General features: G+C 70.2%; 57 protein-coding genes and 1 pseudogene (1 of these 58 cut by a window edge). 16 read left to right on the top strand and 42 right to left on the bottom strand.

From position 1 onward, the window contains the following. Together MA875_RS15845 and MA875_RS15840 are read right to left on the bottom strand one after the other, a co-directional pair. Positions 1-284: the 5' portion of a GuaB3 family IMP dehydrogenase-related protein gene (locus MA875_RS15845; RefSeq protein WP_248243242.1), read on the bottom strand. It extends 832 nt beyond the left edge of the window; the window shows 284 of its 1,116 coding nt (coding positions 1-284); it begins with the start codon at positions 282-284; its stop codon lies beyond the left edge, outside the window. 49 nt (positions 285-333) lie between these two features. Then, positions 334-612 carry a DUF2277 domain-containing protein gene (locus tag MA875_RS15840; RefSeq protein ID WP_141937201.1) on the bottom strand — a complete coding sequence of 93 codons (279 nt, stop codon included), beginning with the start codon at positions 610-612 and terminating at the stop codon, positions 334-336. 126 nt (positions 613-738) lie between these two features. Between MA875_RS15840 and MA875_RS15835 the strand changes: the two genes are divergently transcribed. After that, positions 739-1,005 (top strand): hypothetical protein, encoded by a 267-nt coding sequence (locus tag MA875_RS15835; protein WP_248243214.1) that lies wholly within the window; start codon positions 739-741, stop codon positions 1,003-1,005. Here MA875_RS15835 and MA875_RS15830 read toward each other — a convergent pair. From MA875_RS15830 to guaB, 3 genes are all read right to left on the bottom strand, one after another. Continuing rightward, entirely contained in the window at positions 980-1,597 is a 618-nt protein-coding gene (locus MA875_RS15830) for a TMEM175 family protein (protein ID WP_248243213.1), read from the bottom strand. The genes MA875_RS15835 and MA875_RS15830 overlap by 26 nt on opposite strands. 271 nt (positions 1,598-1,868) lie before the next feature. Further along, on the bottom strand, positions 1,869-2,705 hold the full coding sequence (locus MA875_RS15825) for an endonuclease domain-containing protein (protein ID WP_248243212.1): 837 nt from the start codon (positions 2,703-2,705) through the stop codon (positions 1,869-1,871). A 239-nt stretch (positions 2,706-2,944) separates the two neighbouring features. Beyond that, positions 2,945-4,444, bottom strand: coding sequence for an IMP dehydrogenase (guaB, locus tag MA875_RS15820; RefSeq protein ID WP_248243211.1), 1,500 nt, complete (start codon positions 4,442-4,444; stop codon positions 2,945-2,947). A 281-nt stretch (positions 4,445-4,725) separates the two neighbouring features. Between guaB and MA875_RS15815 the strand changes: the two genes are divergently transcribed. The 4 genes from MA875_RS15815 (at position 4,726) to MA875_RS15800 (ending at position 8,730) form a co-directional block, all read left to right on the top strand. After that, the gene (locus tag MA875_RS15815) at positions 4,726-5,976 is read left to right on the top strand and encodes a branched-chain amino acid ABC transporter permease (protein WP_248243241.1); all 1,251 of its coding nucleotides are present in this window, start codon (positions 4,726-4,728) and stop codon (positions 5,974-5,976) included. Positions 5,977-5,985: 9 nt separating this feature from the next. Continuing rightward, complete coding sequence (locus tag MA875_RS15810; RefSeq protein ID WP_248243210.1) at positions 5,986-6,966, top strand: branched-chain amino acid ABC transporter permease; 981 nt, start codon at positions 5,986-5,988, stop codon at positions 6,964-6,966. A gap of 82 nt (positions 6,967-7,048) precedes the next feature. Continuing rightward, positions 7,049-7,975 carry an ABC transporter ATP-binding protein gene (locus MA875_RS15805; protein WP_248243240.1) on the top strand — a complete coding sequence of 309 codons (927 nt, stop codon included), beginning with the start codon at positions 7,049-7,051 and terminating at the stop codon, positions 7,973-7,975. Further along, positions 7,972-8,730 carry an ABC transporter ATP-binding protein gene (locus tag MA875_RS15800; protein ID WP_372492598.1) on the top strand — a complete coding sequence of 253 codons (759 nt, stop codon included), beginning with the start codon at positions 7,972-7,974 and terminating at the stop codon, positions 8,728-8,730. Before MA875_RS15805 ends, MA875_RS15800 begins: the two co-directional genes overlap by 4 nt. 305 nt (positions 8,731-9,035) lie before the next feature. Here MA875_RS15800 and MA875_RS15795 read toward each other — a convergent pair whose 3' ends face one another. Beyond that, positions 9,036-10,325 carry an ABC transporter substrate-binding protein gene (locus MA875_RS15795; protein WP_248243209.1) on the bottom strand — a complete coding sequence of 430 codons (1,290 nt, stop codon included), beginning with the start codon at positions 10,323-10,325 and terminating at the stop codon, positions 9,036-9,038. A 186-nt stretch (positions 10,326-10,511) separates the two neighbouring features. Between MA875_RS15795 and MA875_RS15790 the strand changes: the two genes are divergently transcribed. Next, entirely contained in the window at positions 10,512-11,273 is a 762-nt protein-coding gene (locus tag MA875_RS15790; RefSeq protein WP_248243208.1) for an SDR family oxidoreductase, read from the top strand. A 3-nt stretch (positions 11,274-11,276) separates the two neighbouring features. Here the strand turns inward: MA875_RS15790 and rarD are convergent, their stop codons facing one another. Together rarD and groES are read right to left on the bottom strand one after the other, a co-directional pair. Further along, a complete protein-coding gene (rarD, locus tag MA875_RS15785; RefSeq protein ID WP_248243207.1) occupies positions 11,277-12,239 on the bottom strand; it encodes an EamA family transporter RarD in 963 nt (320 codons plus the stop codon). Positions 12,240-12,367: 128 nt separating this feature from the next. Then, entirely contained in the window at positions 12,368-12,676 is a 309-nt protein-coding gene (groES, locus tag MA875_RS15780; protein ID WP_124294187.1) for a co-chaperone GroES, read from the bottom strand. A gap of 315 nt (positions 12,677-12,991) precedes the next feature. On the opposite strand from groES, the gene MA875_RS15775 reads away from it, so the two are divergent. The 3 genes from MA875_RS15775 (at position 12,992) to MA875_RS15765 (ending at position 18,372) form a co-directional block, all read left to right on the top strand. Continuing rightward, entirely contained in the window at positions 12,992-14,995 is a 2,004-nt protein-coding gene (locus tag MA875_RS15775; protein ID WP_248243206.1) for an Hsp70 family protein, read from the top strand. A 16-nt stretch (positions 14,996-15,011) separates the two neighbouring features. Beyond that, complete coding sequence (locus MA875_RS15770; protein WP_248243205.1) at positions 15,012-17,534, top strand: LuxR C-terminal-related transcriptional regulator; 2,523 nt, start codon at positions 15,012-15,014, stop codon at positions 17,532-17,534. Positions 17,535-17,655: 121 nt separating this feature from the next. Further along, a complete protein-coding gene (locus MA875_RS15765) occupies positions 17,656-18,372 on the top strand; it encodes an IniB N-terminal domain-containing protein (RefSeq protein WP_248243204.1) in 717 nt (238 codons plus the stop codon). 784 nt (positions 18,373-19,156) lie between these two features. On the opposite strand, the gene MA875_RS15760 is transcribed toward MA875_RS15765, so the two are convergent. The 4 genes from MA875_RS15760 to MA875_RS15745 all read right to left on the bottom strand — a co-directional run bounded on the left by MA875_RS15760 (position 19,157) and on the right by MA875_RS15745 (position 24,906). Next, positions 19,157-20,779: a dynamin family protein gene (locus MA875_RS15760; protein ID WP_248243203.1), complete on the bottom strand. Its 1,623-nt coding sequence runs from the start codon at positions 20,777-20,779 to the stop codon at positions 19,157-19,159. Then, positions 20,776-22,662, bottom strand: a complete 1,887-nt coding sequence (locus MA875_RS15755) for a dynamin family protein (protein WP_248243202.1) — start codon at positions 22,660-22,662, stop codon at positions 20,776-20,778. Before MA875_RS15755 ends, MA875_RS15760 begins: the two co-directional genes overlap by 4 nt. 154 nt (positions 22,663-22,816) lie before the next feature. Then, on the bottom strand, positions 22,817-23,737 hold the full coding sequence (locus MA875_RS15750) for a hypothetical protein (RefSeq protein WP_248243201.1): 921 nt from the start codon (positions 23,735-23,737) through the stop codon (positions 22,817-22,819). 266 nt (positions 23,738-24,003) lie between these two features. Further along, a complete protein-coding gene (locus MA875_RS15745; RefSeq protein WP_248243200.1) occupies positions 24,004-24,906 on the bottom strand; it encodes a hypothetical protein in 903 nt (300 codons plus the stop codon). Between the two features lie 162 nt (positions 24,907-25,068). On the opposite strand from MA875_RS15745, the gene MA875_RS15740 reads away from it, so the two are divergent. Beyond that, positions 25,069-26,286 carry a class I SAM-dependent methyltransferase gene (locus MA875_RS15740; protein WP_248243199.1) on the top strand — a complete coding sequence of 406 codons (1,218 nt, stop codon included), beginning with the start codon at positions 25,069-25,071 and terminating at the stop codon, positions 26,284-26,286. Positions 26,287-26,300: 14 nt separating this feature from the next. Here the strand turns inward: MA875_RS15740 and MA875_RS15735 are convergent, their stop codons facing one another. From MA875_RS15735 to tsaB, 4 genes are read right to left on the bottom strand one after another with little or no spacing between them, the layout of a single operon-like run. Next, a complete protein-coding gene (locus tag MA875_RS15735; protein WP_248243198.1) occupies positions 26,301-26,759 on the bottom strand; it encodes a hypothetical protein in 459 nt (152 codons plus the stop codon). Next, a complete protein-coding gene (gene tsaD, locus MA875_RS15730) occupies positions 26,756-27,862 on the bottom strand; it encodes a tRNA (adenosine(37)-N6)-threonylcarbamoyltransferase complex transferase subunit TsaD (protein ID WP_248243197.1) in 1,107 nt (368 codons plus the stop codon). The genes MA875_RS15735 and tsaD overlap by 4 nt, the downstream gene beginning before the upstream one ends. After that, positions 27,859-28,329 carry a ribosomal protein S18-alanine N-acetyltransferase gene (gene rimI, locus MA875_RS15725; protein WP_248243196.1) on the bottom strand — a complete coding sequence of 157 codons (471 nt, stop codon included), beginning with the start codon at positions 28,327-28,329 and terminating at the stop codon, positions 27,859-27,861. Before rimI ends, tsaD begins: the two co-directional genes overlap by 4 nt. Next, positions 28,326-28,964 (bottom strand): tRNA (adenosine(37)-N6)-threonylcarbamoyltransferase complex dimerization subunit type 1 TsaB, encoded by a 639-nt coding sequence (gene tsaB, locus MA875_RS15720; protein ID WP_248243195.1) that lies wholly within the window; start codon positions 28,962-28,964, stop codon positions 28,326-28,328. The genes rimI and tsaB overlap by 4 nt, the downstream gene beginning before the upstream one ends. A 93-nt stretch (positions 28,965-29,057) precedes the next feature. Between tsaB and MA875_RS15715 the strand changes: the two genes are divergently transcribed. Beyond that, positions 29,058-29,438, top strand: coding sequence for a hypothetical protein (locus tag MA875_RS15715; RefSeq protein WP_248243194.1), 381 nt, complete (start codon positions 29,058-29,060; stop codon positions 29,436-29,438). Positions 29,439-29,817: 379 nt separating this feature from the next. Here MA875_RS15715 and tsaE read toward each other — a convergent pair whose 3' ends face one another. From tsaE to glmS, 4 genes are all read right to left on the bottom strand, one after another. Beyond that, a complete protein-coding gene (gene tsaE / locus MA875_RS15710; protein WP_248243193.1) occupies positions 29,818-30,321 on the bottom strand; it encodes a tRNA (adenosine(37)-N6)-threonylcarbamoyltransferase complex ATPase subunit type 1 TsaE in 504 nt (167 codons plus the stop codon). Beyond that, complete coding sequence (gene alr / locus MA875_RS15705; protein WP_248243192.1) at positions 30,318-31,442, bottom strand: alanine racemase; 1,125 nt, start codon at positions 31,440-31,442, stop codon at positions 30,318-30,320. Before alr ends, tsaE begins: the two co-directional genes overlap by 4 nt. After that, the gene (locus tag MA875_RS15700; RefSeq protein WP_248243191.1) at positions 31,439-31,807 is read right to left on the bottom strand and encodes a holo-ACP synthase; all 369 of its coding nucleotides are present in this window, start codon (positions 31,805-31,807) and stop codon (positions 31,439-31,441) included. The genes alr and MA875_RS15700 overlap by 4 nt, the downstream gene beginning before the upstream one ends. Before the next feature lie 190 nt (positions 31,808-31,997). Next, the gene (gene glmS, locus MA875_RS15695; RefSeq protein WP_248243190.1) at positions 31,998-33,851 is read right to left on the bottom strand and encodes a glutamine--fructose-6-phosphate transaminase (isomerizing); all 1,854 of its coding nucleotides are present in this window, start codon (positions 33,849-33,851) and stop codon (positions 31,998-32,000) included. Between the two features lie 300 nt (positions 33,852-34,151). On the opposite strand from glmS, the gene MA875_RS15690 reads away from it, so the two are divergent. After that, positions 34,152-34,463, top strand: a complete 312-nt coding sequence (locus MA875_RS15690; RefSeq protein ID WP_248243189.1) for a hypothetical protein — start codon at positions 34,152-34,154, stop codon at positions 34,461-34,463. Here the strand turns inward: MA875_RS15690 and coaA are convergent, their stop codons facing one another. Further along, entirely contained in the window at positions 34,464-35,414 is a 951-nt protein-coding gene (gene coaA, locus MA875_RS15685) for a type I pantothenate kinase (RefSeq protein ID WP_248243238.1), read from the bottom strand. It abuts the gene before it with no gap. A 271-nt stretch (positions 35,415-35,685) separates the two neighbouring features. Between coaA and MA875_RS15680 the strand changes: the two genes are divergently transcribed. Further along, entirely contained in the window at positions 35,686-36,642 is a 957-nt protein-coding gene (locus MA875_RS15680) for a Ppx/GppA phosphatase family protein (RefSeq protein ID WP_248243188.1), read from the top strand. Between the two features lie 3 nt (positions 36,643-36,645). Here the strand turns inward: MA875_RS15680 and MA875_RS15675 are convergent, their stop codons facing one another. The 21 genes from MA875_RS15675 to MA875_RS15580 all read right to left on the bottom strand — a co-directional run bounded on the left by MA875_RS15675 (position 36,646) and on the right by MA875_RS15580 (position 55,510). Next, positions 36,646-37,194 carry a cupin domain-containing protein gene (locus MA875_RS15675; protein ID WP_248243187.1) on the bottom strand — a complete coding sequence of 183 codons (549 nt, stop codon included), beginning with the start codon at positions 37,192-37,194 and terminating at the stop codon, positions 36,646-36,648. After that, positions 37,191-38,543: an APC family permease gene (locus MA875_RS15670; protein ID WP_248243186.1), complete on the bottom strand. Its 1,353-nt coding sequence runs from the start codon at positions 38,541-38,543 to the stop codon at positions 37,191-37,193. Before MA875_RS15670 ends, MA875_RS15675 begins: the two co-directional genes overlap by 4 nt. A gap of 270 nt (positions 38,544-38,813) precedes the next feature. Further along, complete coding sequence (gene glmM / locus MA875_RS15665) at positions 38,814-40,172, bottom strand: phosphoglucosamine mutase (RefSeq protein WP_248243185.1); 1,359 nt, start codon at positions 40,170-40,172, stop codon at positions 38,814-38,816. 20 nt (positions 40,173-40,192) lie between these two features. Continuing rightward, positions 40,193-40,687: a 30S ribosomal protein S9 gene (rpsI, locus tag MA875_RS15660; protein WP_248243184.1), complete on the bottom strand. Its 495-nt coding sequence runs from the start codon at positions 40,685-40,687 to the stop codon at positions 40,193-40,195. Between the two features lie 26 nt (positions 40,688-40,713). Further along, positions 40,714-41,160 carry a 50S ribosomal protein L13 gene (rplM, locus tag MA875_RS15655; protein WP_248243183.1) on the bottom strand — a complete coding sequence of 149 codons (447 nt, stop codon included), beginning with the start codon at positions 41,158-41,160 and terminating at the stop codon, positions 40,714-40,716. Between the two features lie 219 nt (positions 41,161-41,379). Continuing rightward, complete coding sequence (locus tag MA875_RS15650) at positions 41,380-43,152, bottom strand: BCCT family transporter (RefSeq protein WP_248243182.1); 1,773 nt, start codon at positions 43,150-43,152, stop codon at positions 41,380-41,382. Between the two features lie 98 nt (positions 43,153-43,250). Continuing rightward, positions 43,251-44,102: a M23 family metallopeptidase gene (locus MA875_RS15645; RefSeq protein WP_248243181.1), complete on the bottom strand. Its 852-nt coding sequence runs from the start codon at positions 44,100-44,102 to the stop codon at positions 43,251-43,253. Next, the gene (locus tag MA875_RS15640) at positions 44,099-44,647 is read right to left on the bottom strand and encodes a winged helix-turn-helix domain-containing protein (protein WP_248243180.1); all 549 of its coding nucleotides are present in this window, start codon (positions 44,645-44,647) and stop codon (positions 44,099-44,101) included. The genes MA875_RS15645 and MA875_RS15640 overlap by 4 nt, the downstream gene beginning before the upstream one ends. Positions 44,648-44,748: 101 nt before the next feature. Then, a complete protein-coding gene (locus MA875_RS15635) occupies positions 44,749-45,840 on the bottom strand; it encodes an FUSC family protein (RefSeq protein WP_248243179.1) in 1,092 nt (363 codons plus the stop codon). A 553-nt stretch (positions 45,841-46,393) separates the two neighbouring features. After that, positions 46,394-46,903, bottom strand: a complete 510-nt coding sequence (locus MA875_RS17870) for a GyrI-like domain-containing protein (RefSeq protein ID WP_308221544.1) — start codon at positions 46,901-46,903, stop codon at positions 46,394-46,396. After that, complete coding sequence (locus tag MA875_RS17865) at positions 46,810-47,274, bottom strand: helix-turn-helix transcriptional regulator (protein ID WP_308221543.1); 465 nt, start codon at positions 47,272-47,274, stop codon at positions 46,810-46,812. The genes MA875_RS17870 and MA875_RS17865 overlap by 94 nt, the downstream gene beginning before the upstream one ends. A gap of 455 nt (positions 47,275-47,729) precedes the next feature. Further along, positions 47,730-48,692, bottom strand: a complete 963-nt coding sequence (locus tag MA875_RS15625; RefSeq protein ID WP_248243237.1) for a glycoside hydrolase family protein — start codon at positions 48,690-48,692, stop codon at positions 47,730-47,732. 59 nt (positions 48,693-48,751) lie between these two features. After that, positions 48,752-49,711, bottom strand: coding sequence for a carbohydrate ABC transporter permease (locus MA875_RS15620; RefSeq protein WP_372492597.1), 960 nt, complete (start codon positions 49,709-49,711; stop codon positions 48,752-48,754). A gap of 1 nt (position 49,712) precedes the next feature. After that, positions 49,713-50,654 (bottom strand): carbohydrate ABC transporter permease, encoded by a 942-nt coding sequence (locus MA875_RS15615; protein WP_248243178.1) that lies wholly within the window; start codon positions 50,652-50,654, stop codon positions 49,713-49,715. Between the two features lie 66 nt (positions 50,655-50,720). Further along, positions 50,721-52,007, bottom strand: coding sequence for a sugar ABC transporter substrate-binding protein (locus MA875_RS15610; RefSeq protein WP_248243177.1), 1,287 nt, complete (start codon positions 52,005-52,007; stop codon positions 50,721-50,723). Positions 52,008-52,083: 76 nt separating this feature from the next. Beyond that, complete coding sequence (locus MA875_RS15605) at positions 52,084-53,133, bottom strand: LacI family DNA-binding transcriptional regulator (protein ID WP_248243176.1); 1,050 nt, start codon at positions 53,131-53,133, stop codon at positions 52,084-52,086. Between the two features lie 602 nt (positions 53,134-53,735). Beyond that, positions 53,736-54,305, bottom strand: coding sequence for a hypothetical protein (locus MA875_RS15600; RefSeq protein ID WP_248243175.1), 570 nt, complete (start codon positions 54,303-54,305; stop codon positions 53,736-53,738). An 80-nt stretch (positions 54,306-54,385) separates the two neighbouring features. Further along, on the bottom strand, positions 54,386-54,694 hold the full coding sequence (locus MA875_RS15595; protein WP_248243174.1) for a hypothetical protein: 309 nt from the start codon (positions 54,692-54,694) through the stop codon (positions 54,386-54,388). A gap of 1 nt (position 54,695) precedes the next feature. Then, positions 54,696-54,908, bottom strand: coding sequence for a heavy-metal-associated domain-containing protein (locus MA875_RS15590; RefSeq protein WP_248243173.1), 213 nt, complete (start codon positions 54,906-54,908; stop codon positions 54,696-54,698). A 72-nt stretch (positions 54,909-54,980) separates the two neighbouring features. Further along, positions 54,981-55,307, bottom strand: coding sequence for a type II toxin-antitoxin system PemK/MazF family toxin (locus MA875_RS15585; RefSeq protein WP_248243172.1), 327 nt, complete (start codon positions 55,305-55,307; stop codon positions 54,981-54,983). Beyond that, positions 55,304-55,510: an antitoxin MazE-like protein gene (locus MA875_RS15580; RefSeq protein ID WP_248243171.1), complete on the bottom strand. Its 207-nt coding sequence runs from the start codon at positions 55,508-55,510 to the stop codon at positions 55,304-55,306. The genes MA875_RS15585 and MA875_RS15580 overlap by 4 nt, the downstream gene beginning before the upstream one ends. A gap of 132 nt (positions 55,511-55,642) precedes the next feature. On the opposite strand from MA875_RS15580, the gene MA875_RS15575 reads away from it, so the two are divergent. The 3 genes and pseudogenes from MA875_RS15575 to MA875_RS15565 form a co-directional block, all read left to right on the top strand. Continuing rightward, complete coding sequence (locus MA875_RS15575) at positions 55,643-55,903, top strand: hypothetical protein (RefSeq protein WP_248243170.1); 261 nt, start codon at positions 55,643-55,645, stop codon at positions 55,901-55,903. Then, entirely contained in the window at positions 55,900-56,346 is a 447-nt protein-coding gene (locus MA875_RS15570) for a BLUF domain-containing protein (RefSeq protein ID WP_248243169.1), read from the top strand. Before MA875_RS15575 ends, MA875_RS15570 begins: the two co-directional genes overlap by 4 nt. Before the next feature lie 63 nt (positions 56,347-56,409). Further along, positions 56,410-56,590, top strand: a pseudogene (locus MA875_RS15565) (hypothetical protein); the annotation flags it as partial.

Here is a 56,590-nt window from a genome sequence, read left to right as displayed (position 1 = left end):
GCGATCTCGGCGAGGAGCGGCTCGGGGTCGTCGTACCGGGTCCACAGGCCCTCGAGGTCGAGCACGCCGAGTCCGCCGAGCTGGCCGAGCATGATGGCCGTGCGCGGGCTGACGACGGAATCCATCGGGGCACCGAGCACCGGGATGTCGAACTGGTACGCGTCGATCGACCACGCCGTCGAGACATCCTCGGGGTTCCTCGTGCGCCTGGAGGGCACGACGGCGATGTCGTCGAACGTGTAGGCGCGGCGAGCGCGCTTGGCGCGGCCGATCTCCATCTCCATGGTCACCGTCCCAGCCTACCCGCCGGGTCCGACGCGGCCGCGGGTGCGCCTAGGCGACCTGATACCGACCGGACGCCACCGCGCGGGCGCGGGCCTTGGCCGCCTCCTCCTCGCGGTTCTTCGGCGGCGCGGTGGTGACGAGGTCGTCGAGCAGGTGCTGGGTGACGTGGGCGATCTCGGCGACGGCGCGGTCGAAGGCCTCCTGGTTGGCCTTCGACGGCTTGGTCGTCCCGGCGATCTTCCGCACGTACTGCAGCGCGGCGGCGTGCACCTCGTCCGACGAGGCGGCGGGCTCGAAGTTGTGGAGGGTGTGGATGTTCCGACACATGCGAGCGAGGATACGCCCGGCCGTCGCCCGTCACCAGGGTTCGTCGGCGCGCGGAGCGATGTCGAGGATCTGCGGGAGCTTGGAGGGGAAGCACGTCTGCATCAACTCCGTGATGCGCGGGTCGGTGTGCGCGAGCTCGGCGTCGCACTCGGCACGGCGGTGATGACCGCGGTGTTCGTCGGGGCGGGCGGCGCGCTCGTTCCGGGCGAGTATGTGGCCGCCGCGCGACCGGCCGTCCTCCTCGGCGCAGCCGTGCTGGGGGTCGCGACCCTCGCCGCGCTGCTCCTTCCCGCCGGGCGGAGCGAGAGCTCGGCGAGCATGGACGCGGTCGACGGCGTCGACGCGGTCGACGGCGTCGACCGGGAGGTCAGCGTCCCCGCAGCAGTCGGGTGAGCAGTCCGTCGAAGACGAACAGCAGGAAGGCCGCCGAGCCGATCCACGGCGAGACGACCACAACGATGACCGAGATGATCACCGCGCTGAGCGCGCCCCTGCCGTAGGCGCGGGCGTCGCCCTCAGGGAGGTCGGGCATGAGGTCGGCACGGCGGCGCACGGCCCAGGACCACTGCAGCCAGCTGGTGAGAATCGCCAGGAAGAAGGTGATCGGCATGAGGACGCGCCCGGCTGTGTAGGTCGAGTACTCGGTCGTCAGGCCGGTGGCGAAGGGCACGACGACGATGAAGAGCAGGCGGATGTTGTTCAGCCAGATCAAGACGCCGTCGACCCGCACGATCCATTCGAATTGCTCGACGTGGGTCATCCACAGCAGGCACAGCAGCAGGAAACTGAGGGCGAAGTTGAAGAACTGCGGACCCATCGCCGCGAGGGCGCCCCACATCTCCTCGTTGCTCTGGATCGTGCCGAACGTGTGGGTGGTCAGGTCGAGCACGAGGAGGGTCGCCGCGATCGCGAACACGCCATCGGTGAACGCGGCGAGGCGGGTCGCGCCGACCGTCGCCTCGGGATGGACCTTCTCCCTGGTCACCCCGCCAGGGTAGCGGTGGGGGTGGGAGCCGGCGAGCGCTGCGCGCGGGGCGGGTCTTCGGCCGCGTGTCGGTCCGGCCTCGGCTGCGCGTCGGGTGCGCCTCGGGTGCGCCTCGGATGCACCTCGGGTGCGCTTCGGATGCACCTCGGGTGCGCCTCGGGTGCGCCTCGGGTGCGCCTCAGTCGCAGGATTTCACCACCGTCGCAGGATGTGCGCTGAATTCTGCGACGGTGATGCGATCCTGCGACGCCGGCAGGGGCTCCCCGCCTCCTCATGCGGCCAGGTGGAGGCGAGCGGCGATGGACCGCCGGATGACGCGGAGCACCGCTTCACGGTCGTGGACGACCTGGGCGTACCCGAACCGCAGTACGGTGTAGCCGCGCAGTCGCAGCTCGGCGTCGTGCGCGATGTCCTTCGCGCGCTGCGCGGCCGAGGAGTGGAACTGCCAGCCGTCGATCTGGATCACCAGTCGCTCCCCCACCAGGACGTCGACCGGGCGACCGGCGAGCCACACCTGCTGACGCACGTGCACACCCCAGCGACGGAGCGGTGTGACCACCAGGGTCTCGAGGCCGGAGTCAGCGAGTCCTGTGACCGCCGCCGCCAGCTCTCGCGCCGCGGTCGAGGTCCACGCGATGGAGCGCAGGTACTCCGAGGCGAGCTTCTCGACCCGCACGGCCGACTCCCAGACGGCAAGCGCTGATTCGATCGACAGGCACTGCGCGATATGAAGCAGCGCATCCTCGACGTGGGCGACGAGTGCAGGGCCACCTGGGAGCATCGGTCGAGTCCAGTGGAACACCGCATCCAAGCCACCGGTCCCTGCCCCCGACCCGGGCAGCCGATGGAGGTGGAGGCGATCCGGCTCGTCGAGCATCCACCAACCCCGGCGACGCGCGAGTGCGACGCAGGTCAGCCTGCTTCCGGCTCTGGCCGCCGCGACGAGCAGCGGATCACTGGAGGGAAGCGCGAGCCACGCGCGACGGATGAGGACCGCGCCGCCCGTCCGCACCAAGCTCCGCAGTGCCGCGACGGTGAAGCCCGCACGCAAGGCGTCGGTGCGGTGGGCTATCCCGTCTCGCGCCTCCAGCCAATGGGCAAGATTCATGCCTGCGAGCCTGGCGATCGGAGCCGCGGCCCCGGCCCCGTTCACGCGGAACTGTGAGTAAGTGCGGGCGACGTGGACCTGTGCAGGAGGCACGCCGTGGCATCCCTCTCTCGCGGCTCACAAAATGACGCCTTCTCCACAAAATCCTGGCGAGATTTTGCGGAGAAGGCGCAATTCTGTGGCGGACGGACCGGGATGCCGCGCCGAAGCGCGAGGCAGCCCGCCGCCGCGCCCGCGGCTCAGCGCTTGTAGTTCGGCGCCTCCACGACGATCTGCACGTCGTGGGGGTGCGACTCCTTGAGTCCCGCGGAGGTGATCCGTACGAACTTGCCCTTGGCCTTCAGCTCGTCGATGGTGCGCGCGCCGACGTAGAACATCGACTGACGCAGGCCCCCGACGAGCTGGTACGCGACCGCCGACACCGGGCCGCGGTAGGGCACCTGCCCCTCGATCCCCTCGGGGATGAGCTTGTCGTCGTTGGGCACATCGGCCTGGAAGTAGCGGTCCTTCGAGTACGACGTCTTCTTGCCGCGCGTCTGCAGCGCACCGAGCGACCCCATGCCGCGGTACTGCTTGAACTGCTTGCCGCTCTGGAAGACGATCTCGCCCGGCGACTCGTCGGTGCCGGCGAGGAGCGACCCGAGCATCACCGTGTCGGCCCCGGCGACGAGCGCCTTGGCGATGTCGCCCGAGTACTGCAGGCCGCCGTCGGCGATGATCGGCACGCCCGCGGCGCGGGCGGCGAGGGATGCCTCGTAGATCGCCGTCACCTGGGGAACGCCAACCCCCGCGACCACGCGGGTCGTGCAGATCGAGCCCGGCCCCACCCCGACCTTGACCGCGTCCACGCCGGCGTCGATGAGCGCCTGCGCGCCCTCGCGCGTCGCGACGTTGCCGCCGATGACGTCGACGCCCGCGAACGACGGGTCGGCCTTCAGGCGCCGGACGATGTCGATGACCCCGGCCGACTGGCCGTTGGCGGTGTCGACCACGAGCACGTCCACGCCCTTGTCGCGCAGCGCCTCGGCGCGCTGCCACGCGTCGCCGAAGAACCCGATGGCCGCGCCGACGCGCAGGCGCCCCTGCTCGTCCTTCGTGGCGAGGGGGTACTTCTCGCTCTTGTCGAAGTCCTTGATGGTGATGAGGCCGGCCAGGGTGCCGTCCTCGTCGATGAGCGGCAGCTTCTCCACACGGTGCTTGGCGAAGAGGGCGATGACCTCGTTCGCGCCGATCCCGACCTTGCCGGTGACGAGCCCCTCGGTCGTCATGACGTCCTTCACCAGCGTCGTCTGACGCTCGAAGCCCGAGACGAAGCGCATGTCGCGGTTGGTGACGATGCCGACGAGGTGCCCCTCGGTGTCGACGACCGGCAGGCCCGAGATGCGGTACTTCGCGCACAGCGCGTCGACCTCTTCGATCGTGGCCTCGGGCGTCGTGGTGATCGGGTCGGAGATCATCCCCGACTCGCTGCGCTTGACCCGGTCGACCATCGCCGCCTGCTCCTCGATGGAGAGATTGCGATGGATGATGCCGAGCCCGCCCTCCCGCGCGATGGCGATCGCCATGCGGGCTTCGGTCACCGTGTCCATCGCGCTCGAGAGGAGCGGGGTGGCGACCGTGATGCGACGGGTCACCCGGGAGGAGGTGTCGGCCTCGCTCGGGATGACATCGGTGTGGCCGGGAAGCAGCAGCACGTCGTCATACGTGAGACCGACGAAGCCGAAGGGATCGTTTTCCATGGGGGCTCCTGCGCGCGAAGAGGGGTGTGCTGATTCTAAACGCGGGAGGCCGTGGCCTATTCCGACCGGTCGGTCACTTATGCTCGACCAGCACTGTTTTCAATTGCCAAGTCGGTTCGTAGGCGAAACACGCCCGACACATTACGCTCATACCGTTCATCAATGCCGATGCACCCCGATGTCGGCATTGGCGCCGGACTGGAGGATCTGTGAGTCCCACCATCGCTGCGGCTCAGCGGACGAGACGCAGGGCGATCCCCGCGATCATCGCCCTGTTCCTGATGCTCATGGGCATCTTCGTGTCATCCGTGCCCGCGTTCGCCACCGATTCCGAGAACCCGTACCGCATCAGCGGCAACGTCCAGCTCGACGGCGAACCCCTCGAGGGCGTGCGCCTGGTCATCGACGGACCCGGTGGCGAGCAGGAGGTCGAGACCGACGCGAACGGTCAGTGGCGCGTCGGCGTCCCCGAACGGGGCGAGACCTACACCGTCACCCTCGACGAGGAGACCCTTCCCGAGGGCATCGCCGTGGTCGACCCCGAAGACGACTCCCCCAACATCAAGGAAGTGGAGATGGGGCAGGGTGGCCGCGCGACGGTCAACTTCTTCATCGGCGAGGGTGAGCGCAACGTCACCGGCTTCTTCGACCAGTTCGTCCAGCGCATCATCCAGGGACTGAGCTTCGGACTCATGCTGGCCCTCGCGGCCATCGGCCTCTCCCTCGTCTACGGCACGACCGGCATCTCGAACTTCGCCCACGGCGAGATGGTGACCTTCGGCGCGGTGATGGCCGCGGCCCTCGTCGGGCCCGCGAGCCTCGCCCTCCCCTGGTGGCTCGGGTTCCCGGTCGCCGTGGTGTTGAGCGCGCTCCTCGGACTCGTCATGGACATGGCGCTCTGGCGGCCCCTCCGCCGCAGGCGCGTGGGCATCGTGCAGCTCATGATCGTCTCGATCGGTCTGTCGCTGGCGATGCGGTACACCTTCCAGTTCTTCATCGGCGGTGGCACGATCCAGCTGCCCGGCTCCAACGCCCCGCGCATTCCGCTGTTCGGCACGGTGGAGCTCAGCGTCATCGACATCGCGTCGCTGGCGATCTCGATCATCGTCATCGTCGCCTTCGCGCTGTGGCTGACCCGCTCGCGGATCGGCAAGGCGACCCGGGCGATCTCCGACAATCCGTCGCTGGCAGCGGCATCCGGAATCGATGTGGACTTCGTGGTCCGCATCGTCTGGATCCTCGCCGGCGCCCTCGCCGGCCTCGCCGGCATCCTGTACGCGTATTACCGTCCGGGCATCCGCTGGGACATGGGAGCGCAGATCCTGCTGCTGATGTTCGCCGCCGTGATCCTCGGTGGCCTCGGCACCGCCTACGGCGCCCTCGTCGGCGCGATCATCGTGGGCATCGTCGTCGAGGTCTCGAGCCTGTGGATCCCGTCGGACCTCAAGTACGCCAGCGCGCTGTTCATCCTCATCGTGATCCTGCTGTTCCGACCACAGGGAATCCTGGGCCGGCGAGAGAGAATAGGTTAGGGCCCGGCAATGGACTGGCTGCAGATCCTCTCCAACACCGCCTCCTCGATTCTGAGTCCGGCGACCATCGGCTACGCCCTCGCGGCGCTCGGCCTCGCCGTGCACTTCGGCTACACCGGCCTCATCAACATGGGCATCGCCGGGTTCATGGCGATCGGGGCATACGGCTACGCGATCGGCGTGCTCACCTTCGGCCTGGAGTGGTGGCTCGCCGCGCTCCTCGGTCTTGTCGCGTCGGCGGTCTTCGCCGTCATCCTGGGTATTCCGACCCTGCGACTGCGCGGTGACTACCTCGCGATCGTGACCATCGCGGCCGCTGAGGTGGTGCGACTGCTGTTCCTCACGACCGCGTTCGACGAGGTCACGGGTTCGGCCGACGGGCTCAGCGGCTATCACGCGAGCTTCCGCGCGGCGAACCCGATCCCCGACGGCACGTACGGCTTCGGCCCCTTCACCTACAACGAGACCCAGTGGTGGGTGCGGATCATGGGGCTTCTCACCCTCGCGTTCGCGGTGTTGGTGGTGTGGATGCTGACCCGAAGCCCGTGGGGCCGGACGATCAAGGGCATCCGCGAAGACGAAGACGCCGTGCGCGCGCTCGGCAAGAACGTCTACGCCTACAAGATGCAGTCCCTCGTGCTCGGTGGTGTGCTCGCCGCGGCGGGCGGCATCGTGTACGCCCTCCCCTCGGCGGTCAGCCCCGGTGTGTACGTGACCTCGCTGACCTTCTTCGTGTGGACGGCGCTCCTGTTGGGCGGCGCGGCGACCGTGTTCGGGCCGCTCCTGGGATCGCTGATTTTCTGGGTGCTCCAGACGTTCCTCTCCAACGTCCTTCCGGCGCTGGTGTCGGCGGGCATCCTTCCCTTCATGACCCAGATCCAGGCGGGAACGCTGCGCTTCATCATCGTGGGCGTCGCGCTCATGCTCCTCGTGATCTTCATGCCGCAGGGCATCCTCGGCAACAAGAAGGAGCTGACCTTTGTCCGATAACCAGCCGCTGTCCGGGAACACTCCCGACCCCACCGCCGCCCCCACTCCGCGCGCGAAGACCACCGGCCTCCACGTCGGGGAGGTGCGGCCCGGGGTGCCCAAGGTCGATCCGATCCTCGTCGCCGACGGCGTGCAGCGCTCGTTCGGCGGCGTGAACGCGGTCGATGTCGAGCACCTCGAGATCCCGCGGGGCGCCATCACCGCACTCATCGGCCCGAACGGGGCCGGCAAGACGACCCTGTTCAACCTGCTGACCGGGTTCGACAAACCCAACACCGGAACGTGGAGCTTCGAGGGGAAGAATCTCTCCGGCATTCCCGCCTACCGGGTGTCGCGGATGGGCCTGGTCCGCACCTTCCAGCTGACCAAGGCGCTCGGCCTCCTCACCGTCATGGAGAACATGAAGCTCGGCGCGACCGGGCAGCGGGGCGAGAAGTTCTGGGCCTCCCTCTTCCCGCCGCTGTGGCGAAAGCAGGACGCCGAGATCGAGCAGCGCGCCGAGGGTCTGCTGAAGAAGTTCAAGCTCGACGCCAAGTCGAAGGACTTCGCCGCCAGCCTCTCGGGCGGCCAGCGCAAGCTCCTCGAGATGGCGCGCGCCCTCATGACCGAGCCGACGCTGGTCATGCTCGACGAGCCGATGGCCGGCGTCAACCCGGCCCTGACCCAGTCGCTCCTCGACCACATCCTCGACCTGAAGGACGAGGGGATGACGGTGCTCTTCGTCGAGCACGACATGCACATGGTCCGGCACATCGCCGACTGGGTGGTCGTCATGGCCGAGGGACGTATCGTCGCCGAAGGCGACCCGGCATCCGTGATGAAGAACCCCGCCGTGATCGACGCCTACCTCGGCGCGCACCAGGAGCTCGATCTCGGTGTCGTCACCGGCCGCATTCCGGTCGTCGAGGCTGATGCCGGAACGGATGCCGCCGCCTCGGCGTCGTACAGCGCGCAGACGCTCGTCGACGAGGGCCTGGCCGAGGAAGAGCAGCAGGAGGAGCACAAGTGAGCACCCCGACCGAGACCGGCGCGGCGACGTCCACCGGCACCCCTGTCGTCTTCGTCGACGATGTCCACGCCGGCTACCTGCCGGGCGTGAACATCCTGAACGGATGCTCCCTGGTCGCCCATCAGGGTGAGCTGATCGGCATCATCGGGCCGAACGGCGCGGGAAAGTCGACGCTGCTGAAGGCGATCTTCGGCCAGGTGAACATCCGGCAGGGGACGGTGACCCTCGAGGGCGACGACATCACGGGCCTGAAGGCCAACAAGCTCGTCGCGCGTGGCGTGGGGTTCATCCCCCAGACCAACAACGTCTTCCCCAGCCTCACCATCGAGGAGAACCTCCAGATGGGGCTCTACCAGCGCCCGAGCGCTTACAAGGAGCGTCTGGAGTTCGTCACCGGCATCTTCTCCGAGCTCGGCAAGCGCCTCAAGCAGCGCGCAGGGTCGCTCTCGGGCGGTGAGCGCCAGATGGTGGCGATGAGCCGTGCGCTGATGATGAACCCCAAGGTGCTGCTGCTCGACGAGCCGTCGGCGGGCCTCTCCCCCGTGCGGCAGGACGAGGCGTTCATCCGGGTCTCCGAGATCAACAAGGCCGGGGTCACCTGCATCATGGTCGAGCAGAACGCCCGTCGCTGCCTGCAGATCTGCGACCGCGGATACGTCCTCGACCAGGGACGCGACGCCTACACCGGGACCGGTCGCGAGCTGCTGAACGACCCCAAGGTCACCGAGCTCTACCTCGGCACGCTCGGCGCCTGACGCGGGCTCCGCGGCGCGCGGCGCGTCGCGCCGGTCGAAGTGGCGCATCCGGTCGGGCGTTTCGTCTCGCTGCGCTCGCTCAACGACCAGGACAGCGAGCGTCCGTTCGTTGAGCGCGGAGCGCAGCGACGAGACGAAAGGCGTCGGGACGGCGGACGCGCCCGGCCGTTGAGCGCGGAGCGCAGCGACGAGACGAAACGCGCGACCATCTGCGCCACCTCCCGCGCACCCTCGCGCGTTGCCCGCGCCGCACGAGGACGGGCCCCGGAGTCCGAAGACTCCGAGGCCCGTCCGCGTGAAGGGGTTCAGCCCTCGTACGCCGAGTAGGTGTTGTCCTCGCCGTACTGGTAGATGCCGATCGACGCCTCGGTCGGGTCGCCGACCTCGTCGAAGGTGATCGGACCGGAGATGCCGTCGTAGTCGGCCGTTCCGCCGCCGAGGATGATGTCGGCGCACTCCGCGTAGCTGGTGCACTTCTCACCCTCGCCCTCGCCACCGGACACGGTGATGAGGTTCTCAGCGATGTCAGCCGGGTCGGTCGAACCCGCGGCGAGCGACGCGAGCGCCAGCAGCACGACCGCGTCGAACGACTCGGCGGCGTAGCTGTACTCGGTGAGCTCGGGCAGGCCCTCGGCCGAGACCCACTCGTCGAGCGACGCGGTGAAGTCACCGATCGAGTCGATCGAGAGACCGGGCAGCGTGCCCTTCGCGCCGGTGAGGGCACCGGGCTCGAGCTCCTCGCTGAAGTCCGACAGGTTGCCGTCGACGAAGTACAGCTTGTCGGCGGGGAACGAGCCGAGCAGACCCGGGAGGATCGTCGTGACCTCTTCGAACGTGATCAGGGCGATCGCGTCGGGGTCGGCGGCGAGCACCTCGGAGATCTGCGCGTCGAAGTTCGTGTCCCCGGTGTTGTACGTCGGCTGGGCCACGACCTCGCCGCCGGCCGCCTCGAACGCCTCGGTCACGTACCCGGCGAGGCCGGTGCCGTACGAGTCGTTCAGGACGATCATGCCGAGCGTCTGGTTGCCGTCCTCGGCGATGAGGTTGCCGAGCACCTCGCCCTGCAGCACGTCCGACGGCGCAGTGCGGAAGTACAGCCCGTTGTCGTCGTACGTGGTGAACGCGTCGGAGGTGTTGGCGGGCGAGAACTGAATCACGCCCGAGCCCACGACCTGGTCGATGAACTGCAGCGAGGTGCCCGACGAGGCGGCGCCGATGATGGCCGAGACGTCCTCACCGAGGAGGCGGGGGATCTCGGTCTCGTAGGCCTTGTTGTCGGTGTCGCCCGAGTCGCCGTAGACGACGTCGATCGACAGACCGGTCTCGTCGGAGACCTCGTTGATCTGCGACGCGGCGTAGCCGACACCGGCTTCTTCCGGCGGGCCGAGGAAGGCGAGGTTGCCGGTCTGCGGCAGCGCCGTACCGATCTTGAGGGCGAGCTCCTCGCCGGGGGCTGCGGCCGAGGGCTCGGCGCTGCTGTCGCCGCCGGTGTCTCCGCCGCCGCCGGAACATCCGGCGAGGACGAGGGCGCTGGCGCCTGCGAGCGCGACGGCACCGAGGACGGTGCGCTTGCGCGAGCGAGTGAAGACGCTCATGTTGCTCCTTGCTGTGTAAGGGTGCGAAACGGCTCGGGAAAGCCGCTTCCAGTGTGACCAACCTAATATCGCGGGCGTCTCGACAATGTTGCCGTTCGTTAACGATCTGTAACGCTTGGAAGGGCTGCTGTCCGCACTGTGCAAGAAGCGGGCGCGGAACGCGCATCAGGGTGCAGGATGACACCCGTGGCACGCATCACGGTGATCGGCGGCACCGGTCTCATCGGGCGGAAGGTCGCGGCGCGGCTCCGCGAGGCCGGCCACGAGGTTCGCGCCGCCTCCCCCTCGACGGGAGTCGACCTCCTCACGGGCGCGGGTCTGGACGACGCCCTCGCCAGGTCATCCGTCGTCATCGATGTGTCCAAGCCCCGCACCTACAATCCCGACGCGGTCTGGCGGCACTTCGACCTCGCCGCCCGGACGCTCGCCGGCGCCGAGGCGCGGGCCCGCGTCATCCATCATGTCGCCCTGTCTGCCGTCGGCACCGAGCGCGTCCTGCAGCCGGTCCCGTTCTACCGAGCCAAGGCGCACGGCGAGGTGATCCTCCGCAGCTCGGGCGTGCCCTTCTCGATCGTGCGCGCGACCCAGTTCTTCGAATTCGGGGCGCAGATCGGCGCGCAGGCCGGGAGAGACGCGACGGATGCCACGCGCGTGGCCGACACCCAGGTGCAGCCGATCGCGGGCGACGACGTCGCCGCTGTGCTCGCGGGTCTCGTGGACGAGGCGCCGTCGGGCGCCGCCACCGAGATCGCCGGGCCCGACGTGATGCCGCTCGCCGATTTCGTCGGGCGCTGTCTCGCGGCGACCGGCGACGGCCGCGCCGTCATCGCCGACCCGCGCACCCCCTACTTCGGTGCGCGCATCGATCGCCGGGAGCTGCTCCCCGGCAGCGGGGCCTGGATCGCGCCGACACGCTTGAGCGACTGGCTCGAAGTATCGCGCGCGTGACCCTCAGGTCACGGCGCCGACATCCGACACCCCGCGGCGGGCGTGACGGATCGAGTCGACCGTGAGGACGACGAGGGCGATCCACACCAGGCTGAAGCCGATCCAGCGCTCGAGTGGCATGGGCTCGCCGAGGAGGAACGCGCCGGTGAGGAACTGCAGGATCGGTGCCACGAACTGCAGCAGGCCGATGAGGCTCAGCGGCACGCGCCGCGCACCGGCCGCGAAGAAGAGGAGGGGCGTCGCGGTGACCACTCCTGCGAGTGAGAGCAGGACGGCGTGCCAGACACCCGCCGTGCCCATCGTGATGCCCGAGGTGACGCCGACGGTCGTGAGGACGACGATCGCGACGGGCGTGAGCCAGAGGGTCTCGAGGGTCAGTCCGCTGACGGCGTCGACGGACGGGCCGATCTGCTTCTTCACCAGGCCGTAGAGGCCGAAGGAGAACGCCAGCGACAGCGCGATCCAGGGAAAAGCGCCGTATCCCACGGCGATGACGATGCAGGCGACGGCGGCGATCGCGAGGGCGATCCACTGGGTGATCCGCAGGCGCTCGCGCAGCACCACGACGCCCAGCAGCACCGTGACGATGGGATTGATGAAGTACCCCAGGCTCGTCTCGATCACGTGCCCCGTGAGGGCGGCGATGAGGAAGACCTGCCAGTTGATGTAGATGAGGATGCCGGCGACCGCCGTCCACAGCAGCAGCCGGCGGGTCCGCAGGATGACCAGGAACTTCCCCCACCCGCGCGTGACCGCGAGGAGCAGCGCGCAGAAGAGCAGGGACAGCAGGATGCGCCAGGCGACGACCTCGAACGCGCCCGTGGGTTCGAGCAGCAGGAAGTACAGCGGCAGAAAACCCCAGATGAGGTAGGCCGCCAGGGCGTACACCGCGCCGAGGGTGCGCTCGCGTCCCGCGTCCGCGGGTGACGTGGCTCTTGCCGTCGCCTGGGTCGTCTCACGCGTCACCGGCTCAGCCTACGCGGGCGGGGCGCAGCCGATACCGGGCCGATCGGTCATGGGTGGCTCGCCTGACATGCGAAACGGGGGCCGGATGCCTGAGCATCCGACCCCCGTGGAGCGTGTCGCTGAGCGTCTCAGCGGACGACGACCGCCAGCACGTCGCGAGCGGAGAGGACGAGGAACTCGTCCGCACCGAACTTGACCTCGGTGCCGCCGTACTTGGAGTAGATCACGCGGTCGCCGACAGCGACGTCGAGCGGGATCCGGTTGCCGTTGTCGTCGATGCGGCCGGGGCCCACCGCGACGACCTCGCCCTCCTGGGGCTTCTCCTTGGCGGTGTCGGGAATGACCAGACCGCTCGAGGTGGTCTGCTCGGCCTCGACCTGCTTGATGACAATGCGGTCCTCGAGCGGCTTGATGGAAACCTGAGTGGAAACCGTCACGGTCTACCTCTTCTTTCTTGAGATGAAGACTGGTTAGCACCCACACCTTGAGAGTGCTAATCCAGTGTAGGCAAACCGCTGGCACTCCCGCAACGTGAGTGCCAGATTCGAAGCGCGCACAGTACCAGTTCGCGACACACGGGCAAACGGTCACCGGACGACCTATCGGACGTCGGAAGACGTGTGTATCATCCGAGGTGGGACGCCGCTCTCATTGCTGAGACCACTCAGTGACGAGCAACGCGGCAGACAGAGTCGAATTGGGGCGGAACCTGGGGAGGTTCCGGAATCGACTCTCTTGGGGGAGATGAGAACTTGGCTACTGGGGCTACGTATTTCTTGGGGATCGACGTCGGAACGACGCGGATCGCTGCGGCAACGGCGCGCACCGCGCCCGACGGCAGCATCGTCGCGGCACCGTTCCCGCTGGGACGACGCAACGACAGCGCCGCCACGGTGGTGTTCGTCGCCGATGACGGCGAGCTGCTGATCGGAGACGCCGCCGAGCGTCGCGGCATCACGCAGCCCGAGCGGCTCGTGCGCGAGTTCAAGCGCAGCATCGGCGACGATGTGCCGGTGGTCGCCGGCGGACGGTCGATCCCGGCCGAGAAGCTGTGGGCGCACACCGTGTCGGCCGTGGTCGACGCTGTCGTCGAGCGTGAGGGCTCCCGTCCCGAAGCGGTGATGCTCACCCACCCCACCGCGTGGGGTCCGCACCGTATCGGCCTGATCCTCTCGGCGCTCGACAAGCTGGGCGTCAAGGACGTTCACCTGATCACCGAGCCCGAGGCCGCCGCCCGTCACTACGAGTCGGGCCGCGTCATGGAGGCCGGGCAGGCTCTCGCCGTCTACGACCTCGGCGGCGGCACCTTCGACTCCGTCATCCTGCGCAAGAGCGCCGACGGCTCCTTCGCTCCCGTGGGCATCCCGGTCGGCATCGACAACCTCGGCGGGGCCGACTTCGACGATGCCGTGTTCCGTCACGTGCTGCGCTCGTCGGGCGTCGCCGAGGCAGACCTCAATGACGTCGACCCCGACATCCGCCTCGCGCTGGCACAGCTGCGTCGCGAGTGCGTCGAGGCCAAGGAAGCCCTCTCGTTCGACTCCGACGTCACCGTGCCGGTGCTGCTCCCCTCGGGAGCGACCAGTGTTCGACTGACGCGCCAGGAGTTCGAGGAGATGATCGACGGCTCCATCGAGCGCACGATCGACACCCTCGAGGACGGGCTCGACTCGGCCGGACTCGAGCCCGAGGCCCTCGAGAGCATTCTCCTCATCGGCGGATCGTCCCGGATCCCGCTCGTCGCCGAGCGGCTCTCCGAGCGCCTCGATCGGCCGATCGCGATCGACGCCGACCCGAAGTCATCCATCGCCCTGGGCGCGGCCCGCGCGCTCGTCCCGGCCAACGTTGACGAGTCGATCGCGTCTCTCGCGCTCGTTCCCGTCGGCGCCGGTGCTGCCGCGGGCGCCTTGGCCACGACGGATGCCGCGGCTGCCGCCACGACCGATCTGGCCGTGTTCGACCCCGCCGGCCCCGCCGAGCAGAAGGCTGCGCGCCGCTGGTATCAGCGCGTGCCCGCCGTCGCCGCGGCCGGCGCCGGTGCCCTCGTCATCGCCACGGGCCTGGTCTTCGCCAGCGCCGGTGGTCTCGGCGCCGGGACGTTTAACACCACCGCGTCAACGGAGAACCTGCGCGAGTGGGTGGACGTAGAGCTCACGCCTTCGCCTGCGGCTGTCGGGGATCTCCCGACCTCCGACCCGGTTGCCGTGGGCCAGGCGCCCCAGGCGCCCCAGGCTTCGCAGGACCGCGGCTCGAGCAAAGCGAAGCCGAAGGCCACGAACGCCCGCAAGCAGGCTGCCGAGCGGAACGCGGCGGTGCGTCCGCCCGAGCCGAAGCCGACGTCGACGCAGTCGCCGACCTCGGGGAAGCCCTCCTCGCCGAAGCCGTCGCAGTCCAGCGGTGGGGGAAGCACCACGTCGCCGACGTCGAACCCGACGACGAGCAACCCGACGACGACGCCGACCGACCCGGGAACCGGAACTCCGACGCCGACCGACCCGGGAACCGGAACCCCGACGCCGACCGACCCGGGAACCGGGACCCCGACGCCGACGGACACCGGCACTCCTGACCCGACGCCGACGGACACCGGCACTCCTGACCCGACGCCGACGGACACCGGCACGCCTGACCCGACGCCGACGGAGACGACGCCCGCTCCCGAGGTCACGCAGACACAGGAGCCCGCGCCGCAGCCCGAGCCGCCTGCGGAGACACCGCCGGCCGAGTCCACGCCGAGCCCCGACACCCCGGCCTGACCCGGTGAGCACTCCGATGACGACTCTGCTGAACAGTTCGTCGGACACCCGGACCGCCTCGATGATGCCCCGTGCCCTGCACGCGCTGACCGCGCTGCACGCCATCGTCGCGACGGATCGAGCGGTCCGCGCCGCCATCGTGGGGGGACACGGCTCCGGAAAGACCGACGCCCTCCGCTTCCTCCACGCTCAGCTCGAGGCCGATGACCGGCCGGTCAGGCTGCTGTCCGCACGCGATCGCATCTCGACGGTCCCCGACGACGTTGCCCTTCTGGTCGATGACGCCCACACGCTCGACCCGGCACGTCTGTCCGAGCTGATCGATCGCGCCCACCGCCCCGACGCGGCGGTGGTGATCGCGTACCGCACCTGGCCGGCTCCACCGGAGCTCCTCGAACTCACCCGGGCTGTCGAGCGCAACGCGCCGGCGATTCTCCTCGGCGAGGTCACCCTCGCCGAGATCCGCGAGCTCCTGCCCGACGCCGGCGATGCCTGCGCCGAGCACGTCCTGCGCGTGACCGGCGGTCTCGCCTGGCTCGTCCACGAGTGCGTCCGGACCCATAACCCGCGCGATTGCGCCGCGGAGGCCGAGCACCTCGAGCTCTCCCGGGCGGTGCACCGGCGGATCACCCACCGCCTCGAGACGATCTCGCCCGCCCTCCGTCGCCGCATCGAGGCGCTCAGCCTCGGGATCACCGACGCCCAGGGCGCGCACGCGGACTGGGCCGAGCTCATCGCCGAAGGGCACGCGGAGGGACTCCTGCAGCAGAACGGCCGGCCGGCGCCCATCGTCGCCGCGGCCGCACGCACGGGCCTCCCGGTCGACCGCCTCGTGGACCTCGTTGCCTCCGGCGGGGTGGAGCTCGTGCCGGGGACGGATGTCGCGGCGAGCCTCGACGGCATCGTCGACCCGGTCCTCGGAGACCGCCTGGCCGCGCGAGCGCGCCGCGAGATCGCGCGCGATCCGCGGCTCGCGGTCACCCTCTTCGAACAGGCGCTGCGGTGCGGCGCCGACGCGGCCGCGCTCACGCCGGCGCATGCGCACGCCCACTGGGCTGCCGGCGACACCGACGCCGCCGGGGCCCTCCTCGACGGCATCCTCGTCGAGGCCGCGCACCCCGACCACGACCTCGTCGTCGACGCGATCGCCGCCACGTGGGCCGATCGCGGACTGATGTCGCTCGCCCACCAGACCTATCTCGCCGTCCCGCCGGTCTCCCCCGCCGGCGTCACGCGCGCAGTGGTGGCAGCGGCGGGCGCCGGGCAGATCGCGGAGAACGGGATCCCCGCCCAAGGGATGCCCGTCGCGATCGGCTCGGCGCCGTCAGCACTCAGCGTCGCGCTGCAGCTCTGGCAGCAGGGGCTCACCGAGTCGCTCCGGTCCACCGCTCCGCGGCGGGCGCTCGACGACCTCCGACGCGCATCGGAGCTACACTCCGCAAGTCATGATGCCGGACCCACGACCGAGCTCCCGGCCGTCGTGACGGCGATCGTCGCCATCGGCATGGGCGACATCGACGCCGCGCAGGCCGCCGTCGACGACGCGCGCCGCCACCGCCAGGGTGGTGGCCGCTGGCTTCCGCGCCTGCAGCTGTGGAGCGCATGGATCGCGCTGCAGCAGGAGCACCCGGCCGAGGCGCGCGCCTTCCTCTCCGCAGCCACGCATGGGACAGCCCCGCTGTCCGCCCGCGACGAGCTGCTCGCCGCGGCGGTCACCGTCGGTCTCGCACGACGCTACGAGGACGCGGCAAGCCTGTCCGCCGCCTGGGATTCGGTCCGCTCGCGCGCGACGCGGGCGGAAATCGACCTCTACTCCCTCCTGCCGCTCGGCGAACTCGTCATCGTCGGGGCACGGCTGGAAGACGCCGCGTGGATGCAGCCCGCATTCGACCGCGCATTGGCCCTCGTCGCCGACCTCGGCGAGCCGTCGACCTGGTCCGCTCCGCTGCACTGGGCGGGCATCCAGCGCGGCATCATCATGAACCGTCCCGACGACCTCGCCCCCCACGCGCGGGCACTCGTCCTCGCCGAACCGCACAACCCGTTGGCCGGACGGATGTCGCAGGCGGGACGGGCGTGGACGGCCGTCCTCGCCGGCAAGGTCGACGCCGACGCCGTCGAGGCGGCCGCTCGCGGCCTCGGAACGGTGGGTCTCGCCTGGGACGGCGCCCGCCTCGCCGGGCACGGCTCCCGGCGCTCCGAGGACCGGAAGATCAGCTCGCGCCTCCTCGCCTGCGCCCGCGAGCTGCACCCGCGCGAGGCCCCCCGCGGCGCCGATGGGGAGGCGCAGACCGCGCCGACCCGAACCGCCGTGCAGAGCGTCCTCAGCGAGCGCGAACGCGAAGTCGCCGAACTGGTTCTGCAGGGGAAGACATACGCCGAGATCGGCAAGGAGATCTTCATCTCCCCTCGCACCGCGGAGCACCACATCGCGCAGATCCGCCGCCGGCTGGGGGCCACGTCGCGGTCCGATCTCATCGCGAAACTCCGCGTCACGCTCACCGGATCCGCCCCCATCGAGGGGACGGTGCCGGCATGACACGCCGCGGACGGGGCGAACCCCGTACTACCCCCCGCACCTTTCGGGGGAATCCCCGATTCACCGCCGACCACCGACCCGTACCTTTTGAGATGAGTCTCGAAGAGACAGGAGCCAACTGATGACTACACCGCTGGCGACAATCGCCGACGCATTGATCGAATTCATTCTCAGCCTGCTGAATGACCCCGCGGCCGCCGCGGAGTACGACGCCGATCCCGAGGGCGCGCTCGCCAGCGCCGGCCTGAGCGGATGCACCGCGGAGGATGTCCGCGCCGTGGCTCCGATCATCGTGGACCGTCCCGACGTCCACCCGAAGCCCGCACCGCCGCACCCGGGCCCTCCCGGACCTCCGAAGCCTCCGGTGGAGAAGGAGATCTGGAACATCACCCAGAGCTGGAACATCGACAACCGGGCGACGGTCGTCGACCAGTCGGTCAACCAGAACATCTGGGCGAACGGCGACGTCAACCAGATCTTCGACCAGGAAGCCAACATCGCCAGCGGTGACGGCTCGGTCGCGGCGGGCGACGACGCGACGGTCGACAACTCCACGACCGACGTCGAGACCGGCGACATCGCCATCGGCAACGAGGAGACGAACGTCGACATCGACGGCTCGTTCAACGAGGAGACCACCGAGACGGAGACCAACGTCGACGTCGACGCCGAGGGGTCGTTCAACGACACCACGACGGAGACGAACACGGACGTCGTGGTCGACGACTCCTTCAACGACGTCGCGATCGTCGAGGAGGACACCTCCTACGAGTACGACAACAGCGGGAACATCGCCTCCGACGAGGCGGTCGTCTACAACGAGGAAGAGCAGTACTGATCCTTCCCCGCCGTAAGGTTCTTCTGTGACCGACGAACAGAGACCTCCTCAGCCGCGTGCCGATGCCCCAAGCCGGCACGCGGCTGAGGATTCTTTCGTAAACGATCTTCTCGCGCAGCACGCGGCCGCCGAGCAGCGTCGGCAGGCCCAGCGGCCTCCGTCCACCCCGCAGCCGAATCCCGCCGCTCGGCGCGGTGAGCCCGAGGGACGCGCGACACTGGGTCGGATCGAGCCGGCGCGGATCCCTGCCGACCACGTGCGCTCCGCTCAGCCCAGCCGCCCGATGGGCAACGGCCCGGCCGCGATGCCGCCCCGGCCGCCCGCGTCGCCGACATCGGCCCCGCCGCCGACCGGCCCCCGTCGCGGCACCATGCCTCCGCCGGCCACCGGGCCACGGCGGGAGGCGCCCGAACGTCCCGGTCTCGCCAGCGCCCATGTGGCGCCCGTCGTCGCCAAGGCGCCGCCCCCGTTCACAGTGCGGATGAGCCAGTTCCTCTGGGTGCTGAGCTTCGCCGTCGGAGCCGTGGCGATCGTCTTCTACTTCGTCATCCGCGAGGACCAGCTGCCCCTGATCGCCGACGTCATCCGTGGCGTCGTCGCCGACCGCAGCGACGAGACGTACGATGCCGGTGCCGACATCCTCTACTGGTCGCTGTTCGGCCTCATGGTGGGAATCCTGCTCGTCCAGATCACACTGCTGGTGTCGTTCTCGGGACGCAAGCGCAACATCCGCTGGTGGCAGCTCGGCACGCTCATCTTGCTCGTCGTGACGTACCTGCTCGGCCTAGAGTTTGTCGGGACCGGCGACTACGGCGCCATGCTCGAGCAGCTCTTCATCGCCCAGGGCGGCCTCGCCATCCTCGGACTGCTCTTCAGCACCTTCCCCAACGCCCTCCGCTGGACCGCCCGCAAGGTCGACGTCCGCCCGGCCGGCAGCGCTCCCGACATCCTCTGAGGCGATCTGCTCGAGGCTGCGGATGACGACGCGGCAGACCTCCACCGCGGCGCGCTCGGTGAGCGGCGACTGACTCAGCGACCGCCAGTAGGCCAGCTGCGAGTCCGCCTCCTCCTGGATGAGCGCCTCGTCGGCGTCCTCCTCGAGCCCCAGGCGGGCCGTGGGAGCCGTGCCCTCCCCGCCGATGATCCGCTCGGCGAGCGTGGCGTCGGTCGACCGCAGCGGGAGCCCGGAGGCGCGCGCCTGCGACAGCAGCGACAGCTCCCGGAGCGTGTGGGCAGTCGCACGGATCCGCTCGATGCCGCCGAGGATCTCGCGCGTGCCCTCGCGCGGATGCTCCCGCAGGACCTGCTCCAGGCCGTCGAGGACGCCGCGGACCTTCAGGTCGGCCCCGCGCGTGCGGAACTGCTCGCGCACGAACTGCTGGAGCTCGTTCATTCCGCTCTGCTGCACGAGCTGCTCGGAGAGCTCGGTGGATGTCGCGGCCCCGCCGCGGATGAGGGCCGTCGCGAGCCGCACGCCGAAGATGCCGAAGCGGCCGAGGAGGTCCTTCCGCTGCTTCTCGCTGAGGGTCGTCGCGTCGCTCGGCCGCGCGAAGCGGTCGGCCGAGATCATGAGCTTCTCCCGGTCGTTCCGCGGGAGCGCGGCGAGCTCGCGGAAGGCGGCGTACTCGTCCTCCCGGAGGGTGCGGGCGCTCTCGGCCAGGAGGCCCGCGACGGGGACGACACCGAGGGAGAGGGAGGCCAGCTCGCCGTCGAGCTCGTAGCGCTTGGCCACCTTGTTGGCCGAGAGCATGGAGTCGATGCGGCCCGACCCGATCTCGTCCGCACGGGAGAGGACCGACACCGCGTTGACGGTCTCCGACATCCCGACCGCCGTGTCGCGGAAGGACTCCAGGAACTTCAGGTCCGACGCGTGCAGGTGACGCATGAGGTAGATGATCGCGTCGGCGGACGAAGGCTTCGCCTCCGGCACCAGGAACGCCGTCGACCGCGCGGAGACGTCCACGGAGAGCGAGGCGATGCCCGGGGTGTCGATCAGGATCATCGAGCGGAGCCCGCTCGAGGGCCACCCCACGTCGATCCATGCCACCTCTTCGGGCGCGATCCCGTCGAGCTCGAGGATGAGACGCCCGCCCTCCCGGCGGATCGGCATCCGCCGGGGCGGTCCCTCGTGCGGGTGCAGGGTGATGGTGGGCGTCGTCGAGTACCGGTACCAGGTGACGACGCGCGTGCACTCACCGGCGTCGGTGGGCGCCAGCCTCTCGCCGAGCATGGCGTTCAGAAGCGTCGACTTCCCCGCCTTCACCATTCCGGCGATGGCGAGCCGCAGCGGCTCCCGCAGGCGCCGATCGAGGTCCTCCAGCGCCACCCGCGCCTCGTCGTCCCCCTCATAGGCGTCCAGCGCCGCCTGCACCAGATCTGCGGCCTGATCGCGCACCGTGCCCTTCACCGTCGCGCGGCCTCCATCTGCTTGACCGCCGGCAGGACGGGGATCTTGGCGCGCAGCGCCTCGATCTGGGCGATCTGCTGCTGCAGCTGCTTCACACGGTCGTCCTGGTTCGCCGAGAACGACCCGGCGGCCTGCTTCGCGGCGAGGACCGCCTCGGAGAGGGAGCGGTGGAGCTCGTCCGCGATGGCGCCGAAGTGGTCGCGCGCGGCGCGCTGGACGAGCCGCAGGCGGTCGCGAAGCTGCTTGCCGACCTGGAAGGTGACCTCGTCGATGTGCCGGCGGACGATGTTCTTGGCCTCGAAGCGGCGACGCGAGAGGCGGTTCCCCATGTCCTCGCGGTAGGCGCGGCGGCCCACGAGCACGCCCGCGAGGAGCGAGAGGGGGTTGATGAGCGACAGGCCGATGAGTCCCGTCGCCAGCCCCACCATGAGCACACCGCCGTAGGAGCCGCGCACCCCGATGAAGATCTTCTCGGCGGCGCCCATCTGCCCGGAGTCGAGGCCGGCGATCGAATCGATGGGGTCGAGAAGGCCGTTGGTGTCGGCGACGTAGACCATGGGGATCTCGGTCTCGCCCTCCATGAAGAGATCGGCGACCTCCTCGCAGAGCCAGCGGGAGCGCTCATCGGTCCAGACGAACGTCTCCGACACGGCAGCGGAGACGCGCTGGTCGAGCCATTCGGTGAACTGGTCCCAGATCGGCCCGGGGTCGCCCTCGTCGATGGCGCTCTCCGCCTCGCGCTGCACGCGCCGGAGGCGGTCGCGGAGGTCGTGCTCCATGTCGGAGATGAGGTCGGCGACGCCGTCGCTGAGCGCCGTCTGCCAGCGGGACGACCGGCCGCGGAACTCCTCCGCGCGGGCCTTGGCGTCCTCGAGCTGCGCGATCATGCGCGGGGTATCCTCCGGGTGGAGGATCGCGTTCAGCTCCGTGCTGAGCGACATCTGCATCTGGTCGACGACGGAGATGAGGTCGTGGACAGCGGAGCGGGCATGGATGTCCTCGGCCCGGCCGAGGACATCGCGGCGCAGGTGCGACACCAGCTTCGGGAAGCCGGACTCGTCATTGAGCTCCCGGTCCTGCAGCTCGGCGGCGAGGAGGCGGAGGTCGCTCGAGACGGAGAAGACCGGCACATCCCCGACGTCGCCGAGGTGGCCGCGATCGATCTGCTCGATGTCGCGCCACTGGGGGTAGAGGTCGGTCTTGGAGATCACCGCGGCGACGTTCGGCGACACGCGCATCGCATGCTTGAGGAACTGGACCTCCGGCTCGGTGTACTCCTGCGAGGCGTCCGACACGAGCAGCACCGCGTGGGCGGTCGAGAGGGCTGCCAGAGTCGTCAGGGCGTTGGTGGAGTCGAGCCCGCCGACGCCCGGGGAGTCGACGAGGCGGAGGCCGCCCTTGAGGAGCTCGCGGGGCAGCATCACCTCGGCGCTGAGGATCTGCCGCTCGTTCTGCGGATTGCCCTTCTCGGAGACGTACTCCGCGAGGCCCTCGAGGGGAATCGGGATCTTCTCGATCTCGCCGGGCTGGTCGCCCTTCTTCGCCTGCACGACCCACGCCTGCGGCGTCTCGGAGTAGCCGACCGCCGTCGGGACGCTGGTGGCGACGTCGTCGTCCACCGGGCAGATGGGCGCGTTCACGAGGGCGTTGATGAGCTTGCTCTTGCCCTTCTTGAACTCGCCCACGACGATGACGCGGACGTTCGGGTCGAGGAGCCGCTCCCGGGTGTGGTTGAGGCGATCGGCGAGGTCGACGCGTCCCGATGCGACGGCGAGGCCCCCGACGCTGTCGACCAGTGGAACCAGCTTCTGTCCGGCTTCCGTCGGCGACGGCCCTGAGGCCTCGACTGCGCGTCCCTGCTGCCCGGCTGCGTTATCCGCCACGTACTCTCCCCCTCGGTCGTGCGTCCCCTCGACACACGCTACGCCAAACCCGCTCACCCGAGAACCCGCGAGGGCACCCGGCAAATGCACCTTGCCCGGCCGCCCCCGAGGGGGTGGCCGGGCAAGGATGGTATCTCAGTGCGAACGCCTCAGATCACAGATCGACGTCGTTGCCGGCGATGCCGCCCGGGGAGAAGAAGTTGCCGCTGTTCTCCCAGTCGACGCTGTTGTTCTCCGTGTAGCTGAAGTCGTCGTTGAACGAGTCGAAGACGTCCACGTCGATCGAGTTGTTCTGCTCGAAGGAGTTGAACGAGTCGTCGATGTCGATGCTGTAGTTGTTCTCGGTGTAGCTGACGTCCGTGTTGAACGAGTTGTCGGCCGAGAAGCTGTACCACTCGTTCCCGATCGACACGTCGCCGACGCTGATGGCCGTCTGCGAGTTGTCGACCCAGGCGTCGCCACCGGCGGCGACCGAGCTGTCACCGGAGGCGACGTTGGCGCTCTGACCGAAGATCTGAGCGACCCCGCCCTCGGACTCGATGTTCTGGTTCACCGACTGGTCGACGACCGTGGTGCGGTTGTCCACCGAGAAGTGTCCGCCCGCGCCGCCACCGGCGAGCTTCGCCGCCGCCAGGCCACCGCCGCCGGCAGCACCGGCGAAGTTGTAGTCGTTGCCGACGTTGGTGTTGTACTGGCGCATGCCCACGTTCACGGAGCGGTCGACGACCGTGATGTCGTTGAACGAGTTGTCGTAGTTGTTGAACGACTCGTCGTAGTCGTTAAACGAGTCGTTGTCCGAGTAGTCGTTCGTCGAGTTGTCGGAGCTGTCGACGGTGCTCGTGTTGTTCGACAAGAAGTCGACGTCGACGTCGACGGCGGTGTTGTTCGAGTCGTTGGTGGACTCGTCGGTGAAGGACTCGTCGGTGTAGGAGTTGCCCGACCCGATGGTGTTGTCCGACGCGAGCTTGTTGTCGGAGAACGCCTTGTTGTCGTTGAACGAGTCGTTCACCGAGTCGTCCAGAAGGGCGCTGTCATTGACGATGACGCCCTCGTTCAGGTTGTTGTCGAAAGCCATGTGCCCGTCCCTTTCATGAAACCTCTGCGGCCTTGCTTATCTCAGTGTGGTCGGCCGGCCCCTCCCCGGCATCCGGGATCACCCCGGAGCGTTTCGGGATCCCCCTAGGGGTCCGAAGGGGGTTTCGGGGGCTGGGCCCGTGGTGAGCCCCCTCCGGCCGATTTCGGGTGCCGCAGCTCCTGCGCGACGCCCGAAAATGCACCGTGCCCGGTCACCCCCGAAGGGGTGACCGGGCACGGGTGGCTGTCTCGGCGAGACGGTTCGACTCAGAAGTCGAGCTCGTTGCCGGCGATGCCGAACGGCGAACCGATGTTGCCGCTGTTCTCGAAGCTGACGTCGTTCGTCTCCGTCCAGCTGGCGTAGTCGTTGAAGGAGCCGTCGATGCCCACGTTGAGCTCGTTGGTCTCGGTCCACGAGTTGCCGGAGTCGTCGATGTCGATGCTGTAGTTGTTCGACTCGAAGTTCCACTCCTCGTTGAAGGAGTCGGTGATCGCGACGTCGTACGTGGTGTTGAACGCCGAGATGTCGCCGATGCTGATGGCGGTCTGCGAGTTGTCGACGATGGCGTCGTCACCGGCGGCGACCGAGCCGTCACCCGAGGCGACGTTCGCCGACTGCCCGAACGCCTGGAACACGGGGCCGTCGGCCTCGATGTTCTGGTTCACCGACTGGTCCACGACCGTCGTGCGGTTGTCCAGCGAGAAGTGCCCGCCGCCGGCTGCCGCCGCCGCGCCACCGGCCGCTGCGCCGCCGAAGTCGTAGTTGTTGTTGACGTTCGTGTTGTACTGACGGACGCCGACGGCGACCGAGCGGTCGATCAGCGTGTAGTCGTTGAACGAGTCCGTGTAGTCGTTGTTCGAGTCCTCGTAGTCGTTGTGCGAGTTGTTGTCCGAGTAGTCGTTCCACGAGTTGTCCGAGTCATCCACGGTCGACGTGTTGCCGGAGCCGATCGCGACATCGACGGCCACGTCGGTGTTGTCCGAGTTGTTCGTCGAGCCGTCGACGACCGAGTTGTCGGTGTAGGTGTTGTCGGAGAACGCGGTGTTGCCCGAGAATGCGGAGTTCCCCGAGGCGAGGCTGTTGCCGTTGCCCGAGTCGTTCACCGAGTCGTCGACAAGCAAGCTGTCGTTGATGATGAACCCGCTATTGCCGTTGTTGTCGACTGCCATGAGTCCGTCCCTTTCGTAAAACCTCTGCGGCCTTGCCCCCTCAGTGTCCGCCCGAGGTCAAGACTCCGGCATCCGGGATCACCCCGGAGCCTTTCGGGATCCCCCTAGGGGTCCGATTGGGGAATAGGGGGTTCGGTGCGGGGCCCCGCCTAGGCTTGCGGAGTGGACACGGCCGAGCTGACCGCCCTTCTCACCCCCGAGGGACTGCGGCTTCTCGACGCCACGGATCCGGTCGAGACGACGGCGGATGTCGCGGCCGCGGTCACCCGGCTCCGGAAGGCCGGTCACTCCCCCGACCTCGTGTCGGCCGTCGTCGGTCAGGCGCGGCTCCGGCAGAAGGCGGAGGCGAAATTCGGCGACTTCGCCACGGGCATGCTCTTCACCCGCGCGGGCCTGGAGCAGGCCACGCGCCTGTCGGTCGCCGCGCATCACGCACACCGCTTCCGCGCCGCGGGCATGACCTCGGTCGCCGACCTCGGCTGCGGGATCGGCGGCGATGCGATGGGCTTCGCCGCCCTCGGCCTCCGGGTGGCCGCCGTCGACGCCGACGAGGTCACCGCCGCGATCGCCGCCTACAACCTCGCACCGTTCGGCGACCTGGTGACGGTGCGTCATGCGACGGCGGAGGCCGCGGCATCCGATCTCCCGGCCCTGGGAAACCCGGATGCCTTCTGGCTCGACCCCGCCCGCCGCACGGCCGGGCACGGCGACACGACCCGCACAGCCTCCTCCGAGTGGTCGCCGCCGCTCGACTGGGTGTTCGACCTCGCCTCTCGCCACCCCGCCGGCGTGAAGCTCGGGCCGGGCATGGACCGCGACCTCATTCCTGACGACGTCGAGGCGCAGTGGGTGAGCGCTGACGGGTCGACGATCGAACTGGTGCTGTGGTCGGGCGCGCTCGCGCGGGAGGGGGTGCGGCGGGCGGCGCTCGTGCTCCGGGGCACCTCGGCGGTGGAGCTCACGGCGCCCGATGACTGCCCCGACGAGCCGGTGCGGCCGCTCGGCGCGTACATCCACGAGCCCGATGGCGCTGTCATTCGCGCCCGCCTCATCGGCGAAGTCGCCCGGGCGCTCGGCGCCGGCATGCTTGCCGACCGCGTCGCCTACCTCACCTCCGACACCGAGCTCACGAGCCCGTTCGTCGCGACGTTCCGGGTGCGTGAGACGCTGCCCACCGACATCCGGAAGCTCGGTGCGGCCCTGCGCGAGCGCGGGATCGGACGCCTGGAGATCAAGAAGCGGGGCGTGGATGTCGACCCCGCGGCGCTCCGCACGAAGCTCAAGCTCCGGGGTGACGGCGAGGCGACGCTGATCCTGACGCGGGTCGCCGGCGCGCGGATGGCGATCCTCGCCGACCGGCTGCCGGCCGCCTCCGCCTAAGTCGGCACCCCGAGTCAGGCGAAGATCTCCGCCTGCGTCGCCGCGAACCACAGCCACCCGGCGCTGTAGACGAGGGAGAGGATGCCGAGGGCGATCGCCCATCCGGCCATGCGGCGGCTCTCGAGGGGGCGGAAGAGCGCCACGATGCCGGTCACCACGCCGACGAGCCCGAGGAGGAACCCCCAGCCGACGAAGAGCGACACCACAAGCCCGACCACCGAGAAGAAAAGCCCCCACGCGGCAAGAGCGGCGCGCGGCGGCGGGTCCTCCCGGGGCGCCCACAGGACGAGGGGTTCGGGGTCGGGGCTCGGGCCGGTGGCTGTCACCGCGACGTCGACCGGCGCGGTCGGCGGTCGGTGGAAGCCGCCGCGGTGGTGTCCGGGGAGCACCGACTCCTCGCCGACCGGGGCGACGTCGTCGGTCGGCGGCTCGATGCGGGGGGTGCCCGGCGCGGAGGGCTCGGGGGTGGTCATGACCGCGCGCTTTCGGGGCCTGCTTCCGGCACCGCCACCTGGATCTCCGTCACCGGCAGCGTCGAGTCCGCCCCGAACGCGAGGGTCGACGGCTCCGCGCCCGAGGCGATCAGCTCGGCGGCGAGCGCGGCGATCATCGCCCCGTTGTCGGTGCAGAGCGAGAAGGGCGGAATGCGCACCGCCACCCCCGCCGCGGCCGCGCGCTCGAGCGCGACCTCGCGCAGACGCCGGTTGGCGATCACTCCGCCGCCGAGGAGCAGGCGCGGCACCCCGTGATCGCGGCAGGCGTTGAGGGCCTTCGTCACCAGCACGTCGACGACCGCTTCACGGAACGATGCGGCGATGTCGGCGCGTCCGGCGTCATCCGCCAGCATCTCGGGATTCGCCTCGACGAATCGGGCGACGGCGGTCTTGAGCCCCGAGAAGGAGAAGTCATAGCGGTGCGCCGCCATGTCGGAGGCCCGCGAGAGCCCGCGCGGGAACGGGATCGCCGCGGGATTTCCGGATGCCGCGGCGTGATCGATCTCCGGACCCCCGGGGTAGGGCAGCCCGAGCACCCGTGCGACCTTGTCGAAAGCCTCGCCGGCGGCGTCGTCGACGGTCTCGCCGAGCAGTTCGACGTCGCTCGTGAGGTCGCGCACCAGCAGAAGAGAGGTGTGCCCGCCGCTGACGAGCAGCGCGACGGTCGGGTATTCGAGGGGACCGGCGTCCTGCGCCGCTCCCGAGTCGAGGATGTCGGCGGCGATGTGCCCCACGAGGTGATTGACGGCGTAGAGCGGCTTGCCGAGCGAGACGGCGAGACCCTTCGCCGCGCCGATCCCGACCATGAGCGCCCCGGCGAGCCCCGGACCGGATGTCACCGCGACCGCGTCGAGCTCGCCGAGGCTCACGCCGGCCTCGGCGAGCGCCGCCTCGATCGCCGGCTGAAGCGCCTCGAGGTGGGCGCGGGCTGCGACCTCGGGGACGACCCCGCCATAGCGGGCGTGCTCGTCCATGCTGCTCGCGATGGTGTTCGACAGCAGGGTGCGCCCGCGGACGATGCCGATCCCCGTCTCGTCGCAGCTCGTCTCGATGCCGAGGACGAGGGGCTCGTGCCGGTTCACGCGGCGCCTCCTTCCCGCGCCGCGGCGAGCCGCAGCCGCATCACGATCGCGTCGACTCCCTCGCCCGGGTAGTAGTTGGGCCGACGCCCGATCGGCTCGAACCCCTCCGAGGTGTACAGCCGCTGCGCGGGCTCGTTGTCGGCGCGCACGTCGAGGAAGACCTCGCTCACTCCGCGCCGGCGGGCCTCGTCGAGCAGCGCCCGGAAGATCTCGCGCCCGAGGCCACGCCCGCGCACCGACTCGTCGAGGGCGATGGTCTGCACGTCGGCATCCCTCGATCCCGCCGGTGCCCGCAGGCCCGCGTACCCGACCAGGAGACCCTCGTCCTCGGCGGCGACGTACCAGGTGTGAGGCGAGGCGAGCTCTGCGCGCATGACGTCGTCCGACCAGGCGTCGCCGCCGAAGGCGGCGCGCTCGAGCACCATGATCGCGCCGAGGTCGTCGACGCTCGCGGGGCGGAGGCTCACGCGGTCACCTTCTTCGGCGCCCCGGGGAGGGTCACGTCGGGCGAGCGCAGATAGAGGGGCTCGGATGTCGCGAGCGTGCGCCCCGCCGCCAGGGCCCGGGATGCCGCGAGCGCGACCATCGCCGCCGGCACCGCGCTCACATCGCGGCGGGCCGCGCCGAGCGCGGCGAGACGGTCGTCGAGCTCGTCGCGGGGGGCGAGGGCGGGGCCGGTCGTGCGGATCGGCAGGCCGTCGTCATCCGTCCCCTCGAAAACGGAGTACGCGAACTCCCGCCGGCGCGCGTCGGTGACCACGGCGAAGGGTGCGGTGTCATCGGCTCCGGCGACGGTGTCGGCCAGGAGCAGTCCGAGCGCGGCGGCGTCGTGGCTCGGTACCGGGAGGACCGGGATGCCGCGGCCGAGCGCGAACGCGCGGGCGGCGGCGATGCCGACGCGGAGCCCCGTGAAAGGACCCGGGCCCATGCCCACGGCGACGTGCGTGATCGCGACGGCCGGGTCGAGCACCTGGGCGAGAAGATCCCCGATCGCCTCGGCGTGCCCGAGCGGGTTCGGGCTGTCGGCGGTAGCCGCGACGACACCGTCGGGTTCGATCACCGCGACGGCGGTGCCGAGGGAGGTGTCGATGCCGAGAATCACGTCTCCAGGGTAGTCGCGGCGGGCCGTGGCGCCGGTCGGGGCGGGGCGCTACGGTGTGGGCAGCAGCGGTGTGCAACTGCGAAGGAGAAGGCCATGGCCGCGTCTCGTCCCCTCGGCGTCACGATCGTCGCGGTGCTCGCGTGGATCTCGGGATTCTTCAACATCCTCGGCGGCGCGCTGATCCTGATCAGCGGCGCGCTCGGTCAGGGACCGCTGCTGAACCTCGTGCTGATCGCGATCCTCACGATCCTGCTGGGCGTCATCGTCATCGCGGTGAGCATCGGGCTGCTGCGCGGCAGCCCCGGCGCACGCCTCGTCGTCACCATCGTGTTCGTGCTGAACATCGTCAGCGCCGTGCTGCTCATCATCGGCGGCGCCGAGACGTTCTGGACGGGCTTCTTCTCCGCCCTCCCCGCGATCATCGGCCTGATCCTGCTCTACACCCGCCGCGCGAACGCGTTCTTCGGGGACTGAGTCGCGGGCGCGCGCTGAGCGGCTGCGCCGCCGGGGCTCGGCCTCCACGACGGCTCCCCTTCCGCCGGGTACCCACGCGCCCCGCTCCCACCACGGCGATCCTCCGCGCCACGGTCGCCTCAGCGACATCCGACCGATGTTGCGCAGATCTCCGCGACACGGGCGACGAAACCCGCCATGCGATCCCCGGACTACCCCTCCGTGCGCCGCGCCGCGCCCCGCTCCCACCACGGCGATCCTCCGTGCCACGGTCGCATAAGCGGCATCCGACCGATGTTGCGCAGATCTCCGCGCGAAGAAGGACGGATGCTGCCGCGCGAACGCGCAACAGAGCGTGGGGGTGCTCCTGCGCCAACTGGGCGCGCCGCCGCGCGCGACCTCAGGGTCGCCGTGTGACCGTCACGACGCGCGGGGCGTCGGCGTCGAGCTCTTCCACGGCGCGCGAAGGCCCGCCGCACATCGTGTCGGCGCCGCGTCCGCCGAGCTCGCGCTCGAGCTCGACCTCCCACCAGCTGTCGCGGAGGCCCTCGACCATCCCCCGCCCCCACTCCACGACGACGACCGACCGCTCGACGTCGAGGTCGAGGTCGTCGAGCTCCAGCGCCGAGCCGAGCCGGTACGCGTCGACGTGTACGAGTGGAGCACCGCCGACGAGCGAGGGATGCGTGCGTGCCAGCACGAACGTCGGACTCTGCACGGGCCCGCGCACCCCGAGCCCTCGGCCGATCCCCCGTGTGAGCGTGGTCTTGCCCGCCCCCAGCGCACCGGTGAGGACGACCAGGTCGCCGGGCCGCAGCATCCGTCCCATCTCCTCGCCGAGCGCTTCCATCTCGGCCGACGAGGCGACCTCGCGGCGACCGAGGAGGGGGTCGAGCCCGGTCATCCGTCCACCTGCCGGCGTGGCACGCGCGCACCGATGCGCGTGACGATCTCGTAGTTGATGGTGTCGGCGGCCGCGGCCCACTCGTCGGCGGCGGGGGCGCCGAGGGTCGGATCGCCGAAGAGCACGACCTCGTCGCCGATCGCGACGGGGGCATCGCCGACATCGACGACGAACTGGTCCATCGCGATGCGTCCGGCGACGGTGAACCGGCGGCCCGCGATGGACACGGGCCCCTTCCCCGATGCCTGCCGCGGCACGCCGTCGGCGTAGCCGAGCGGCACCAGGGCGAGCGTCGTCTCGCGCGGTGTGCGGTAGTCGTAGCCGTACGACACCCCCGTGCCGGCGGGCACGCGCCGCACGTTCGCGACGGCCGCACGGAGGGTCATCGCGGGGCGGAGGCCGAGCTCGGCCGAGCCGCGGTCGGCGAAGGGCGACAGTCCGTAGATGCCGATCCCGATGCGCACGCACCCGAGGCGGGTTTCGGGCAGGGCGAGGGCCGCGTGGGTCGCCGCCAGGTGCCGAAGGGGCGGGGCGAGACCGACGGATGCCGCGGCACGGAGTGCCTCTTCGAACCGACCGAGCGCGGCCCGGTCGTCATCGGGGGACGCGTTGGACAGGTGGCTGAAGATGCCGATGACTCGCAGCTTGCCGATCCGCTCCAGGCGGGCGGCCTCAGCGAAGGCGACGCGGGCGTCGGCGGGGGTGAGGCCGTTGCGCGACAGGCCCGTCTCGACCTTCAGGTGCACCGCGACCGAGCGCTCGCCCGACGCCGCCGCGGCGGCGGCCTGCAGCTGGTCGAGGGTGGAGATGCCGAGCTCGATGCCCTGGGCCGCGGCCTCGGCGAACGACGCGCCCGGCGCGTGCAGCCACGCCATGATCGGGGAGCGGATGCCCGCGCGGCGGAGGGCGAGCGCCTCGGTGATGTCGGCGACGCCGAGTCGGGTCGCGCCGCCCTCGAGGGCGGCGGTCGCGGCGCGGACCGCCCCGTGCCCGTACCCGTCGGCCTTGACGACGGCGATGACCTCGGAGCCGGTGAGGCGGCGGAAGTGGCGGACGTTGTCGGCGATCGCGCCGACGTCGATGACGGCCTCACGCATCGTGCCGGCGGGGAGTCGTGTCATCCGGCATCTCCTTGGTTCATCTCGAGGATCACGTATGCCACTGCGAAACCTGCGTCGTGCGACATTGACAGGTGCACCGCGGTGATCCCGCGGTCGACGATGACGTCGGCGGTGCTGCCCGAGAGGGTGAACTGGGGGCGGCCGGACGATTCGTTCCACACCTCGATGTCGGTCCAGTAGACGCCGTCCGAGCCCCCGAGCGCTTTGATGAGGGCTTCCTTCGCGGCGTACCGCGCGGCGAGCGAGCGGGGCTTCAGCGCCCGCTCGGCCGGCGAGAAGAGGCGCTCGAGCAGCCGCGGGGTGCGGTCGAGGGTGACTTCGAAGCGGGAGATGTCGACCAGGTCGACGCCGATGCCGGCGATCATGCGCACCTCCTCTCCCGCGGCTGTCACCCTATCGCGGCGGCGCCGCGGTGAGCGCGGGGGCGGGGCCCTGCGCTCGTGTCCTCAACTCCTGCAGAATCGCGGCCGGGCGGCTCCAGGCGGCGGAATCACGCCCGCGCGGCCGATTCTGCAGGAGTTGGGGAAAGCGGCGGGCGCCGAGCGGCGCTGCCCGCTACTCCACGGTGACCGACTTGGCGAGGTTGCGCGGCTGGTCGACGTCGAGGCCCTTCGCCGTGGCGAGGCCCATCGCGAAGATGTGCAGCGGCACGACGGCGAGGAGCGGCTCGAAGAGCGGCCCCGCGAGCGGGATGCGCAGCACCTCGTCAGCGGAGGGCAGCACCGCGACATCCCCCTCCTCGGCGATCGCGATCACGCGCGCGCCGCGCGCCTTGATCTCCTCGATGTTCGAGACGACCTTGGGGTGCAGCACCGCCGATCCGCGCGGCGAGGGCACGATGACGAACACCGGCTGCCCCGGCTCGATGAGCGCGATCGGGCCGTGCTTGAGCTCACCGGCGGCGAAGCCCTCGGCGTGGATGTACGAGATCTCCTTGAGCTTCAGGGCACCCTCGAGGGCGATGGGGTAGCCCACGTGCCGGCCGAGGAAGAGCACCGACCGGGTGTCGCCCATCCAGTGCGCGAGCTGCTCGATGCGCTCCTGCTCGGTGGCGAGGATGTGCGCGATCTTCTCCGGCACGGCCTCGAGCTCGCGCGCCTGCACCGCGATCTCGTCGGCGCTGAGCGTGCCGCGGAGCCCGGCGATGTGCAGCGCCAGCAGGTAGAGCGCGGTGATCTGCGCGACGAACGCCTTCGTCGACGCGACGGCGACCTCGGGGCCGGCGTGGGTGTAGACGATCGCGTCCGACTCGCGCGGGATCGTCGCGCCCTGCGTGTTGCAGATCGACACGGTCTTCGCACCCTGCTCGCGGGCGTACTTCACCGCCATCAGGGTGTCCATGGTCTCCCCCGACTGGCTGATCGAGACGACCAGGGTGTCGGGGCTGAGCACCGGGTCGCGGTAGCGGAACTCGTGCGCAAGCTCGACGTCGACCGGCACCCGCGCCCACTGCTCGAGGGCGTACTTCCCCGTCATCCCGGCATACGCGGCGGTGCCGCAGGCGATGACGATGATGCGCGAGATGCCGCTGAAGAGGTCGTCGAGTCCGTCGAGTTCGGGGATGCTGACGACACCGTCACGGATGCGACCACGCAGCGTGTTCGCGACAGCCTCGGGCTCCTCGGAGACCTCCTTGGCCATGAACGACGACCAGCCGCCCTTGTCGGCGGCCGAAGCGTCCCAGGTCACTGCGAACCGCTCGACCTCGACCGCGTTGCCGTCGAAGTCGGTGACCTCGACGCCCTCGGGGGTGATGGCGACGATCTCGTCCTGACCGATCGCGAGGGCGTCGCGGGTGTGCTCCACGAACGCGGCGACATCGGAGGCGAGGAAGTTCTCGCCCTCGCCGAGTCCGATGACGAGCGGGGAGTTGCGGCGCGCGCCCACGACGAGGCCCGGCTGGTCGCGGTGCATCGCGAGGAGGGTGAAGGCGCCCTCCAGCCGTGCGGCGACGTCGCGGAACGCGGCGACCAGGTCGCCCCCGCGGGCGCGGTACGCGCGGCCGAGGAGCACAGCGGCGACCTCGGTGTCGGTTTCGCTCCGGAAGGTGAAGCCCTCGGCGAGGAGCTCGGACTTCAGCTCGGCGTAGTTCTCGATGATGCCGTTGTGGATGAGGGCGAGCCGGTCGTCATCGGCCAGGTGCGGGTGGGCGTTGTCGTCGGTGGGTCCGCCGTGGGTCGCCCAGCGGGTGTGCCCGATGCCGGTGGTGCCGTCGGCGAGGGGGTGGCTCTTCAGGTCGTCGCGGAGGATGCCGAGCTTGCCCGCGCGCTTGCGCATCCCCAGATCGCCCTCGCCGTCGATGACGGCGATGCCGGCGGAGTCGTATCCGCGGTACTCGAGACGGGCCAGGCCCGAAAGAAGGATGGCCTGGCTCTGGCGAGGGCCCACGTATCCGACGATTCCACACATGGGTTACATCGTAAGTGTGCGCGGCTGAGCGCCTGCCCCGCGCCGGCGCCGCGCGCGTGGCGCGGTGGGTCGGGCGGGCGGGCGTCGCGCGCGTGGCGGGCCGGCCCGCGGCATCCATTCGCTTGTCTCTCCAGCGGCACCCGCCACCTCAGCGGCACACGGGAGGAGATCGACACAGGAGAGGATGCCACGGCCCGGCCGGTCCTCCCGTGCGCCGATTCCCTCCCCTGCGCAACCCCTTCCGCGACGCGGGCGCCCTTCCTAGGCTCGGCCGCACGACGGGCGACGTGGGGAGCGACGATGAGTCTCGGTGGAATGATGCGACTGGCCCTGAGCGGAGCGGCGCTGGTCAACGGCGTCCCGCATACCGTGAGCGGGCTGCGCGGGCAGCGCTTCCCGACCCCGTTCGCCGACCCGCCGGGGCAGGGGCTGTCGTCGCCCGTGGTGAACGTCGCCTGGGGCATGTCGAACCTCGCGCTCGGCGCGTGGCTGCACCGAGGCACGCGGTGGAGGTCGGAGCGCATCGCATTCGCGGTCGGCGCCGTCGGCATGGGGCTGCTGCTCGCGCGCTTCTTCGGCGCGAACCCGCGCCTCGGCGCGCGGAAGCGCTGATCAGAGCTTGCGCAGCAGCACGCTCTCCACGGCGTGGGAGGCGGACTTGCGAAGGACGAGCGTCGCGCGGTGCCGGGTGGGCAGCACGTTGGCCTCGAGGTTCGGCAGGTTGATGTCGTTCCAGTAGCCGAGCGCCGTGGTCACGGCCTCGTCGTCGCTCAGCTCGGCGAAGACGCGGAAGAACGAGTTCGGGTCGCTGAAGGCGGCATGCCGGAGGGCGAGGAAGCGCCCGACGAACCACGACTCGATGTCGGCGGTGTCGGCGTCGACGTAGATGGAGAAGTCGAACAGGTCGCTGACGGCCACGTCATTCGGGGCCGGCGGTGGTTGCAGCACGTTCAGTCCCTCGACGATCACCACGTCGGGGCGGCGGACCGTCACGTGCGCGTCGGGGACGATGTCGTACTTGACGTGCGAGTAGAACGGCGCGCGCGCCTCGACCGCCCCGCTCTTGACCTCGGTGAGGAACTTCACGAGCGCGCGGCGGTCGTAGGACTCGGGGAAGCCCTTCCGGGCCATCAGCCCCCGCCGCTCCAGTTCGGCGTTGGGGTAGAGGAACCCGTCGGTGGTGACGAGCTCCACGCGCGGTGTGCCGGGCCACCGGCTGACGAGCTCGCGCAAAAGGCGCGCGATCGTCGACTTGCCGACCGCGACCGACCCCGCGACACCGATGACGAAGGGCGTGGTGGTGTCGGCCTCGCCGAGGAACGCGCTCGTCTCGGCGCCGAGACGCTTCGTGGCCTGGGCGTACAGCGACAGCAGCCGCGACAGCGGCAGGTAGACCTCGGCGACTTCGGCCATGTCGAGCCGGTCGCCGAGCCCGCGCAGCTGCACGACCTCGGTCTCGGTGAGCGGCTGCGGGATGCCCGAGGCCATGCGCGCCCAGTCGTCGCGCGCGATCTCCTGGTACAGCGAGAGGGCCAGGTCGGTGGTCGCTTCGTCGACGGACATGGCGCTCATCGTAACCACCCCGGGCCGCGCGACCCCGCGGCAGCCGCCCCGCGCCGTCACAACTCCTCCGATCTCGGCCCCGACCCCCGCGAAAGCGGCGATCCGGGGCGCTGCGGCCCCGATTCTGAGGAGTTGCGCCGCGCCGCCCGTCCCGAACTCCTGCAGAACCGTCCCGGCACCGCCGAAAACGGCACTCTCCGACGCCTGCGCGCCGATTCTGCAGGAGTTGCGGACGGCGACCCGCCGGTCACCCGCCCGCTAGCCTGAACCCGTGCGCCTCGGAGTCCTCGACATCGGCTCGAACACCGTTCACCTGCTCGTCGCCGACGTCCAACCCGGGGGTCGCCCCCTGGGCACGACCAGTCGCCGCACCGTGCTGCGCCTCACGCGCTACCTCGCCCCCGACGGCTCGATCACCGAGGAGGGCGTGACCGCCCTCGTCGACGCCGTCGCCGAGGCACGCCGGGTCGCCGCCGACGAGAAGGTCGAGGAGCTCCTGGCCACCGCGACCTCCGCCGTCCGCGAGGCGACGAACGGCTCCGAGGTCATCGCACGCCTCGAGGCCGCGCTCGGCGAACCCCTGCAGGTGCTCGGCGGCGAAGCCGAGGCGCGCTACACCTTCCTCGCGGTCCGCCGCTGGTTCGGCTGGTCGGCCGGGCAGATCCTGCTGTTCGACATCGGCGGCGGTTCGCTCGAGATCGCGGCCGGGTCCGACGAACTGCCCGAAGCCGCGGCATCCGTCCCCCTGGGCGCCGGGCGCATGACGGTGCAGTTCATGCCCGACGACCCGCCCGGCGAGGCCGCCGTCGAGCGCCTCCGCGCCCACGCTCGCGACACCCTCGAGCCGGTGATCGGCCGCTTCCGCGCCCTCGACAAGCCCGACCACGTGGTGGGGTCGTCGAAGGCGATCCGGTCGCTGGCGAAGCTCGCCGGATACCCCGCCCCCGGCTGGACGGGGAGCGAACGGATGCTGCTCCCCCGCGCCGCACTGGCGTCGTGGATCCCGCGGCTCGCCCGCATTCCCGCGAGCGCGCGTCAGGAGCTTCCCGGCATCACCGCCGACCGCACGTTCCAGATCGTCGCCGCCGCTGTCGTGCTCGACACGGCCATGTCGATGCTGAAGATCGACGAGCTCGAGATCTCGCCGTGGGCGCTTCGCGAGGGCGTGCTGCTGCGCTACATCGAGTCGCTGTCGTGGAGCGCCACGCCCGCGGACGCCGGTGCCTGACGCTCAGCCGCAGTTGGCGAGGTCGGTCTCGGCGAGCGGCTCGCCCTCGGGGATGACGTAGGTCACCCACAGCACGACCGGAACGTCCCCCTCGTTGACGCCCTGGTGGACGTACTCGGCGCCCTCGATGATCGCCTCGCCCGCCTCGTACACGCGCACACCGTCGGGGTGGGTCGGGGCGTAGTGGGTGAGCGCGCCCTCCTTCACCACGGCGATCAGCTGGCCGGCGTGGCAGTGCTCGCCGGTGCCGGCACCGGGCTGCAGGGTGATCTCGCGGAAGGTCACCCCAACCCCGTCGGCGCCCGGGGCGACGGCGACCTCGACGGGCTCGTCGATGTCTCCGGCGGCGATGTCGACCGCCGAGACCGAGGGGACGACGGATGCCTCGGGTGAAGCCTCCACCGACATGCTCGGCGTGTCGGCCATGGTGGAGCCGGTGGTGCTTGCGGTCATGCCGTCGGCGGCGCAGCCGCCCAGGGCGAGGGTGAGGGCGGCGAGGCACGCGAACGCGAGGGCGTGTGCTCCGCGCCGATGCGGGGTGTGTCGGGTCACTCCTTGACCGTAGCGCGCGCCCCGATCGCCCGCATCACCGCGTACAGCACGAGCCCGACCGCAAGTGCGATGGCGCCGAACAGCCACACCCGCGGGCTCTGCTGCGTGAGCAGCAGGATGCACGAGAGCACCGCGGCGACGGGAACCCACGTCCAGACCCGGAAGTGACGGTGCTCGACCCGGTCGCGCCGCAGCACCAGCACGGCCACGTTGGTCGAGATGAACACGACGAGCAGCAGCAGCACCACGGTCTCGGCGAGGGTGGCGAGGTCGCCGAGGAGCGTGAGTGCGGCGGCGATCGCCGCCGTCGCGACGATCGCGACCCACGGGGTCTTCCGGCCGGGCAGCACACGGGCGAGCGCGCGGGGCAGGAGTCCGCGATCGGCCATACCGTACGCGAGCCGGCTCGACATGATCGAGGTCAGCAGCGCTCCGTTGGCGATGGCGATCAGCGCGATGATGCTGAAGATCACGGCGGGAAGCGGCACCCCGGTGGCCTCGAACACCGCGAGAAGCGGACCGGATGACGCGGCGAGCTCGTCCGCGGGAAGCGCGGCGGCACTCGCCATCGCCACGAGCACGTACACGATTCCGGCGACGGCGAGCGAGCCGAGCAGGGCGATCGGGTACGACCGGGAGGGGTTCTTCAGCTCCTCGGCGACGTTCGCCGAGGTCTCGAATCCGACGAAGGAGTAGTACGCGATGATGGCCGCCGCGAGGGTCGCGAGCGCTGGGTTCACGCCTGCGGGGAACTCGCCGACCCGCGAGAGGTCGCCGCCCCCGCCGCCGAGCATGAGGCCGACGGCGACGACGATGAGCGCGAGTCCCGACACCTCGATGATCGTCATGACGATGTTCCCGGTCATCGATTCGCGGATGCCCCACATGTTCACCAGCGCCAGCACCGCGATGAGCCCGATCGCCGCGACGGGCGGCGCGATCGGCACGAACGCCGAGAGGTAGTCGCCGGCGAAGGCGAGCGACAGGCCCGCGACGCTGACGACACCCGCGGCGAGCATGCTGAATCCGACGAGGAACGACACCACCGGCTTCTTGTACGCCTTCTCGGCGAAGTAGGCCGAACCGCCTGCCCGCGGATACTTGGTGACGAGTTCGGCGTACGATCCCGCGGTCAGGAGGGCGAGTCCGAGCGCGACGGCCAAGGGAATCCACGTGGCGCCGCCCACTTCAGCGGCCAGCACGCCCATGAGCGCGTAGATCCCCGCGCCCAGCACGTCGCCGAGCACGAAGAGGAACAGCAAGGGGCCGGTGATGGCGCGGCGCAGCTTCGTGGCGTCGGGGGCGGGCTCGGTCGTGGCAGCGGGCGAGGCGGGGAGGTCCTGAGGCATCCGGACACCGTATGCAAGAGCGGATGCCGCGCGCCCGCCCCTTGACAAGTGGCCCGTTCGTTCAGGTTCCGGCCGGCGCGGCGCGCGCCCTGCACCTCCTGACTGCGCGCGTACGGGGTGACTGCGCGCGTACGGGAGGAGATCCGCACAGCGGAGGTCCCCACGCCGCATCACGACCTCACGTGTGCCGATCTCCTCCGGCGCGCGGCGCGCGGCGCGGGGAAGCGGCGCGCGTGCGCGGCGCGCGACACGGGTAAGCCGACGCGCGCGCTACAGCGCCAGGCGGTCCCGCACGACGTCGGCGAGCTGCTCGGCGTGACGGCGCGCAGTCGCCTCGTCGGCGGCCTCGACCATCACGCGCACGAGCTGCTCGGTTCCGCTCGGGCGAAGGAGCACCCGGCCCGAGTCGCCGAGCTCGGCGGCCGCCGCCGCGACGGCCGCCTGGACGCCCTCGTCGTCCGCGGCACGCGAGCGGTCGACATCCTTCACGTTCACGAGGATCTGCGGGTAGACCGTCATGATCGACGCGAGCTCGGCGAGCGACTTGCCGGTCCGGGCCATCTCCGACACCAGCTGAAGGCCGGTGAGGAGGCCGTCGCCGGTCGTGGCGTAGCGGCTCATGATGACGTGGCCCGACTGCTCTCCGCCGAGAGAGTAGCCGCCCTCGTTCATCGCCTCGAGCACGTAGCGGTCGCCGACGGCGGTCTGGAGCACGCGGATGCCGTGGTCGGCCATCGCGCGGTGCAGGCCCAGGTTGCTCATCACCGTCGCGACGAGGGTGTTGCGCGCGAGCGCGCCGCGCTGCTTCATCGCCACCGCGAGGATGGCCATGATCTGGTCGCCGTCGATGACGTTGCCGTCGGCGTCGACGGCGAGGCAGCGGTCGGCGTCGCCGTCGTGGGCGATGCCGAGGTCGGCCCCGGCGTCACGGACGGCCGCGGCCAGCTGCGACAGGTGCGTCGAGCCCACGCCGTCGTTGATGTTCAGTCCGTCGGGGTCGGCGCCGATGACGGTCACGCGCGCGCCGGCGTCGCGGAACGTCTCGGGCGAGACCCCCGAGGCCGCGCCGTGCGCGCAGTCGAGCACGACGTGGATGCCGTCGAGCCGGTGTTCGAGCGAGCCGAGCAGGTGCACGACGTAGCGGTCTTCGGCGTCGGCGAACCGGCGGATGCGGCCGACCCCGGCGCCGGTGGGCTGGAGCTTGTCCCACTCCATCGCCGACTCGATGCGCTGCTCGACGACGTCGGGCAGCTTCACGCCGCCGCGGGCGAAGATCTTGATGCCGTTGTCGGGCGCGGGGTTGTGCGACGCCGAGACCATCACGCCGAAGTCGGCGTCGATGTCGGCGATGAGGAACGCCGCGGCAGGCGTGGGCAGCACGCCGGCATCGAAGACGTCGACCCCGGATGACGCGAGCCCGGCCTGCACGGCTGCGGAGAGGAACTCCCCCGAGACCCGCGGGTCGCGCGCGACGACGGCCGTGAGCCGCTTGCCCGCGGCGCGACGCGCCTCGGCGGTACGGCCCTGGCCCAGGACGACCGCGGTCGCCTGGGCCAGGGTGAGCGCGAGATCGGCGGTGAGGGGGCCGTTAGCCAGCCCCCGCACCCCATCCGTGCCAAAGAGCGGCATACGGGTGGAGCTTTCCGCGATCAGCGCTTGGAGTACTGCGGAGCCTTGCGGGCCTTCTTCAGACCGGCCTTCTTGCGCTCGATGACGCGGGCGTCGCGCGAGAGGAAGCCGGCCTTCTTCAGGGTCGGGCGGTTGTTCTCGGCGTCGATCTCGTTCAGCGCACGAGCGATGCCGAGGCGCAGCGCGCCGGCCTGACCCGAGGGGCCACCACCCGAGATGCGGACGATGACGTCGTACGCGCCGGTGAGGTTCAGCACCGTGAAGGGGTCGGTGATCAGCTGCTGGTGGAGCTTGTTCGGGAAGTAGTCCTCGAACGTGCGGCCGTTGACCGTGATGGTGCCCGAGCCCGGGACGAGGCGCACGCGGGCGATGGCCTGCTTGCGGCGGCCCACGGCCGAGCCGGGGACCGAGAGCACGGGGCGCTCGACGGCGGCAGCGGTGGTGTCGACCGGGGTCTCGGTCGAGAAGTTGGAGTCGGTGTTGATGGGATCGATGGAGTCGGAGATCTTCGCCACGAGTCTGTCCTTAATGTGTGCGGCGCTTACTGGGCGACCTGGTCGAAGGTGTACGTCTTGGGCTGCTGCGCGGCGTGCGGGTGCTCGGCACCGGTGTACACCTTGAGCTTGGACAGCTGGGCACGGCCGAGGCTGTTCTTGGGGAGCATGCCGCGGACGGCCTTCTCCACCGCGCGCACCGGGTTCTTCTCGAGAAGCTCGGTGTAGGGAACGGCCTTCAGGCCGCCCGGGTAACCCGAGTGACGGTAGGCCATCTTCTGCTCGCGCTTGTTGCCGGTGAGGGCGACCTTGTCGGCGTTGACGATGATGACGAAGTCGCCGGAGTCGAGGTGGTTGGCGAAGCTCGCCTTGTGCTTGCCGCGCAGGAGCGCGGCGGCGTGCGAGGCGAGGCGGCCGAGAACGACGTCGGTGGCGTCGATGACCAGCCAGTCACGCTGGATCTCGCCAGCCTTGGGAGTGAAAGTACGCGTCACAGTAGTGCTGCTTTCTTGATCGAACGGAGTGGTTCGTGAATCCCGCTCCGGTGGTCGTTCACCCGGAAGGATGCCGGGGAACAGGCCGGTGGAGGGCTCACGTTCGCGGTGCGCTGCCAGCAGACGACGCACCAAAGAGACAGCTTACGTCATCCGGATGCCACGGCCAAACCGCCCGCCCCACCCGCGAGGGTGCACTCCCCACCCGCGAGGGCACTCCTAGTTCTCGCTGCGCGCGAGGTGGACCTCGTCGTCGTCGGCCGGCTCCGCGGCATCCGATTTCTGTACCCCGTTCTCAGAGACCTCGCCGGCCGCGACGGGACGGCCGGTGAGACGCGACGAGACGCGCCGGAGCCACGACGGCTCGTGGACGACACCCGCGGAAGGTTCTTCCACCTCGAGCCCGTGGTACTCGCCGATCTGGTCGACGAACTGCGCGCGCGCCGCCCGCTCGTACGCCCGCCGCTCGCGGGTGAAAGCGACGACGGTCGACCAGCACATCAGGAGCATGACGACGCTGAAGGGCAGCGCGATGATGATCGCGGCGGTCTGGAGGGCCTGGAGTCCCCCAGTCAGGAGGAGCGCGCCGGCGAGCACCGCGGTGGTGAGGGTGAAGAAGACGCGCACCCAGCGGCGCGGCGTGATGTCACCGCCCGTGGCGATCATGCCCATGACGAGGGCCCCCGAGTCGGCCGAGGTCACGAAGAAGATCGTGATGAGCAGCAGCACGCCGGCGGTGAGCACCGGGGTGCCGGGGAGGAACTGCAGCAGCTGGAACAGCGCGGTGTCGACGTTGACCGAGCCGTCGGGTCCGGTCAGGGCGCCGGGCTGCGTCAGCTCGAGGTAGATCGCCGACCCGCCCAGCACCGCGAACCACAGCAGCGTCACGAGCGTCGGCACGATGATGACGCCCATCACGAACTGACGCACGGTGCGGCCCCGCGAGATGCGGGCGATGAAGATGCCGACGAAGGGTGCCCAGGCGATCCACCACCCCCAGTAGAAGGAGGTCCAGCTGGCCTGCCACGACTCCCCCGCCTCGCCCTGGAAGGCGGTCACGTTGAAGGAGAGCCCGACGAAGTTCTGGATGTAGTTGCCGATCGACTGCACCCATTCGCGCAGCAGGAACTCGGTCTGCCCGAAGACGAGCAGATAGAGGACGAGGATGCCGGCGAGGATGAGGTTGAACGATGACAGCCACTTCATTCCGCGGGTGACGCCCGAGAGCACGGAGATGAGCACGAGCACCGAGATGACGCCGATGATGGCGAGCTGGATCGGTTCGCTCGGCTCGATCAGGCCGGCGAAGTCGAGGCCGGCGGAGATCTGCAGCACGCCGAGTCCGAGCGAGGTGGCGACCCCGAAGAGGGTGCCGACGAGGGCGATGGCGTCGATCGCGTTGCCCCACCCACCGCGGACGCGATCGCCGAGGAGCGGCTCGAGGGCCCAGCGGATCGAGATCGGGCGCTTCCGGCGGTGGATCGCGTACGCGAGGCTCAATCCGACGATGACGTAGATCGACCACGCCTGCACGCCCCAGTGCAGGTAGGTCTGGCTGAGGGCCGCCTGCGCGAGCTGCTCGGGGGTGCCCGCGACGCCGGGGCGGGGCGAGACGAAGTGGCTGAGCGGCTCGCTCACGCCGTAGAACACCAGCCCGATGCCCATGCCCGCGGCGAAGAGCAGCGAGAACCACGCGCCGAGCGAGAACTCGGGCTTGTCGTCGTCGCGGCCGAGCCGGATGTCGCCGAACCGGCTGAAGCCGAGGAACAGCGCGAACGCGACGAAGAACGCCGCGATGAGCACGTAGTACCAGTTGAAGGCGTTGACGATGGTCGTCTGGATGGTGCCGAACGACGCCTCCGCGAGGTCGGGAGCGAGCAGCGCGAAGGCGCTGAACGCCAGGGCGATCGTCGCGGCGGGCCAGAAGACCCATCGCTTGATGGTCGAGTGCCGGGCGGGGTCGGCCGTCATGGCCTTTCGGGTGTCAGCCATCCGTCCAGGCTAACGAGGCCGGCGCAGGGGTCGCGAATCGCGGGGGGTGGGGTCATGCGGCATCCGTGTGCGGGAGGACGACTGCGACTCCCCAGCCCTCACCCGGCGACGACCAGGTGCTCGCCGTCGGCGGGCAGCGTCGGCGACCCGGCGACGGCGAACGCCATCGGCACACCCTGCCCCGTCCAGACCGACGGGCGGTCCATCAGCTGAGCATGCACGTGCGGCTCGCTCGTGTTGCCCGAGTTCCCGCACCGCGCGATGACGTCGCCCGCGCGCACCCGATCGCCCACGCCGACCGCGACCGACCCGCGCTGCAGATGGGCGACCACCGCGCACACACCGTCGTCGCCGCGGATGACCACGTGATTGCCGAGGATGAAGCGCGCACCGCCGAGCTCTCGCAGCATCCCCTCGATCATCATGTAGACGAAGGCGGGCATGCTCGAACGGGATCGGTGATCGCGCTGTCCGTCGACGCGGCGCACCACGGTGCCGTCGATCATCGCGAAGACCGGCGCGCCGAAGGCGGGGTAGTCGGCGGGCGGCCGCATGGCCGGACCCTCACCGAAGGCGGGGCGGGCGCCGTCGGCGGGTTCGCTCACGAGGTCGATCGCGTAGGCCTGCCCCCACGCGCGGACGCCGTGGCTCGGCACCTTGGTGGCGGGGCTGTTGACCGCCAGCCATCGTCCGCGCACCGGCGGGCTCACCGTCATCCGCTCTCTCTCGGGCAGCAGCCGCGGCGCGAGCACCGAGAGCAGGATGCACAGCACCGCGACGACCACGGCCGGGAGCGCGAGGGCGGCGAGCACCGAGAGGGCGCCGCGCACGATGGGGGCGTCGACGTCCCGGAGCAGGAGGGAGGAGATCCCGAGCAGGATGAGCACCGCCGCGGCCGGGTAGTACAGCACGCCCCGCACGCGGTACAGGGCGAGGATGACGCGGGTCACCGCTCCGCCCCCGCGATGACGACGAGGAGCGGGACCACACGGGCGGCTGGAACCTCGTAGCTGCCCCGACCGCTCTGGCGCACCCAGCCCGCCGCGACGAGTTGGCGGAGATGATGATGCAGTTGACCGGTGGTGCCGAGGTCGTCGAGCGCGGCGAGTTCGGCGGTCGTGTGGGTGCCGGCGAGGATGTGCCTCAGCAGCTCGATGCGAACCGGATGCCCCAGGGCGGCGAGGGTGGCAGCCTGAGCGGTCCACTCCGTATCGATGAGCCCGTCGGTGCCGACCGCCTGCTGCCAGACGACGTCGCCTCCGCCGGGGAGGCGGACCGCGCCGACGAGCATCACCGCGCCCTCGGCCGTCTCGGGGTGGGCGGCGAGGCGCGACTGCAGTCCGTGGAGCGCCCAGAAGGTCTCGGGGTCGAGCGCGTCGACGGGGGTGCGACCGTGTGGGGTGGTCGGGGTCTCCGCACCGCGCGATTCGAGGGCGGCGAGCCGGCCGGCGAGCGCGGCGACCTCCTGGCGGAGGCTGTCGAGGGGACTGTCCATGGCGACTATTGTACGTTCTTACGTAATTGCGTTTTATACGCGGTGTCCCCGCGTTGGGGTCGTGCAGGCTGGACAGGCGCGCGACCTGCGAAATCCCGACATCAGGGGGCGGGGTGACGCCCGTCCGGCACGAACGGCAGGGACGCGTCGATGATGCGCTGCAGCAGCGCGACCGGGGTCGACCGGCGCGCGACGCCCTCGTTCCCCACAACCGCGGTGAGGTCGTCGGCGTAGGCCTCGACCGCTCGGTCGGCGTCGGCGACCCGGTTTGAGGACGCCGTGTCGCCGACGGGGGTTGCGACCAGATCGGCGCACCGGCGGATCGCTTCGGCGAGCGCGCCGCGCGCCTCGAGCCCGACCGCCGCGTCGCCCTCCCGGTCGAGGGCGTAGAGGACGTCGGCGAGGTCGCGGCTGTAGAACGCGGTGCGCTCGAGCGCGCGCAGCCGCTGGAGGTTCTCCACTTTCTCGGCGCGGCGGCGTCGCCCCCGCGGATTGCCGCGCAGGCTCTCGTCGGCCTCGTGCACCTCGTCGTGGACGTCGGCGATCACGGCGTCGAGGCCCGCGTCTGGCTGAGACACCTCCGCGGCGTCGATGTTCCCCTCCGCCGCCCGGTCGGCAAGCACCCGCAGCAGGTCGGCGATATCGTCACGCAGCTCCGACAGTCTCGCCCCCGCAGTGTCGAGGTAGACCGGCGGCAGGATCGCGTAGTTGACGACCACGCCGATCAGCACGCCGAACGCCACCGTGACGAGGTACGACACCGAGAAGTCGTCGGCCTGCGAGCCGCTGAGAAGCAGCACGAACAGCGCGGCGATCGCCACCCACTCGCGGCCGACCCCCAGTGCGCGGATGCCGCCGATGATCACCCCGATCGCGATGATGAGCGCGAGTGTCAGCACGGCGGGGAGCCCCGCGAACAGGGCGGCGATCCCGAGCAGGCCGAGACCGACACCGACGGCGAGGCCGAGCATCGCCTGTGCACCCGACCGCGCCGACGCGGCCACGGTCGGGTACATGCTCACCAGCACGCCGAGCGGCGCGTAGTACGAATACTGATCCTGGGTCGGCAGCAGCGGCGCGAGCACCCAGGCCAGAGCGCACGCGACGGCCGTCTTTGCGGCCATGAGAAGCCGCGCGGACGAGGTCATCTCGCTCCACCATCGGGCCGAGACCTGGGTGACGCGCTCAGCCATGGGTGTCTCCCTCCGGGGCCGGGACGGTGGGGCCGTGCTGCTCGCGACTGTAGGTGAGCGCGAGGGCTCGCTCAACGGCCTGCCCGATTCCCCGGGGACGGGTATTCTCCCCCCACGCCCCGCCCCCCTCCTCGGGCGCGGCCCTCGCCCCGACCTCGCGCTCGCGCCCGCGCGCCCACCCCTTCCACGCGAGCCCACCCCTTCCGCCCGCCGTTAAAGGGTGGGCTCGGGAGGAAAGGGCGGGCTCGGCGGGGAGGTGGGCTCGGGGCGGGGGCGGTCCGGGTGAGAGGTGGGCTCCCCCGGGGGGGTGCGCAAGACTCGCGCCCAGTTCAAGCGTGGCCCGGCCGCGCCCGTGCGGGTACTCCGGCGAGGGCCCCCCACTTCAGGCGTCCTCCGCGCGCCCCGACCTCGAGCCGCGAGCCCACCCCTTCCGCGCGAGCCCACCCCTTCCGCCCGCCGCTAAAGGGTGGGCTCGGTAGGAAAGGGTGGGCTCGGCGGGGAGGTGGGCTCGGGGCGGGGCTGGGCCGGGAGAAAGGGCGCGCCGGAGGGAGGCCTACGACTCGCGCTCGACCGCGAGCCAGAGCTCGGCACGACCCGACTCGCCATCGTCCGAACGCTCGTGCACTGCGAGGATCTCGGGCGCCGCGACCGTGCGATACGGGTGCGAGGGGAACCACTCGCCGTACGCGTCTGCCCACACCTGCTGCAGCGCGTCGAAGAACCCGGTCTCGGCGACGACCTCGAAGACCACCCAGGTGTGGGCGGGCACCTCGACGACGTCGAAGGAATCCGGGATGCCGCCTGCCGGCCGCCGGGTCGCGACGCCGTAGACGTAGTGGAACTCGCTGCCGTCGGCGCGATCGGGGGCGAAGTCGGTCGACGCCGAGAAGGGCCCCGCCGGCTTGGTCCCGTCGCGAAGCGCGGCCAGCTCGTCGGCGGTGGAGGCCGGCAACGACCGGTGGAAGGCGATCATGTCGGGGTTCGGTCCCCGGTAGACCAGTGGAATGCGGGCGCCCGGGCCGACGATGCGGAACGGGTCGAGGTCGATGATGCGGTGGCGCATGGGGGCGCTCCCTTCGATCGTGAGGCGCAGCCGCAGGCGCGCCTGGAGGAAAGGATGGCACCGGGTCGGCGTGCCTCGTCAGGGGTCATGCCGTGCACCGAAACGAACGCGCGACGGAAGGCATCCGTCGAGCCGTAGCCGTAGCGTACGGCGACGTCGATGAGCGGCTCACCCGCGACGACGGCCGCGGCGGCGACGCTCATCCGGCGCCGCCGGACGTATTCCGACAGCGGCATCCCCGCGAGCGACGAGAACATCCGACGGAAGTGGTACTCCGATGTGAGGGCGGCGCGTGCGAGCGCGGCGACGTCGATCTCGCCGTCGAGGTTCTTCTCGATGAGGTCGATCGCGGTGTTCCAGCGCTCGAGCATTGCCGCCCGCCCTTCCCGTGTCATCCTGCCGACCGGGTGGCCGACGTGTCGAGCGTAGGAAGGGCGGGTGGCGTCACGCCCGACAATCGGTGCCCGGCCCGGTCGCCCCGTCCGCCCGCGAGGGTGCACACCCCACCCGCGAGGGTGCACTCCCCACCCGCGGGGTGCACTCCCAGCGGCAGCGCGGCGGCCTGGCCCGCGTACGATCGGCCCAGACGAGGACGATCCGACGCGAAACGTACGCGTCTCGACCGAATCTCCGCGCCCCGGCGGACGGAGAAGGTGGCGCGCGACGCGGCAGCGCCAGGCGGCGGGGGGTGCACACCCCGCGGCAGCGCGGCGCCGGGGCGCGCGTACGATCGGCCCAGACGAGGACGATTCGACGCGAAACGTACGCGTCTCGGCCGAATCTCCGCGCGCCGACGGGCCCAGGAAGCGGGCCGCGGGGGTGCGCGCTACGCGCGAGGCGCGCCGGCCACCAGCCGGTCGCCGACCCACGCCACCGGCAACCCGTCGATCACTCCCCCGACGAAGCGCCCCTCGTCGTCGGCGTTGCGGAACGCGAAGAGCAGCCACTGCCCGTCCGAGCGCCGACGCAGCAACCTCCCGACATACAGCCGCTCGTCGGTCACCGGGTAGGCCGCATCCACGTCGAACGGTCCGAGCACGCTGTCGGCGTTGATCGCCCACGTGCCTCCGCCGCCCGGCTCCCCCGCCCGTGACGGCATCGCGTGCTCGCGGCCGCACGAGAAGATGAGCACCGGCCGCCCGTCGATGACCTCGACCTGCGTCACCTCGAGCTGTCCGAACCCGTGCTCGCTCGGCGCGCTGAGCGGAGGCCGCAGCTCCCACGAGCGGAGGTCCGGCGACCAGGCGTGCCCGATCACCCCGCGCCCGAACGCCGGGCCCTCGGTCGCCCGCGCCGTGACATACATGTGCCACCCGTTCCCCTCCGGGTCGGGGAACACCCACGGGTCGCGGAACGCCTCGTCGTGCCAATCGCCCGTCTCGAGCGTCTCGTACCAGGGCGCCGCGGCCGAGGCCACCGGGCCGGCCGCCTTGGTCCACGTCAACAGATCGCGCGAGGTCGCGTACCCGATCCGCTGGACGTTCTTCCCCCCGGCATCCAGCGACGACCCCGTGTAGAAGAGGTACCAGGTGCCGTCCGGGTGACGCACCACCGAGCCGGTCCACGTCGCCAGGTCATCGAACGCCGGCGGGTCGGAGTGCACGAGCGCGTCGGCCACCTGCGTCCAGGACTGCAGGTCGGTCGAGACCGCGTGCCCGATCGCCGCCCGGTAGTGCCGCGCGTCGGGGTCGCCGAGCGCCCGCGACGCGTAGAGGAAGAACAGGTGGTACTGCTCCCCGTCGTCGGCGAACCAGAAATCCCACACCCATGAACCGGGCAGATCGAACACAGCAGACCTTTCAGAAGCATCGGGAGAAACGTCGAGCAGACCCGAGACGGCGGCGCGCGTCATCCCTTCACCCCGCTCGCGGCGATCGACGACACGAACGCGCGCTGGAACACCAGGAACACGATGAGTACCGGCAGGGTGATGAGGGAGGTGTACGCCATGACCTCGCCCCAGGCGGTGTTGAGCTGGAAGAAGTACTGCATGCCGACCATCACCGGTCGCAACTCCTCCTTCTGCACCACCATGAGGGGCCAGAGGTACTGGTTCCACGCCGGCAGGAACGTCAGGATCGCCACCGTCGCGAACGCCGGGCCCGAGAGGGGCACGATGATCCGCCGGTAGATGGTGAACCAGCCCGCCCCGTCGATGCGGGCCGCCTCATCGAGCGACTTCGGGATGGTGGAGAAGTACTGCGTGAAGAGGAAGATCGAGAAGGCGTTGGCGATGAACGGCACGATCTGCACTTCGTAGGTGTTGAGCCATCCGAAGTCGTACTTCAGCACCCCGCCCTCGATCACCAGCGTCGGCAGCTGGGCGACCCAGTAGACCATCGGCACCGCGATCGTCTCGAAGGGCACGATCAGGGTCGCGATGATGATCGCGAGCACGACGAACCGGCCCCGCCACGCCAGGCGCGACAGCGCGAAGCCCGCCATGGAGTTGACGATCAGCCCGAGCCCCACCGTCAGCACGGTGACGAGCACCGAGTTGAACAGGAACTGCGCGACCGGCACCCGGTCGAACACCCCGAAGTAGTTGTCGAGGCTGATGTCGCCGACGGGGAGGAACGCCATCGGCGAATCGATGTCCTGCAGGATCTGCGCGTCGGGCTTCAGGCTCGAGACGAACATGAACACGAGCGGGAAGAGGAAGATCACCGCGAACACCGACATGGCGGCGTAGAGGAAGATCTTCCCGGTGCGCCGGCGCCGCTTCTCGCTGGCGTCGGTTCGATACCGAGCGGATGCCGCGGCGCGGCCCTGCACCCCGGTGTCGGGGCGGCTACGGGTGTCGGTCATGTCAGTCCTTCTCCCTCGTCAGGCGCCGCTGGATGAGGGCGATGATGAGCACCGCGACGAAGAAGATCAGCGAGATGGCGGCGGCGTAGCCGATCTCCTGCTGCTCGTAGCCCTTGCGCACGGCGTAGTAGACGATCGTGGACGTGCTGTTCACCGGCCCGCCCTGGGTCATGACGTCGATCTGCACGAACAGGCCGAGCGCCGCGATGGTGATGGTGACGAGGACGAACACCATGGTGGGGCGAAGGCCCGGCCAGGTGACGCTGACGAACTGGCGCCAGGGCCCGGCGCCGTCCATCTTCGCCGCCTCGTAGAGCTCTTCGGGGATGGTCTGCAGCCCCGCGAGCCAGATGATCATGTGGAACCCGACGGCCTGCCAGATCGACAGCACGATGATCGCGCCGAGCGCGGTCTGCGGGTTGTTGAGCCAGTCCATGCCCGACCACGCCCCGAAGGTGATCGTGTCGATCATGGAGTTGATGAGGCCATTGGGCTGGTAGAGGAAGCGCCACAGGATCGACACCACGACGATCGAGGTGACGACCGGGATGAAGAAGATCACCCGGAAGGCGGTGACCCCTCGCATCCGTCTGTTGACGAGGATCGCGAGCAGCAGGCCGAGGCCCGCCTGCACGGGAACCACGACGAGGGCGAAGAGGAACGTGTTCCACACCGACTGCACGAACACGCCGTCGGCGGTGAACGCGCGGACGAAGTTGTCGAGCCCGACGAAGCGCGGCGGGTTGGGTGAGATGAGGCGGGCGTTGGTGAACGACAGGGTGAAGGCGAGGATCACCGGGATGATGAGGAACAGCACCAGCAGGATGCCGGCGGGTGCCATCATCGCCAGGCCCGCCCAGGTCTCTCGACCCTTCGTGGTGCGGAAGCGGCGGGTCGCGCGCTGAGGTGTCTCGGCCGCGACCGTCGGAGGCGTGACAGTCATGAGAAGTCTTTCCCGAGGCGTGCGGGCGGGAAGCGGCGGCTCCCCGCCCGCACGGTCAACGAGTGATCAGAAGCCGTAGCCGTCGTTGGATTCGATGTTGGCGTCGATCTCCTGCACGGCCCGGTCGAGGGTCTCCTGAACGGGCGCGCCGTTCATGATGTCCTTCGCCGCGGTCTCGAACGTGGTGGAGATCACCGCGTACGCCGGGGTCTCGGGTCGGAGCACCGCGTACTCCTGCGAGAGCTCGACGAAGGGGCGGAGCATCCCGTCGGTGCCGAAGTACTCCGACGCCTCGGCCGCGCTCTCGGTGGCGGGGATCACGATCTGCTTGTCGGCGAACTCGGTGATGTACTCGTCCTGGAAGCTGAACTCCAGGTACTCGCGGGCACCCTCGACCTCCTCGCAGGTGGACGAGATGGCCCACTGCCACGAACCGCCGCCGATCTTCGGGCCGTTGCCGAGGTCGGGCGGGGGCAGGATCACGAGGTCGTCGCCGATGGCCTCGACCGAGGCGAGGGCGTTCCAGACGCCGGTGTAGCTGAGGGCGACCTCGTCGTCGACGAACTCCTGGTTGCCGACCGTGCCGCTGTTGCTGGCGAGGCCGTCGGCGAAGAGTCCCTGGAACCACTCGCCCCAAGCGATCGCCTCGGGTCCGTTGAGGGCGCCGTCGGCGCTCAGCATCGTGTCGCGGTCGATGAGGTCGCCGCCGAAGCTCTGCAGGAACGGCGAGTAGGCGTAGGGCCACCACTCGCCGGTGTCCTCGGCGCCGATGTCGATGGGCGTCTCGTAGCCGGCATCCTTCAGGGTCTGGAGGGCGCTGGTGAACTCCTCCGCCGTCCAGGGCTCCTCGATCGTGGGGATGCGGATGCCGTTCTCGGTGAGCACCGACTCCCGCGCGAAGATCGACAGCGCAGCATCCCAGTAGCCCGCGGAGTAGATCTCGTCGTTCCAGACACCCACCGCGGTCGGCAGGAGCGAGTCGGTGATCTCGGTGGAGATCCCGAGCGGCTGGATGTACTCCGCCCACGCCCAGTTGGGCATGATCGGGCCGTCGAGATCGAGCAGGCAGGGAAGATCTCCGGATGCCGCGGCGGCGACGATCGCGTCGTTGTAGGCGCCCTGCGGGAAGGACTCTTCCACGACCTCGTACTGGTCCTGCGAGGCGTTGAAGTCGGAGATGATCCGTTCGTAGACCTCGAGCTCCGCGGGGTTTCCCGCGGAGTGGGTCCACATCGTGATCTGGGTGCGACCGTCTTCGGTGGTGGTGCTGCCCTGGCCGGCCTGCCCGCAGCCGGTGAGGGCGAGGGCTCCGATGGCGCCGGCGGCAACAAATACCGGGACTGTTCTGCGCATCTGTGATTTCCTGTTCTGGTGATCGACCGCTACGTCGATCACCGATCGGGGACCGCTTCGGCGGTCGTTCGGTATCTCAAGTGGTCCGCCGTCGGCTCTGTTTGGCGACGTGCGCCGGCGGCGGGCCCACGGAGTCTCGCCTTATGACGGGACATTCCATGCGGTGCGTGGCGTCGCTGTCCCCATCCGCGCGGACGCCGAGCGCGACCTCCATCGCCCAGCGACCCATTTCGTAGTGGGGCAGAGCGACGGTGGTGAGGGGTGGGTCTTGTTCCGCGGCGACCAGCAGCTGGTCGTCGTAGCCCACGACCGAGAGGTCGTCGGGGATGCGGAGGCCTCGGGCGTGAGCGGCCAGGTACACCCCGACCGCCATGCGGTCGTTGAAGCAGAAGATTCCCGTGGGGCGCTGGTCGTCAGGCAGGTCGAGGAGGCGGTCGGCCGCTTCGCGGCCGCCGAAGGCGGTGGTCTCGCCGCGCACATGCAGGGCGGGGTCGATGGCGATGCCGGCCTCGGTGAGGGCCTGGACGTACCCCTCCTCGCGAAGGCCCGAGGCGATGGGCGGGTCGACAGTGTCGAGGTAGGCGATGCGGCGGTGCCCAGCCTCGATCAGCACGCGGGCGGCGGCGTAGCCGCCCTCCCGGTCGGCGGGAACGACGCTCGGGAACCCGCCGTGCTCGGGGCGGCAGTCGAGGAAGACCGAGCCGGCCGGCAGCGACTCGGGCACCTCGACGACGCGGTGCCACATGCACGCGTAGATCATCGCGTCGACCTGCTGGGCGCGAAGCGCCGAGATCGCGTCGCGCTCGACGTCCTGGTCACCGCCGGTGTCGACGAAGATCACGAGGTGGTCGTTCTCGCGTGCCGCGTCCTGCGCGCCGGCAAGCATGCGGCCGGCGAACGGCGTGGTGGCGATCTGGTCGGAGATGAGGCCGACCGTGCGGGTCTGGCGGGTGCGGAGACTCCGCGCCACTGAGCTCGGCGCGTAGCCGACGGCATCCGCGGCCTCCCGCACCCGGCGGCGGGTCGTCTCGGAGATGCGGGACTCGACGTCGTTCAGTACGAGCGACACCGTCGTCACCGACACGCCCGCCGCGGCGGCGACGTCGGAGATGCGGGGCCGGCTCATGTCACTCCATCGTGCGTGATAAATCGATTTATCAGATTATGCACGGCGGTACTCCGGCCGTCAACCCTTCCGCCATGTGCCCGTGGCTGCGGCTGCGGCGGGCGGGCCGGGGCGAGGCGGTATATCAGAATCCCGGATGACGCGGGCCGGCCGAACCCCTATGCCCGAAACGTCGAGCGCCCAAACCCGAAGGTTCCGACTCTTGCGCGGTCGCCGGCTCTACAGTCATGCCAGGAGGTTCCCGCCTCTCGCGTGCGACGCGCCCCCAGAACATGTGTCGCCGCCGCCCGTCCGCCCCGTCGGGCAACCCGCCGATGAATCCGAGAGGAATCCGTGTCGACGATCGCCACGCTCACCGTCAGGTGGATCGATGGCGCCGCGATGCCCTCCGGCAGGCCCGGTCGTCGCAGCCTTCCCCCGCTGCCGGCCGTTTAGCGCAGGCGCCGGGACTGCGATGCCCCCCGCCCTCGGTCCCGGCGCCTGCTCTCCTCCCTCGCCGCTCATCGGCGAGGTGAGAGCGCCGACCCGGAGACGTCATCATCCGGATCGGCGCTCGCTGCCCGGATCCCCCCATCCGGGCCGTTCTCAAGAGGCGCTGCGCCTCACTGAGCCATCGCCGCAGCGGCAGAGGATCGCGACGAGGCAGTAACGGCGCGGCTGCGCCCCACAGCGAGCCACACGCCGGTGACGGTGAGCCAGAACGGCATGCACACCCCCGGGAGACCGGGAACGCCGGTGACGAGGATCGCGCCCAGCGTGCCGACGCCGAAGAGCGCACTGAACCCGCCGAGCACCCGCGACACTTTTCTCTCGAAGAAGGCCATCCACGCGACGCCGAGGGCCGCGGCGATGGCGGCGGTCCACGAGATGTAGGCACCGAAGTCGGTGAGCATGTAGTAGACGAAGAGACCATCCTCCCCATACATGCCGGACTCGGGCCCGAGGTAGTTCGCCAGCGCGCCGCGCCACCCGTACCCGAGCGTGAGTGCACCGGCTGCGGCGATGAGTCCGCCGCTGACCAGCCGCGCGCCGGTGGAACGCGGCACCATCGCGTCGATGTGCCGCCGCCAGGACGCGACGAAGATCAGGAGGGCGATGATCGCCGCGAGCCCGGCGAAGTAGCCCACCCGGCCGAGGAACGGGTCGAGGCCCGCCATGTCGGCAGGTGTCACGGTATACCCCCGCCCCTCCGCCACAGCGGCGAGTTCACCATCGGGCCGGAGGTCGGTGGCGATGCTTCCGACGGTCCCCGCTACACCGGCGGCGCCGAGAGGGTGCCGGCGTCGCGGGCGGCCGTCGGCGCCTGGATGTCGGTCAGGGTGTAGCCCCGGTCGCTGCCGGTGACGCCGGTGACGGCGCCGGCGCTCTGCGCCGCCGCGCCACCCTCCGCCGCGCCGCCGTCCTCCGCCGCGCCGCCGTGGGAATCGTCGTGTCCCGCGTTCGACTCGGCCACCTGCCCCGACGCCGCCGACGACGGCGCATCGGGCGCGACGAGCGACGCCACGCCGAACACCAGCGCGAGCGCTCCCGCGTAGAGACCGAGCCGAACCGGGGCGTTCACGTCAGACGCGGGACGCCTGGTAGCCGGCCTCTTCGACCGCGGCGATGACGGCGGCGTCGTCGATGGCGTCCTCGGCCGAGACGACGAGCTTGCCGGTCTGGGCCGACACGTCGACGACGGTGAGACCGGCGATCTCGCTGACCTCTTCGCGGACCGACATCTCGCAGTGTCCGCAGGTCATTCCGGTAACGGCGTACTCGGTGGTGGTGCTCATGAAGTTCTCCTCGATACGTCTAGGGGGTATCCCTTGTGTTCGAGCATACCCCCTCCGCGTATCAGCGGGCCTCTAGCGCGCGAGCCCAAGAAAGGCCATCGCGCTCCGCTCCACCTCGCCGAGCTGCTCCGACGTCAGGCGCCCGACGCGCGTCGCGACGTTCGAGCGCCGGACCGTCGTCGGCTTGTCCACCATCACGTCGCTGTCCCGGTCAAGACCCGACAACCCGCCCGCAGAGATGCGAATCCGTAAGAGGGGAGCCTCCACCAGGTGACTCGTCAGCGGGAGAACGGTGACGGAATCCGTCCCCGCGAACGCGTCGTCCTGGAGGATCAGCGCGGGTCGCGGCTTGGACGCGTACACACCACCGGCGACCGTCCAGAGCTCACCACGAATCACTCCTCATCCCAAGGCGCCGCGACCGCTTCCACGAATGCCTGGTCGTCAGAGGAGCGGTCGACCTGAGCGACGAGAGCCGCCTGCCGTGCAGCCTCCGCCGCGAAGGCGGGCGTACGAACATCGGGCACCCACACCTGAACAGGACGGAACCCGCGCTCGCGCATACGGCGCCGGTACTCGCTCACTCGCTCTCTCACCGCCATCCACCCAGTGTTACATGTAACGCAAGGGGGAACAACAGTTATCCCCCCAGTACAAGCAGCCCGCCCCTGACACACTCCCCGCTCATCCGCAACCGCCTGCCCCCGGCGCGACCTGCCACGCAGAATGAAGCAATGGCTTCCTCACTGGCCCCCGATCCACTCAGCGGCACCGACGCCGCACCACCCTTCTCCTACGGCGTCCTCTGGTCGCGCGTCGAAGACGGCTTCTACGTCGCGAACCGCGACGGCGTCTTCCTCGGCTACCTCGACCGCGAGGCCGACGGCACGTACCGCGTCTTCAACGGCCGCTCCCGCCAGGTCGGTGAAGCGCCCGACCGCCGACAGGCGATGGCCGCCCTCCTCGCGCACCACGACGAGGAGGCGACGGAATGAGCATCACCAGCGGCGACGAGCTCGTGTCGGTCGTCTACGTCAGCAGGGCCAGGGCGGATGTCGGTGACGACGCGCTCCGCGACATCCTCACCGAAAGCCGCGCGAACAACGCTGAGTCGGGCGTGACGGGCGTGCTGCTCTATCGGGACGGCCAGTTCGTGCAGGTGCTCGAGGGTCCGCGTGACTCGGTGCAGAGCCTGGTCGCCACGATCACCGCCGACCCTCGTCATGACGACATCCGCATCGTGCTCGACGAACCGATCGACGAGCGCCAGTTCGGCGACTGGACGATGGAGTTCCGCCCGGTCGCCACACCGCAGCGGGCGCTTCCCCGAGGCTTCCGCGACTCGTTCGACGAGTTGGATGCCGCGGAGAGCCCCGACAGCGCCGCCCGCGCCGTCCACGACATCGGCCTGTGGGTGAAGGCGCGCACGCGCCGCTAGGGCGTGTTGATCAAGAAGGTGCGGGGTGGCCAGCCGCCGCGAGTTGCGCGGGAGAATGGGCGTGTGAAGATCCAGGTGCTGCATATCGAGGATTGCCCGAATTGGCAGGAGGCGGGGGATCGAGTACGGCTGGTGCTCGACTCGATCGGACGGGGCGATGTTCCGGTGGAGTTCGTGTTGATCCGCACCGAGGCTGAGGCGGTGAGCTCTGGTTTCGCGGGCTCGCCCACGATTCTTCTGGACG

The sequence above is a fragment of the Microbacterium kunmingense genome, from assembly GCF_023155745.1.
Lineage (GTDB): Bacteria > Actinomycetota > Actinomycetes > Actinomycetales > Microbacteriaceae > Microbacterium > Microbacterium kunmingense.
Note: the sequence above shows the minus strand (reverse complement) of the source record. Positions and strands in the feature narration are given on the sequence as shown.

What these genes read in the sequence shown, in the direction of transcription:
- MA875_RS15575 (WP_248243170.1), top strand. Translation starts at nt 55,643, where the DNA reads ATGGCTTCCTCACTGGCCCCCGATCCACTCAGCGGCACCGACGCCGCA.
- MA875_RS15570 (WP_248243169.1), top strand. Translation starts at nt 55,900, where the DNA reads ATGAGCATCACCAGCGGCGACGAGCTCGTGTCGGTCGTCTACGTCAGC.
- MA875_RS15735 (WP_248243198.1), bottom strand. Translation starts at nt 26,759, where the DNA reads ATGACCACCCCCGAGCCCTCCGCGCCGGGCACCCCCCGCATCGAGCCG.
- MA875_RS15640 (WP_248243180.1), bottom strand. Translation starts at nt 44,647, where the DNA reads ATGGACAGTCCCCTCGACAGCCTCCGCCAGGAGGTCGCCGCGCTCGCC.
- MA875_RS17870 (WP_308221544.1), bottom strand. Translation starts at nt 46,903, where the DNA reads ATGCGCCACCGCATCATCGACCTCGACCCGTTCCGCATCGTCGGCCCG.
- MA875_RS15590 (WP_248243173.1), bottom strand. Translation starts at nt 54,908, where the DNA reads ATGAGCACCACCACCGAGTACGCCGTTACCGGAATGACCTGCGGACAC.
- alr (WP_248243192.1), bottom strand. Translation starts at nt 31,442, where the DNA reads ATGACACGACTCCCCGCCGGCACGATGCGTGAGGCCGTCATCGACGTC.
- MA875_RS15700 (WP_248243191.1), bottom strand. Translation starts at nt 31,807, where the DNA reads ATGATCGCCGGCATCGGCGTCGACCTGGTCGACATCTCCCGCTTCGAA.
- MA875_RS15715 (WP_248243194.1), top strand. Translation starts at nt 29,058, where the DNA reads ATGGCCGCGTCTCGTCCCCTCGGCGTCACGATCGTCGCGGTGCTCGCG.
- MA875_RS15765 (WP_248243204.1), top strand. Translation starts at nt 17,656, where the DNA reads ATGACTACACCGCTGGCGACAATCGCCGACGCATTGATCGAATTCATT.
- MA875_RS15795 (WP_248243209.1), bottom strand. Translation starts at nt 10,325, where the DNA reads ATGAGCGTCTTCACTCGCTCGCGCAAGCGCACCGTCCTCGGTGCCGTC.
- glmM (WP_248243185.1), bottom strand. Translation starts at nt 40,172, where the DNA reads ATGCCGCTCTTTGGCACGGATGGGGTGCGGGGGCTGGCTAACGGCCCC.
- MA875_RS17865 (WP_308221543.1), bottom strand. Translation starts at nt 47,274, where the DNA reads ATGCTCGAGCGCTGGAACACCGCGATCGACCTCATCGAGAAGAACCTC.
- glmS (WP_248243190.1), bottom strand. Translation starts at nt 33,851, where the DNA reads ATGTGTGGAATCGTCGGATACGTGGGCCCTCGCCAGAGCCAGGCCATC.
- MA875_RS15745 (WP_248243200.1), bottom strand. Translation starts at nt 24,906, where the DNA reads ATGGCAGTCGACAACAACGGCAATAGCGGGTTCATCATCAACGACAGC.
- tsaE (WP_248243193.1), bottom strand. Translation starts at nt 30,321, where the DNA reads ATGACCGGGCTCGACCCCCTCCTCGGTCGCCGCGAGGTCGCCTCGTCG.
- MA875_RS15610 (WP_248243177.1), bottom strand. Translation starts at nt 52,007, where the DNA reads ATGCGCAGAACAGTCCCGGTATTTGTTGCCGCCGGCGCCATCGGAGCC.
- guaB (WP_248243211.1), bottom strand. Translation starts at nt 4,444, where the DNA reads ATGGAAAACGATCCCTTCGGCTTCGTCGGTCTCACGTATGACGACGTG.
- MA875_RS15650 (WP_248243182.1), bottom strand. Translation starts at nt 43,152, where the DNA reads ATGGCTGACACCCGAAAGGCCATGACGGCCGACCCCGCCCGGCACTCG.
- MA875_RS15580 (WP_248243171.1), bottom strand. Translation starts at nt 55,510, where the DNA reads ATGGCGGTGAGAGAGCGAGTGAGCGAGTACCGGCGCCGTATGCGCGAG.
- MA875_RS15615 (WP_248243178.1), bottom strand. Translation starts at nt 50,654, where the DNA reads ATGACTGTCACGCCTCCGACGGTCGCGGCCGAGACACCTCAGCGCGCG.
- MA875_RS15750 (WP_248243201.1), bottom strand. Translation starts at nt 23,737, where the DNA reads ATGGCTTTCGACAACAACCTGAACGAGGGCGTCATCGTCAATGACAGC.
- MA875_RS15810 (WP_248243210.1), top strand. Translation starts at nt 5,986, where the DNA reads ATGGACTGGCTGCAGATCCTCTCCAACACCGCCTCCTCGATTCTGAGT.
- MA875_RS15840 (WP_141937201.1), bottom strand. Translation starts at nt 612, where the DNA reads ATGTGTCGGAACATCCACACCCTCCACAACTTCGAGCCCGCCGCCTCG.
- MA875_RS15635 (WP_248243179.1), bottom strand. Translation starts at nt 45,840, where the DNA reads ATGGCTGAGCGCGTCACCCAGGTCTCGGCCCGATGGTGGAGCGAGATG.
- coaA (WP_248243238.1), bottom strand. Translation starts at nt 35,414, where the DNA reads ATGTCCGTCGACGAAGCGACCACCGACCTGGCCCTCTCGCTGTACCAG.
- MA875_RS15620 (WP_372492597.1), bottom strand. Translation starts at nt 49,711, where the DNA reads ATGACCGACACCCGTAGCCGCCCCGACACCGGGGTGCAGGGCCGCGCC.
- MA875_RS15670 (WP_248243186.1), bottom strand. Translation starts at nt 38,543, where the DNA reads ATGCCTCAGGACCTCCCCGCCTCGCCCGCTGCCACGACCGAGCCCGCC.
- MA875_RS15815 (WP_248243241.1), top strand. Translation starts at nt 4,726, where the DNA reads ATGCTCATGGGCATCTTCGTGTCATCCGTGCCCGCGTTCGCCACCGAT.
- MA875_RS15770 (WP_248243205.1), top strand. Translation starts at nt 15,012, where the DNA reads ATGACGACTCTGCTGAACAGTTCGTCGGACACCCGGACCGCCTCGATG.
- MA875_RS15605 (WP_248243176.1), bottom strand. Translation starts at nt 53,133, where the DNA reads ATGAGCCGGCCCCGCATCTCCGACGTCGCCGCCGCGGCGGGCGTGTCG.
- MA875_RS15690 (WP_248243189.1), top strand. Translation starts at nt 34,152, where the DNA reads ATGAGTCTCGGTGGAATGATGCGACTGGCCCTGAGCGGAGCGGCGCTG.
- MA875_RS15825 (WP_248243212.1), bottom strand. Translation starts at nt 2,705, where the DNA reads ATGAATCTTGCCCATTGGCTGGAGGCGCGAGACGGGATAGCCCACCGC.